Annotated in this window: 40 protein-coding genes, 3 tRNA genes and 1 pseudogene; 34 read left to right on the forward strand and 10 right to left on the reverse strand. The window is 44.8% G+C overall.

From position 1 onward, the window contains the following. Positions 1 to 294: 294 nt before the first annotated feature. From ACTNA4_RS12240 to trxA, 4 genes are all read left to right on the forward strand, one after another. A tRNA-Asn gene (locus tag ACTNA4_RS12240) sits at positions 295 to 366 on the forward strand. 139 nt (positions 367 to 505) lie between these two features. Further along, entirely contained in the window at positions 506 to 1816 is a 1311-nt protein-coding gene (locus tag ACTNA4_RS12245; protein WP_441030342.1) for a redoxin domain-containing protein, read from the forward strand. Beyond that, complete coding sequence (locus ACTNA4_RS12250; RefSeq protein WP_441030344.1) at positions 1809 to 2264, forward strand: RrF2 family transcriptional regulator; 456 nt, start codon at positions 1809 to 1811, stop codon at positions 2262 to 2264. The genes ACTNA4_RS12245 and ACTNA4_RS12250 overlap by 8 nt, the downstream gene beginning before the upstream one ends. Before the next feature lie 17 nt (positions 2265 to 2281). Beyond that, positions 2282 to 2590 (forward strand): thioredoxin, encoded by a 309-nt coding sequence (trxA, locus tag ACTNA4_RS12255; RefSeq protein ID WP_441018007.1) that lies wholly within the window; start codon positions 2282 to 2284, stop codon positions 2588 to 2590. A 47-nt stretch (positions 2591 to 2637) separates the two neighbouring features. Here trxA and ACTNA4_RS12260 read toward each other — a convergent pair whose 3' ends face one another. Next, the gene (locus ACTNA4_RS12260) at positions 2638 to 2793 is read right to left on the reverse strand and encodes a rubredoxin (protein ID WP_427808296.1); all 156 of its coding nucleotides are present in this window, start codon (positions 2791 to 2793) and stop codon (positions 2638 to 2640) included. Between the two features lie 472 nt (positions 2794 to 3265). Between ACTNA4_RS12260 and ACTNA4_RS12265 the strand changes: the two genes are divergently transcribed. The 11 genes and pseudogenes from ACTNA4_RS12265 to ACTNA4_RS12315 all read left to right on the forward strand — a co-directional run bounded on the left by ACTNA4_RS12265 (position 3266) and on the right by ACTNA4_RS12315 (position 11326). Beyond that, complete coding sequence (locus ACTNA4_RS12265; protein WP_441030346.1) at positions 3266 to 4390, forward strand: sugar ABC transporter substrate-binding protein; 1125 nt, start codon at positions 3266 to 3268, stop codon at positions 4388 to 4390. A 172-nt stretch (positions 4391 to 4562) separates the two neighbouring features. Continuing rightward, a complete protein-coding gene (locus tag ACTNA4_RS12270) occupies positions 4563 to 5660 on the forward strand; it encodes a sugar ABC transporter ATP-binding protein (protein ID WP_441030387.1) in 1098 nt (365 codons plus the stop codon). Further along, positions 5597 to 6535 (forward strand): annotated as a pseudogene (locus ACTNA4_RS12275) (Tm-1-like ATP-binding domain-containing protein); the annotation flags it as partial. The gene ACTNA4_RS12270 and the pseudogene ACTNA4_RS12275, both read left to right, overlap by 64 nt. A 110-nt stretch (positions 6536 to 6645) precedes the next feature. Beyond that, positions 6646 to 7251: a class II aldolase/adducin family protein gene (locus ACTNA4_RS12280; protein WP_427808361.1), complete on the forward strand. Its 606-nt coding sequence runs from the start codon at positions 6646 to 6648 to the stop codon at positions 7249 to 7251. A 23-nt stretch (positions 7252 to 7274) separates the two neighbouring features. Further along, entirely contained in the window at positions 7275 to 8000 is a 726-nt protein-coding gene (locus tag ACTNA4_RS12285; protein ID WP_441030348.1) for a GntR family transcriptional regulator, read from the forward strand. Between the two features lie 175 nt (positions 8001 to 8175). Beyond that, positions 8176 to 8838: a RuBisCO large subunit C-terminal-like domain-containing protein gene (locus tag ACTNA4_RS12290; protein ID WP_441030350.1), complete on the forward strand. Its 663-nt coding sequence runs from the start codon at positions 8176 to 8178 to the stop codon at positions 8836 to 8838. After that, positions 8832 to 9041, forward strand: coding sequence for a RuBisCO large subunit C-terminal-like domain-containing protein (locus tag ACTNA4_RS12295; protein ID WP_427808312.1), 210 nt, complete (start codon positions 8832 to 8834; stop codon positions 9039 to 9041). Before ACTNA4_RS12290 ends, ACTNA4_RS12295 begins: the two co-directional genes overlap by 7 nt. A gap of 116 nt (positions 9042 to 9157) precedes the next feature. Next, entirely contained in the window at positions 9158 to 9388 is a 231-nt protein-coding gene (locus ACTNA4_RS12300; protein ID WP_441030352.1) for an HPr family phosphocarrier protein, read from the forward strand. Between the two features lie 171 nt (positions 9389 to 9559). Then, a tRNA-Glu gene (locus tag ACTNA4_RS12305) sits at positions 9560 to 9631 on the forward strand. Positions 9632 to 9657: 26 nt separating this feature from the next. After that, positions 9658 to 9728, forward strand: a tRNA-Cys gene (locus ACTNA4_RS12310). A 236-nt stretch (positions 9729 to 9964) separates the two neighbouring features. Next, complete coding sequence (locus tag ACTNA4_RS12315) at positions 9965 to 11326, forward strand: uracil-xanthine permease family protein (protein WP_441030354.1); 1362 nt, start codon at positions 9965 to 9967, stop codon at positions 11324 to 11326. 64 nt (positions 11327 to 11390) lie between these two features. Here ACTNA4_RS12315 and pckA read toward each other — a convergent pair whose 3' ends face one another. Then, complete coding sequence (gene pckA, locus ACTNA4_RS12320) at positions 11391 to 12995, reverse strand: phosphoenolpyruvate carboxykinase (ATP) (protein ID WP_427808318.1); 1605 nt, start codon at positions 12993 to 12995, stop codon at positions 11391 to 11393. A gap of 278 nt (positions 12996 to 13273) precedes the next feature. On the opposite strand from pckA, the gene ACTNA4_RS12325 reads away from it, so the two are divergent. The 12 genes from ACTNA4_RS12325 to ACTNA4_RS12380 all read left to right on the forward strand — a co-directional run bounded on the left by ACTNA4_RS12325 (position 13274) and on the right by ACTNA4_RS12380 (position 24078). Further along, positions 13274 to 13909 (forward strand): endonuclease III domain-containing protein, encoded by a 636-nt coding sequence (locus tag ACTNA4_RS12325; protein WP_427808363.1) that lies wholly within the window; start codon positions 13274 to 13276, stop codon positions 13907 to 13909. Continuing rightward, on the forward strand, positions 13881 to 14606 hold the full coding sequence (gene yqeC / locus ACTNA4_RS12330; RefSeq protein WP_441030356.1) for a selenium cofactor biosynthesis protein YqeC: 726 nt from the start codon (positions 13881 to 13883) through the stop codon (positions 14604 to 14606). Before ACTNA4_RS12325 ends, yqeC begins: the two co-directional genes overlap by 29 nt. Next, complete coding sequence (locus ACTNA4_RS12335; protein ID WP_441030358.1) at positions 14600 to 15421, forward strand: FAD binding domain-containing protein; 822 nt, start codon at positions 14600 to 14602, stop codon at positions 15419 to 15421. The genes yqeC and ACTNA4_RS12335 overlap by 7 nt, the downstream gene beginning before the upstream one ends. Next, positions 15411 to 15884, forward strand: coding sequence for a (2Fe-2S)-binding protein (locus ACTNA4_RS12340; RefSeq protein ID WP_441030360.1), 474 nt, complete (start codon positions 15411 to 15413; stop codon positions 15882 to 15884). The genes ACTNA4_RS12335 and ACTNA4_RS12340 overlap by 11 nt, the downstream gene beginning before the upstream one ends. Beyond that, entirely contained in the window at positions 15875 to 18151 is a 2277-nt protein-coding gene (locus tag ACTNA4_RS12345; protein WP_441030362.1) for a xanthine dehydrogenase family protein molybdopterin-binding subunit, read from the forward strand. Before ACTNA4_RS12340 ends, ACTNA4_RS12345 begins: the two co-directional genes overlap by 10 nt. Further along, complete coding sequence (locus tag ACTNA4_RS12350) at positions 18148 to 18759, forward strand: nucleotidyltransferase family protein (RefSeq protein WP_427820183.1); 612 nt, start codon at positions 18148 to 18150, stop codon at positions 18757 to 18759. Before ACTNA4_RS12345 ends, ACTNA4_RS12350 begins: the two co-directional genes overlap by 4 nt. A 69-nt stretch (positions 18760 to 18828) precedes the next feature. Beyond that, entirely contained in the window at positions 18829 to 19407 is a 579-nt protein-coding gene (locus ACTNA4_RS12355) for a xanthine phosphoribosyltransferase (RefSeq protein ID WP_427820182.1), read from the forward strand. A gap of 207 nt (positions 19408 to 19614) precedes the next feature. Further along, the gene (locus ACTNA4_RS12360; RefSeq protein ID WP_441030365.1) at positions 19615 to 20178 is read left to right on the forward strand and encodes an RNA polymerase sigma factor; all 564 of its coding nucleotides are present in this window, start codon (positions 19615 to 19617) and stop codon (positions 20176 to 20178) included. Further along, positions 20175 to 21227 (forward strand): hypothetical protein, encoded by a 1053-nt coding sequence (locus ACTNA4_RS12365; RefSeq protein ID WP_441030367.1) that lies wholly within the window; start codon positions 20175 to 20177, stop codon positions 21225 to 21227. The genes ACTNA4_RS12360 and ACTNA4_RS12365 overlap by 4 nt, the downstream gene beginning before the upstream one ends. A gap of 112 nt (positions 21228 to 21339) precedes the next feature. After that, positions 21340 to 21885, forward strand: coding sequence for an RNA polymerase sigma factor (locus ACTNA4_RS12370; protein WP_441030369.1), 546 nt, complete (start codon positions 21340 to 21342; stop codon positions 21883 to 21885). Beyond that, entirely contained in the window at positions 21882 to 22961 is a 1080-nt protein-coding gene (locus tag ACTNA4_RS12375) for a hypothetical protein (RefSeq protein ID WP_441030371.1), read from the forward strand. Before ACTNA4_RS12370 ends, ACTNA4_RS12375 begins: the two co-directional genes overlap by 4 nt. Before the next feature lie 103 nt (positions 22962 to 23064). Next, positions 23065 to 24078, forward strand: a complete 1014-nt coding sequence (locus ACTNA4_RS12380) for an asparaginase (RefSeq protein WP_427808338.1) — start codon at positions 23065 to 23067, stop codon at positions 24076 to 24078. A 63-nt stretch (positions 24079 to 24141) separates the two neighbouring features. Here the strand turns inward: ACTNA4_RS12380 and ACTNA4_RS12385 are convergent, their stop codons facing one another. The 7 genes from ACTNA4_RS12385 to ACTNA4_RS12415 all read right to left on the reverse strand — a co-directional run bounded on the left by ACTNA4_RS12385 (position 24142) and on the right by ACTNA4_RS12415 (position 32799). After that, the gene (locus tag ACTNA4_RS12385) at positions 24142 to 25383 is read right to left on the reverse strand and encodes an aminopeptidase P family protein (protein ID WP_441030373.1); all 1242 of its coding nucleotides are present in this window, start codon (positions 25381 to 25383) and stop codon (positions 24142 to 24144) included. 18 nt (positions 25384 to 25401) lie between these two features. After that, positions 25402 to 27393 carry an ABC transporter ATP-binding protein gene (locus tag ACTNA4_RS12390; protein WP_441030375.1) on the reverse strand — a complete coding sequence of 664 codons (1992 nt, stop codon included), beginning with the start codon at positions 27391 to 27393 and terminating at the stop codon, positions 25402 to 25404. 8 nt (positions 27394 to 27401) lie between these two features. Then, a complete protein-coding gene (locus ACTNA4_RS12395; RefSeq protein WP_427808344.1) occupies positions 27402 to 29207 on the reverse strand; it encodes an ABC transporter ATP-binding protein in 1806 nt (601 codons plus the stop codon). Then, complete coding sequence (locus ACTNA4_RS12400) at positions 29204 to 30118, reverse strand: AraC family transcriptional regulator (RefSeq protein ID WP_441018036.1); 915 nt, start codon at positions 30116 to 30118, stop codon at positions 29204 to 29206. Before ACTNA4_RS12400 ends, ACTNA4_RS12395 begins: the two co-directional genes overlap by 4 nt. A 193-nt stretch (positions 30119 to 30311) precedes the next feature. Further along, entirely contained in the window at positions 30312 to 31382 is a 1071-nt protein-coding gene (locus ACTNA4_RS12405; protein WP_441030377.1) for a DUF3810 domain-containing protein, read from the reverse strand. Then, complete coding sequence (locus ACTNA4_RS12410; RefSeq protein ID WP_441030379.1) at positions 31369 to 32037, reverse strand: SanA/YdcF family protein; 669 nt, start codon at positions 32035 to 32037, stop codon at positions 31369 to 31371. The genes ACTNA4_RS12405 and ACTNA4_RS12410 overlap by 14 nt, the downstream gene beginning before the upstream one ends. Positions 32038 to 32310: 273 nt before the next feature. Beyond that, positions 32311 to 32799 carry a hypothetical protein gene (locus tag ACTNA4_RS12415; RefSeq protein WP_427808352.1) on the reverse strand — a complete coding sequence of 163 codons (489 nt, stop codon included), beginning with the start codon at positions 32797 to 32799 and terminating at the stop codon, positions 32311 to 32313. Between the two features lie 195 nt (positions 32800 to 32994). Between ACTNA4_RS12415 and ACTNA4_RS12420 the strand changes: the two genes are divergently transcribed. The 3 genes from ACTNA4_RS12420 to ACTNA4_RS12430 all read left to right on the forward strand — a co-directional run bounded on the left by ACTNA4_RS12420 (position 32995) and on the right by ACTNA4_RS12430 (position 35133). Continuing rightward, the gene (locus ACTNA4_RS12420; protein WP_427808354.1) at positions 32995 to 33462 is read left to right on the forward strand and encodes an HAD family hydrolase; all 468 of its coding nucleotides are present in this window, start codon (positions 32995 to 32997) and stop codon (positions 33460 to 33462) included. Between the two features lie 88 nt (positions 33463 to 33550). Beyond that, positions 33551 to 33907 (forward strand): arsenate reductase family protein, encoded by a 357-nt coding sequence (locus ACTNA4_RS12425; protein WP_427808356.1) that lies wholly within the window; start codon positions 33551 to 33553, stop codon positions 33905 to 33907. Positions 33908 to 33930: 23 nt separating this feature from the next. Beyond that, complete coding sequence (locus tag ACTNA4_RS12430) at positions 33931 to 35133, forward strand: class I SAM-dependent rRNA methyltransferase (protein WP_441030381.1); 1203 nt, start codon at positions 33931 to 33933, stop codon at positions 35131 to 35133. Positions 35134 to 35198: 65 nt separating this feature from the next. Here ACTNA4_RS12430 and ACTNA4_RS12435 read toward each other — a convergent pair whose 3' ends face one another. After that, positions 35199 to 35681 (reverse strand): hypothetical protein, encoded by a 483-nt coding sequence (locus ACTNA4_RS12435; protein ID WP_427820164.1) that lies wholly within the window; start codon positions 35679 to 35681, stop codon positions 35199 to 35201. Positions 35682 to 36014: 333 nt separating this feature from the next. On the opposite strand from ACTNA4_RS12435, the gene ACTNA4_RS12440 reads away from it, so the two are divergent. The 4 genes from ACTNA4_RS12440 to rsmH all read left to right on the forward strand — a co-directional run bounded on the left by ACTNA4_RS12440 (position 36015) and on the right by rsmH (position 40893). Next, on the forward strand, positions 36015 to 36302 hold the full coding sequence (locus ACTNA4_RS12440; RefSeq protein ID WP_427820163.1) for a peptidylprolyl isomerase: 288 nt from the start codon (positions 36015 to 36017) through the stop codon (positions 36300 to 36302). Positions 36303 to 36340: 38 nt separating this feature from the next. Beyond that, positions 36341 to 36838, forward strand: a complete 498-nt coding sequence (locus ACTNA4_RS12445) for an N-acetyltransferase family protein (RefSeq protein ID WP_427807931.1) — start codon at positions 36341 to 36343, stop codon at positions 36836 to 36838. Positions 36839 to 36873: 35 nt separating this feature from the next. Then, positions 36874 to 39717 (forward strand): NYN domain-containing protein, encoded by a 2844-nt coding sequence (locus ACTNA4_RS12450; protein WP_441030385.1) that lies wholly within the window; start codon positions 36874 to 36876, stop codon positions 39715 to 39717. 105 nt (positions 39718 to 39822) lie between these two features. Then, positions 39823 to 40893: a 16S rRNA (cytosine(1402)-N(4))-methyltransferase RsmH gene (gene rsmH, locus ACTNA4_RS12455; RefSeq protein WP_427820161.1), complete on the forward strand. Its 1071-nt coding sequence runs from the start codon at positions 39823 to 39825 to the stop codon at positions 40891 to 40893. The last annotated feature ends 109 nt before the right edge of the window (positions 40894 to 41002 follow it).

Here is a 41002-nt window from a genome sequence, read left to right on the forward strand (position 1 = left end):
AGGGCAGAGGTGGAAGTGCAGTAATGCATGGAGCTGACTGTTACTAATCGGTCGAGGGCATAACCTGAGCAAACAGGCAAGAAGCGGAAAAGCATGAGTGGAAGAGACGGGGAGGATGCTTGCATCCGGAGCGGATCTTACAGGAATGGTTTCCGCGGAAAGTAAGTTTGAAATGGTAGGATAGGAAAGAAATGGATGGAGAGATAAAACTTTGTATGTGGTTTTGAAGGTACATAAAAGTATTTTCAAAAAGCACTTGAAAAAAATGAAGAAAGTGCTATAATATTAGAGTATTCCTCGATAGCTCAGCGGTAGAGCATTCGGCTGTTAACCGAAGGGTCGTTGGTTCGAACCCAACTCGGGGAGCTAAGATGACTTCCATAGACAGAGATGTTTATGGAAGTTTTTTTATTATAACAAATGATATATTGACAGGTCTAACTGTATGTGATATTGTTACAGTAATAAATGTAATAATATGGATTACAGATTAGAAAGGAGATATATGAATTTAACATTTGAAGCAGGAATTCCCGTATTTACTGTATTTATACAAGGGGTATTGAGCTTTTTATCTCCGTGTGTGTTTCCTCTTGTACCCTTGTATATTGGATATCTTGCAGGTGGAACATTAAACGTTGATGAGCAGGGCCGGATGGTTTATCCGAAAAAGAAAGTGTTTCTTCATACGGTATGCTTTGTGTTTGGAATAGGAGCTGCTTTCTATGTGTTAGGACTAGGATTTTCGGTACTCGGACAGTTCCTAAAAGATAACAGGATCTGGTTCGCACGTCTTAGCGGGGGAATTATGATTTTGCTAGGTGCATATCAGTTGGGTATATTCGGAAGATCTAAGACATTGGAGCGGGAACATCGATTGAATATACGATGGGACAAATGGACGATGAATCCAATCACTGCTTTGATTTTGGGGTTTACATTCAGCTTTGCATGGACACCTTGTGTTGGCCCCACACTATCAGCGGTGCTATTAATGGCAGGTTCATCCACAACAATGAAACAGGGATTTGTTCTGATCAGTGTTTATGTTCTCGGGTTTGTTGTACCGTTTCTTCTGGTAGGGATATTTACCGGAACATTGCTTACGTTTTTTAGAAATCATGGAAGTATTGTCAAATATACTGTGAAAATAGGAGCAGTACTTCTTATCGTGATGGGAGTTATGACACTGACTGGATGGTTAAACGGCGTGATGGGTCATCTGGCTTCTTCGTTTGAAAGTAAAAATTCGACAACAGAGGAGACTCGGCAGACTTCGGATTCAGAAGAAATGCAGAATGATGAGGAAGATGAAGAAGTTCATAAGCAGATTAAGGCACCTGATTTTATATTGATGGATCAATATGGGAAAGAACATACGCTGTCAGATTATCGTGGAAAGACTATTTTTTTGAATTTCTGGGCAACCTGGTGCGGGCCGTGTAAAAGTGAAATGCCGGATATACAGAAACTTTACGAACAATACAATGAAAATACAGAAGATGTAATCGTGCTTGGTGTGGCAAATCCCAAAACTGAGGGACACCCTAATAATAACGATATTAGTAAAGAAGAAATTGCCGGTTTCATGAATGAAAACGGATGGACTTACCCCATACTTTTTGATGAAAGCGGTGAAATTCTTTCGAATTATGGAATTACGGCATTTCCCACGACATTTATGATAGATGTAAATGGGAATGTATATGGTTATGTAAGTGGTGCGCTTACCGGCGATATGATGGAGAGCATTGTTTTACAGACGATAGAGTCGGCAGATCAGATAGGGAAGCGAAGAGGAGAAGACAATGAATAGTGAATTTATAATTGCGGTGCACGCTCTTGTTTTTCTATATCATAAGCAGGAAGTAGTTGCAAGTGATGTGTTGGCTGAGAATGTTTGTACGAATCCGGTATGTATTAGAAAAGTGATGGGAAAACTAAAAAAAGCCGGTCTTGTAGACACGAAAGAAGGTGCAAGCGGAGGCTATCGTCTCTGCAGGGACGGAGCGGATTGTACGCTTCAAAGTGTAGGAGAAGCACTTGGAACAGAATTTGTGAAAGCAACATGGACTTCGGGGAATGCGGATAAAGAGTGTATGATCTGTAGTGGGATGGCTAAAATCATAGATGAAATGGCTTCGGACATAAATAAATTGTGCAGAGAGTATATGGAAAAGCTAACAGTTGCTGATATTGAAAGAAAGGTATTGGCATCGAAGTCAGAAAATACACAAGACAGTTCTATAATGAAAATTTTATAAAGAAAAGGAGTAATAAGATGGCAGTTGTATTAACAAAAGAAAATTTTGAGCAGGAAGTTTTAAAAGCAGATAAACCGGTGTTGGTGGATTTCTGGGCAGAATGGTGTGGACCCTGCCAGATGATGTTGCCGGTTATAGAAGAGCTGGCGAAAGAGCAGACGGATATTAAGGTATGCAAAGTGAATGTGGATGAGCAGATGGAACTTGCAAGACAGTATCGGGTCATGTCAATACCTACATTTCTTGTATTCAAGAATGGAGAAATTATAGCTCAGACACTGGGAGCACAGCCGAAAGAAAAACTTCTGGAATTGATCCGGAAATAAAAATTAAAAAATAACGACGGTTCTAATTATTAGAACCGTCGTTATTTTTATGCTTCTGAAAACTGATCTTTTCCTACATTGCAGAGTGGGCATTCGAAATCTTCAGGAATATCTTCCCATTTGGTTCCAGGTTCGATTCCACCTTCCGGATATCCCTGTTCTTCGTCGTATTCCCAACCACAAACATCGCATACATATTTCATAGTTAAAGTCTCCTTTTATTTATTCCCTTTAGGGATATTACATAAAGCACCAATATGCCTTTATGTAGAGAACATTATACCGCAAGGAAATAAGGAAAACAAGAAATTCTAGTACGAAAGATGTAAATATTTCATAAATACAAGTAGATTGGATAAAATATCCAATTGGTAAAATTGTACATGGCAGAAAATGCCGTGATTAAGAGGAAAAATAAAGATGCAGATTTAAAATATAACAGTAGCTATAAGGTGTGGTTGTGGAAAATGTCTATTTGTCAAAAAAGTGACAATTGAAAATATTTACAGAAAATTCTGAAATGATTTGTGAATAATAGATAAAAATATGAGCTAAAAAGAGAAAATACCTATTTAATATTGACATACAAAACCATAGGTGCTATATTAAGTACAACAAGATTGTATCCAATATCCGATATCCAAACGAATCGGACAAAAGAAAAGGAGGAAGAAAATGTTGAAGAAAAAGTTAGTATCAATTTTGTTGGCAACAACGCTTGCATGTACGCTTTTTGCGGGTTGCAGCACACCGACTAAGGAGAGCGGCGGAGAAGGAACAACGGCTGAGAAAACTGAGACAAAAGAGAACACCTCATCAGGGGAAAGAGAGGCGGCTACTGTAGTTGATGCAGACAAACTCCCGGTAAAGGGAATCGGAGCTCAGATCACTTCAGATGTTAAGGCAAAAGAAGAGTATAAAATTGGTTATATTGCAAAGAATACGACCAATCCTTACATGGTTGCTCAGTCTGAAGGTGTTAAGAAGGCCGGAGAAGATATGGGATTTGAGGCCGTAACTCAGGCACCGTCTACTGCAGACAGCGTAGAAGAGCAGGTAAAGATCATGGAAGACATGATTCAGCAGGATATGGATGTCATCATCGTTCATTGTGCAGACTCTAATGGAATCATGCCGGGCGTAAGAAAAGCACAGGAAGCAGGAATTCTTGTACTTACGATTGGTACACCGGCATCAGAGGATACATTCTTAAGAACAGGTGTTGATTACAAAGAAACCGGTTATACCATTGCGAAAAAAATGGCAGAAGAACTTGGTGGAAAAGGTAACATCATTATTCTTGAGGGCCCTCCGGGAGCAGCCAATGCAATTGAACGTCTGGAAGGTATCAAAGAAGCTCTTGCTGAATATCCGGATATCGAAATTGTTGCTTCACAGACTGCTAACTTCAAGAGAACAGAAGGTATGTCTGTAACAGAGAACCTGCTTCAGAAATATACAGATGTTCAGGGTATTATCGGTTGTAACGATGAAAGTGCACTTGGTGGACTTCAGGCACTGAAAGCCGCAGGAATGACAGATGTGCTGGTTGCTGGTTTTGACGGCAGCGTAGATGCGACAAATGCTGTAGAGGCAGGCGAAATGTTTGCTACATATAATACAGACCCATATGGTTCTGGATATATTGCATGTGCATATGCTGTGAAATACCTGAATGACGGTACAGAACCGGAAGGCAAATTCATTCCATTCCCGACAGCATCAAATGATCCGGTTATTACGAAAGATACAATAGCAGATTACAAAGAAAATGTAGCTTGGTGGAAGGTAGTTCAATAAGAACTCTCATTGTATAATAAGAATTTGTGTTTAGAGATTTCACCCATTCATCCCCGTGGATTTCCGCGGGGATGAATAAAAAGGAATACGATTCGGAAAAGAGAAGCGAAGAGGTGAAAAAATGAGCAAAACGATTTTGACAGCAAGCCATATTACAAAAATATTCCCTGGAATGAAAGCACTTGATAATGTGGATTTTGATCTTAGGGAAGGTGAGGTACATATTCTTGTTGGAGAGAACGGCGCGGGAAAAAGTACTTTGGCAAAAGTAATACTTGGCGCGTACAAGGCGGAGGAAGGCGAGATTACCTTCGAAGGCGAAAAAGTTAAATTTAATGGAACAAAAGATGCACTGGAAAAGGGAATTGTTGCGGTGTATCAGGAATTTACACTGGTTCCATATATCAGTGTGGCACAGAATATTTTTCTAAATCGAGAATACAAGACGAAACTGGGGCTGATTGACCATAAGAGGATGGAGGATGAAGCCCGGGAACTGCTTAAGTCTTTAAATTGTGAATATATTGATGTTAAGAGTTATGTGAAGAATTTGAGTGTGGCTGAACAGCAGATGGTAGAGATTGCGAAAGCACTGTCTTTTAAACCGCGTGTTATGGTGTTCGATGAACCGACAGCAACACTTTCAGAACGAGAAGTTGATTCACTTTTTGCGCAGATTCACAGATTAAAATCGGAAGGAATCGGTATTATCTATGTGTCTCACAGAATGCAGGAATTTCCGCTGATCGGAGACAGGATTACAATCCTTAGGGATGGAGTGAAGATTAAAACCGTTGGCATAAATGATTGTACGAATGAAGAACTGGTTAACATGATGGTTGGACGAGATGTTTCCCAGGTATATGTCCGTACAGAGAATAAACATGATGGTATTGCGCTTAGAGCTGAAAATCTTTGTGACTATCACGGTAAAGTAAAGAATGTGAATCTGACTCTTAAGAAAGGGGAAATTGTCGGTATAGCCGGACTTGTAGGAGCGGGACGTACTGAGACGGCAGAGCTCCTTTACGGAATTCTCCCGATTAAATCAGGAAAAGTTTATATCAAAGGCGATGAAGTTTTACCAAAATCTCCGATTCAGGCAACAAAACTCGGTATCGGTCTTGTGAGTGAGGACCGAAAGAAACAAGGACTGGCTTTGGATGAATCCATTGCATTGAATACGGTCGCAGTCAGTCTCAAGAAGAAATTGACGGAATCTTGTCTGCAGGCGGTCTGCAAAATACGGTTATGGCAACCAATGCAATGAAGAGGCTTCCGGTTGGATTTCCAAAAGTTATGGCTACGACCGTAGCATGCGGGAAAAAGACGTTTGATCTGGTGGTCGGTGATAAGGATATCGTTGTGATTCCATCGATTTGTGACTTTACCGGGCTGAATATGGTAACAAAACAGATCATGGCCAATGCCTGTGCATGTTGCGTTGGAATGGTAAAGCATGCGGATAAGATCCTGCAAAAAGGGAAAAAGCCTGTCGTGGGAATAACGCTGATGGGAATCACCAACACAGGAGCCTGCGCAGCGGTTGATGAACTGGAACGACTTGGAGTAGAAGTGATCGGTTTCCACTCAACGGGTGTTGGCGGCTCCATTATGGAACAGATGGCGGCAGACGGCCTGATTGATGGAATACTGGATCTTACGGTTCACGAGATCACTTCCGAATATTTCAAAGATAAGATCGGAAGAGGCGGATTCTCCTATGGCGAGGATGCGAAATACCGTCTCGTGAAGAGTGTTGAGAACAAAGTACCGCTTGTCGTGAGTACGGGAGGACTGGATTTTGTGGATTTTGCAGTCAATGAATTCCCGCCCCGAATGGAGGAACGTGTATATATGCTCCATAATGCGACCATGGCGCATATCAAGATTCTGCCGGATGAAGCTGAAGGGGTTGCAAAGAGGATGACACAGCGAATGCAGAGAATCGATTATCCGGTCAAATTATTGCTTCCTACGGATGGAATGCGCCATAACACAAGAGAAGGCGAGGAACTGTATTATAAAGAAGTAGACGATACGATTCTTCGTGCCATGAGAGAAAACGGCAATGAGAACATAGAGATTATTACGGTTCCGGGCAATCTCGATACGAAAGAATGGGGAATCCAGGCAGCGCATTAAATGATAGATGAGCTCCGTGAAAGAGGTGTTATCGGAGACGAAATACAGTATTAGATGCAGAATATAGCAACATATTGTAGTAAAAAGTAAACTAGAAAGGATTGGAAAATATGACAGAAGATGTAAAAAAAATAGCAGAGGAACTTGTCATAGCTGCAAAAAGAGCTTATACTAGAGGTATACAGACTGGCAGCGGTGGAAATGTAAGTGCGAGAGTTCCGGGGAAAGACTTGATGATTGTAAAGGCCAGCGGGGGTTCTTTTGCGGATTGTGCGCCAGATAAGTTTGTAATTACCGATTTCGATGGAAATCTGGTTGAAGGAGAGGGTAAACCTACAAGAGAAGCTTTATTACATGGGTTGCTGTATCGGATATGCCCGGAGGTGAATGCCGTTGTTCATACACATTCACCGTATTCGATTGCATGGGCATCTACGGAAAAACCACTTCCCAGAACTACATGGCATTCTAAATTAAAAATTTGTGCAGATATTCCTACTCTGAATGTACCGGCGGCCATGGTAAAGCCGGAATATTTCTCAATGGTAGAAGAGATATATAAAGAGAATCCTGACCTGCCGGCATTTTTACTGGTAGATCACGGGCTCGTAGCAGTTGGAAAAGACGCAATCAATGCGGAACATAATGCAGAATTAATCGAAGAGACCGCACAAGTGGCTATATTAAAGGCGGCCGTATCAAAGCTTGGCTTGTAAATCTGACTATAGGTGAAAGCTAAATGAGAACTAATATGCGTATGACAATGAATGATTTGAACACAGATACTCTTCAGCACAGTAAGCTGCCGGATCTGGTTCTGGATAAGCTTATGGAATGGATCATGAGTGGCAAGCTTTCGATGGGAGATAAGCTGAATACGGAGGAACTGGCAACCCAGCTGGGAGTAAGCAGGATGCCGATCCGCGAAGCACTCAGTAATCTGGAGAAGAAGGGCCTGGCAGAATCTATTCCGTATGCAGGAACAAGACTGGTGACACTTACGAAGGAAGATGTAAGGCAGATTTATATAGCACGAACAGCGTTGGAACCGATTGCTGCAAAATATGCCTGCGAGAAGATCACGGATCAGGAGATTCGGCATTTAAGTGAGATCCAGGAGGAATATAAGCGTATTGTACGTGGAAAAGAACTTGATGCGGTGGAAGTGTACCAGCAGAATCGTTTGTATCATTTCTCTATATACAAGGCAAGTCAGCTGGATCGTATTTGTGTTATGATTGAATCATTATGGGATAATCTTTCCTTCTTTAAACTGATCTACGGACAGAAATTGCTGGACAGTGAGGAATCAAGGGAGAAGATGATCGCGGAGCATCAGAGCTATCTGGATGCATTGAAGAGAAGAGACAGCGAACTGATCTATCGTTTGCTGCAACAGAATTTGAAAAGCAGAGCGGAGAATATTCCTTATTATTCCGATGTGTATTTTCATGAAAACGCATAGTAGTAAAGCAGAATTATAGTATAAGGACGGAAGAGCCTGAGTGTCTGAGCGGCACTTGGGCTCTTTCTTTTGCTCTATATGCAACTCATTTCCATAGAGAGCAAAATCTTTTGTCCTTTGGAAATTGGAAGAAGAATTGGACGGAGGTAAACTTCGACTGGGAAAGGAGCCGTAAATGGATTCGGTATTATACACATTAGCAGAAAATATCCGCGAACAGAATTATGTGATTGCAACTTATTACATTAAACTCCCGAAAGAGACGGATGTTTTCAAAAAAGCGTCGACGCTGGCGATTGGGCAGACGATTGGAACCTGGATCCCAATTCCGGGTATTACAGATGAAATTCGTGAAAAATATATGGGGAAAGTGGTCAATATTTTTGATGTTCCTTCATTGGATCTTGCGACACAGATCGATACGAACGAAAGAGAATATATCATTCAGATTGCCTATCCGGCTGTAAATTTCAGTACAGATCTGCCGCTTATGATTACGTCCCTTCTGGGAAATGATGCGTCAACTTCAGCACAGGTAAAGTTGCTGGATATTGAATTCCCTGAAAAATATGCGTCTGAATTTGAAGGACCGTCATATGGGATTGAAGGAATCCGTAAATTTGCAGGCATTCAGGAAAGACATATTTTGCTGAATATGATCAAACCCTGTACAGGGCTTACCCCGAAAGAGGGAGCAAGGATTTTCTATGAAACGGCATTGGGAGGAGTAGATTTTATCAAAGATGACGAGCTTCTGGGAAATCCTCCTTATAGCAAACCCGAGGAAAGAGTGCGTGAATATAAGAAAGCGGCGGAGGCGTGCATCCGGGTATGGTAGAGAAATATATTGGAGAAGTGGGGAAAGATATTGTGCTCGCGGCAGGCGGCGCAGTGCAGGGCCATCCGGGAGGCGCAGCAGCAGGAGCAAGAGCCATGCGTCAGGCAATTGATATTGTAATGAGCGGCGCCGATTTTGAAGAAGCAGCGAAAGAGAAAGAAGAACTTTGTATAGCGCTGAAAATGTGGAAATATGTAAAATAAGACGAAGAAATTATTCAAAAAAGCACAAAAAAATATGTGATATTGGATATTATATTTTGGATATAAAAATGCTATACTCACTTCGGATAATGGAAATGTGAGAAGGAGGTAGTCAAATGATCAGGGAAATTATGTTAAATACATCTAATGATCTTAGAGATTTTATGCACCTGGCGTGTTCTTCGCCAATGGATATCGGTGTACATACGATGGATAACCAGATTGCTGATGGAAAGTCTGTTTTGGGGTTGATGGCAATTGATTATAAAAAACCGGTTCGCGTGATTTCTGAAGATGTTAAATTTATGAAACAGCTTGACCGTTGGGCTGTGGACGAGTCTGAATAACAAGAATCAAGAGATGGAGCAGAAGGAATCCGGCAGTGAAACTTTCTGCTTCATAACCAGATTTCTTTCTACAAAATAAAATAAAAAAATAAAAAAAACACTTGCAAAAACTTTTAAGCTGTGTTAATATATCTTTTGTCAGCGGGTGAACGGCTGATGAGAAATAAATAAGGCTCCGTGGTCAAGCGGTTAAGACATCGCCCTTTCACGGCGGTAACACGGGTTCGATTCCCGTCGGAGTCATTGAGCGTAAGCTCTGAATTGAATATGGCGCCATAGCCAAGTGGTAAGGCAAAGGTCTGCAACACCTCTATCACCAGTTCAAATCTGGTTGGCGCCTTTAAGGAAAAACCCAGAAATTTATGTTTCTGGGCTTTTTTTCTGTAATATTTATACATAATTTGTAACTGTTCAGGGCCAAGCAGATTTGTCAAAAAAAGGGCTATGAATGCTTGCATTCGTGAGCACTTTTTTGTACAAATCTATTTGGCGGATACGCCACACTGAGGAAACACGGAGTGTTTTCGAGGTTGGCTCTGAACAGTTACCCATAATTTTAAATAAGGAGGAAATGTGATGCGAGGGAGTACAAAGGAGTGCAGTATCAGCAATATTTATAAGCTGGATGGAAGGGTTCCGGTGAGCAAGGCGATTCCGTTCGGACTGCAGCACATTTTGGCAATGTTTGTGTCAAATCTTGCACCGATTACCATTATTGCGGGAGCGGCACAACCGGCATTGAGCCAGGAGCAGATAGCGATGCTTTTACAAAATGCCATGTTTGTAGCAGGTATCGCAACGTTAATTCAGCTATATCCGGTGTGGAGGATTGGTTCCAGGCTCCCGATTGTAATGGGAGTCAGTTTTACATTTGTAACCGTTCTCAGTACAGTTGCGGCAGGCTACGGATACCCGTCAGTGATCGGGGCAGTACTGATCGGCGGTGTTTTTGAAGGAACATTGGGACTTCTGGCAAAATACTGGAGAAAGATCATTTCTCCGATTGTGTCGGCTACTGTGGTAACAGCCATAGGATATTCCCTGTTTACCGTAGGAACGAGATCCTTCGGAGGCGGTTATGCAGACGATTTTGGATCAATACAGAATCTGATACTGGGTACTGTGACATTAGTAACCTGTTTGCTGTGGAATATATTTGCAAAAGGTTATTTAAAGCAGTTATCGGTGCTTGCAGGGCTTACCGTGGGATATATTCTGGCGATTTTCTTACATAAAGTTGATTTGAGTCTTATCATGTCCGGGGGATTTATTTCACTTCCGACATTGCTTCCGTTCAAACCGGAATTCCATTTGGGAGCAATTATTTCCGTATGCATCATTTTCCTGGTATCGTCAGCGGAAACGATCGGAGACACATCTGCAATGGTGTCAGGAGGTCTGAATCGTGAGATTGAAGGAAAGGAAATTTCCGGTTCTCTGGCATGTGACGGATATGCCTCTTCCGTTTCGGCGCTCTTTGGATGTCCGCCGGTAACGTCTTTTTCACAGAATGTAGGACTGATTGCTATGACAAAAGTGGTAAACCGTTTTACGATCATGACCGGGGCGGTTTGCATGATCCTGGCAGGACTTTTGCCGCCGGTAGGTAATTTCTTCGCATCGCTTCCTGACGCGGTTCTGGGAGGATGTACACTGATGATGTTTGGAACTATCATGGTTTCGGGAGTTCAGATGATCGCTAAATGCGGATTCAATCAAAGAAATACCACGATAGCGGCACTTTCACTGGCAATCGGTATTGGATTTACTTCTGCAAGTGAAAATGCAATCTGGAGTGTATTTCCGAAAGTTGTACAGACGGTCTTTGCGGAAAATGTTGTGGCGGTTGTATTTGTGGTCTCTATTATCCTGAGCCTGATTTTGCCGAAAGATATGGATATTAAAAAAGTAGAAGAAAAGAATGTAGATGCGGAATAGGAAACGTATCGTGAGAAAAATGGGGCTGTCATGCGACAGCCCCATTTGTAGAATTTGGAATGAATTATAACTGCGGACCAGCCGGAACAAGAGCTTTTCCTGCATCATTACCTTCGTATTTAGCGAAGTTCTTAATAAATCTTTCAGCAAGATCTTTTGCCTTAGCTTCCCATTCAGCAGCATCAGCGTAAGTATCGCGTGGATCAAGGATACCTGTGTCTACGCCCGGAAGTTCTGTCGGTACTTCGAAGTTGAAGTACGGAATCTTCTTGGTAGGAGCATTCAGGATATCTCCGTTCAGGATTGCATCGATGATACCACGGGTATCGCGGATAGAGATACGTTTACCTGTTCCGTTCCATCCGGTGTTAACCAGGTATGCCTTTGCTCCGCTTACTTCCATCTTCTTAACAAGTTCTTCTGCATATTTTGTCGGATGCAGTTCAAGGAATGCCTGTCCGAAGCATGCTGAGAAGGTTGGAGTCGGTTCTGTGATTCCACGTTCTGTTCCAGCAAGTTTTGCTGTGAATCCTGACAGGAAGTAGTACTGTGTCTGCTCTGGAGTCAGAATAGAAACCGGAGGAAGAACACCGAATGCATCTGCTGACAGGAAAATTACATTCTTGGCTGCAGGAGCGGAAGAAACCGGACGAACGATATTTTCAATGTGGTTGATCGGATAAGATACACGAGTATTTTCTGTTACGCTCTTATCGTTGAAATCGATCTTTCCTTCTGCGTCTAATGTAACGTTCTCAAGAAGTGCATCACGTCTGATTGCGTTGTAGATATCCGGCTCGGATTCTTTGTCAAGGTTGATAACCTTAGCGTAGCATCCGCCTTCAAAGTTAAATACGCCATTGTCATCCCAGCCGTGTTCGTCATCACCGATGAGGAGACGTTTCGGATCTGTGGAAAGTGTTGTCTTACCTGTTCCGGAAAGACCGAAGAAGATAGCTGTGTTCTCACCGTTCATATCCGTGTTCGCGGAGCAGTGCATAGAAGCGATGCCCTTCAGCGGCAGATAGTAGTTCATCATAGAGAACATACCTTTCTTCATCTCTCCGCCGTACCATGTATTAATGATAACCTGCTCGCGGCTTGTAATGTTAAATACAACAGCGGTCTCAGAATTCAGGCCTAATTCTTTATAATTTTCAACTTTTGCCTTAGAAGCGTTGTATACAACGAAGTCTGGCTCAAAATCTTTCAGTTCTTCTTCTGTAGGCCGGATGAACATGTTCTTAACAAAATGAGCCTGCCATGCAACTTCCATAATGAAACGGATAGCCATGCGAGTGTCCTTGTTAGCGCCGCAGAATGCATCTACAACAAAAAGTCTCTTATCAGAAAGTTCTTTGATTGCGATATCCTTAACTGCGTTCCATGTTTCTTCGGTTGCAGGGTGGTTATCATTCTTATATTCATCACTTGTCCACCATACAGTGTCTTTGGAATTCTCATCTACTACGATAAATTTGTCTTTAGGAGAACGTCCGGTATAAACACCTGTCATTACATTGACTGCACCAAGTTCGCTTTCCTGCCCTTTTTCAAATCCTTCAAGTTCCGGTTTGGTCTCTTCTTCGAATAACATCTCATAAGAAGGATTGTACACGATTTCTGTAGTTCCGGTAATTCCGTACTTGCTTAAATTGATTTCTGCCATTTCGTTTAACCTCTTTTCTAGTAATAATATACCTACCTTAATAAATGTAGGGGTTTACGAGATTCAATAAAAGAAGTGGAAAATCCAACTTCTTTCCCTATAATTATACATAAATATCGAAAAAAATCAATGGCAGATGTATGATTTTATATGTTGTGAGTAATTGGCTTTTCCTTTACTGATTTAAGAGGAAATGGTACAATAACAATATATGTGTCGATATGAAGAAGTCGGGGAGACCTGACTTATCGGCACAGAAAGAGGTGTTTACAGAAGAAATGACAAAGAAACAGTTAACATTAGAAGTAATAGAGCGTTTGAAGAAGGAATATCCGGAGGCAGGATGCACGTTGGATTACGATGAGGCCTGGAAACTTCTGGTCAGTGTGCGTCTTGCGGCGCAGTGTACGGATGCCCGGGTAAATGTGGTCGTAGAAGGGCTGTATAAAAAGTACCCGACTGTGGAAGCACTTGCGGAAGCGGATGTGGATGATATTGAAGCCATTGTCCGGCCATGCGGTCTGGGACGGAGCAAGGCGAGGGATATCAGTGCATGCATGAAAATGCTGAGAGACGAGTATGACGGAAAGATTCCGAAGGACTTTGATAAGATTTTGAAGCTTCCGGGAGTCGGAAGAAAGAGTGCCAATCTGATCATGGGGGATGTGTTCGGTGAGCCTGCGATCGTGACGGATACGCATTGTATTCGTCTGGTGAACAGAATCGGTCTGGTTGACGGAATAAAGGAGCCGAAGAAAGTAGAAATGGCACTCTGGAAACTGGTTCCGCCGGAAGAAGGAAGTGATTTTTGTCACCGGCTTGTGTTCCATGGCAGAGATGTCTGTACAGCACGTACGAAACCGTATTGTGACAGATGTTGCCTGAATGATATTTGTAAAAAGGCTGGCGTATAGAATGAAGGCGGAAGTTAAAGAACTGACCGGCCTGCTTCGGATCGTACCGCAGAAGCATCGCATGATCACTGTTGTTGGGGCAGGCGGGAAAACTACATTGATCTATCTTCTTGCCAGAGAACTGACCGATGCGGGATACAAAGTGGCTGTTACGACGACCACGCATATGCAGGCGGAGGGGAGATACGGTTTTCGCCCGCTTGGAATTCCGTGTGAAGACGGAAAGATCAAAGGAATATCGGAAGAATTCCCGGGAGAATTGCTGAAAGAATATGACATTGTCCTGGTGGAGGGAGATGGCAGCAGACAGCTGCCGATGAAATTTCCGGCAGATCATGAGCCGGTTATTCCGGCAAAGACGGATATGGTGATCGGTGTGGCAGGGGCAGGAGCGATCGGCAGAACGTTCAGAGAGGCGTGCCACAGATACCATATTGCGTGCGCATATTTTCGTTGTGAACCGGATGAACAGATTAAAGTAGTACATATGGCCGAGGCGCTGACCAGCAGGGACGGACAAAAGAAGAATGTGGTTTGTGAATATCGTTATTTGGTCAATCAGACAGACAGATTGGAAGATTCGACAAGAAACGAACTGGCGGAGGCCATGCAAAGGCGTGAAGAATGCGGCGGTATGGTTGCGCTGCATCAGATAGAGGAGAAATACCTGAAGACGGAGGGGATTGGAACATGTTGAAAATCAAAGAGTATGTGAGGGCGGAAAGTCTGGAGCAGGCTTACCAGCTCAACCAGAAAAAGACGAACCGGATCATCGGGGGAATGCTCTGGATGAAGATGAGCGATGCAAGGATTCAGACAGCGATTGACTTATCGGCACTGGGGCTGGATCAGATTGAAGAAAACGAGGAAGAATATCGGATCGGATGTATGGTTACACTGCGTCAGCTTGAACTCCATGAAGGACTCAATGAATGGAGCCATGGAATTGTCAGAGAGAGCGTGAAACCGATCGTAGGTGTACAGTTCCGGAATCTGGCGACTGTAGGGGGAAGCATTTTCGGAAGATTTGGATTTTCCGATATACTGACTTGCTTTCTGGCTCTGGATACCTATGTTGAATTGTATAAAGGCGGAGTGATCCCGCTCGAAGAATTTGCGGAGATGGAGAAGGATAACGACATTCTGGTGCGGCTGATCGTGAAAAAGAAGCCGGGACTTCACGCCTATCTTTCACACAGAAACGTAAAGACGGATTTTCCGGTTCTGGCAGTTGCTGTTTCTGCGGATGATCGCGGGGCAAGAGCGGTCGTGGGAGCAAGACCGTCAAAAGCAATCTGCGTTCCGTTAAAAGAAGAATGGAAAAAGGCGATTGAAGAGGGAAGATGCACAGAATTGGAGGCGGAGCAGATGGCGAAAGAATTGGCAGAACAGATTCCTACAGGAAGTAATATGCGTGCCAGTGCCGAGTACCGGAGCCATTTGGCAGGTGTGCTGCTGAAACGGGCAATCCTGGCACTTCTGGAAGAAAGGGGACGGCAAAATGCAGATTAGTGTGATGCTGAATGGGAAAAAAGTGACAGAAGAAATCAAATCGGATCTGCTTTTGATCGATTTTGTGAGAAATCATGGATGTTATAGTGTGAAACGGGGATGTGAGACTTCCAATTGCGGTCTTTGCACCGTATTTCTGGATGAAAAGCCGGTGCTTTCCTGTTCCGTACTTGCAGCAAGAGCGGACGGACATGCAGTGCAGACTCTGGAAGGACTGCAGGAGGAAGCTGCTGAATTCGGAGCATTTATCGCAGATCAGGGGGCAGAGCAGTGTGGATTCTGCAATCCGGGAATGATCATGAATGCGATTGCGCTGTTCCGGGAAAATCCGGATCCGACGGATGATGAGATTCGGGAATATCTGGCAGGGAACCTGTGCCGCTGTTCCGGATATGAGGGGCAGCTCAGAGGAATCCGTGCATTTATAGAATACAAGAAACAGGGAGGTGCCGTATGCAGGTAGTTGGTCAGCCGATCAGAAAAAAAGATGCCATGGCGCTGGTTCAGGGGAAACCGGTATTTACCGATGATCTGGCACCGAAGGACTGTCTGGTTGTAAAGGTGCTCAGAAGTCCCCACGCGAACGCGATGGTAAAGAATATAAAAACAGATATTGCAAAGCGGGTTCCGGGAATCGAAGATATTTATACATGGGAAGATGTGCCGCAGCAGAGATTTACAATGGCTGGACAGACCTATCCGGAACCCAGCCCTTATGACCGCCTGATTCTTGACAGACATGTGCGGTATGTGGGCGACCCGGTGGCGATCGTTGCCGGAGCGAATGAGGAGTGTGTGGAACAGGCACTCAGAATGATTAAAGTGGAATATGAAGTACTGCCGGCGATTCTGGATTTCCGTAAGGCAAAGGACAATGAACTTCTGGTGCATCCGGAGGATACCTGGAAATCCTTGTGCCCGGTCGGTGCGGATAATAAGAGAAATCTCTGCGCATGTGAAAGCAGCGGTCACGGAGATGTGGATCAGGTGCTTGCAGACTGCGATGTCGTGGTGGAAGGAACCTGGCATACGCTGGCGAATCAGCAGGCGATGATGGAAACATTCCGGACAGTATGCTATATGGATACATACGGGCGGCTGAATGTACTCAGCTCCACTCAGATCGTATTCCATGCGCGCAGAATCCTCTCTAATGCACTGGGAATACCGAAATCAAAGATTCGTGTGATGAAGCCAAGAATCGGTGGCGGATTCGGAGCAAAACAGACGGTAGTAGCGGAGATTTTCCCGGCATTTGTGACATGGAAGACCGGGAAGGCATCCAAGATGATATTTACCCGGGAGGAATCACAGACGGCGTCCTCGCCGAGGCATGAGATGGAAGTTTCTGTGAAAATCGGGGCAGACAAAGACGGAAGAATTCGGGCGATTGATGTATATACGTTATCCAATACGGGGGCTTACGGAGAACATGGCCCTACGACCGTAGGACTGTCCGGCCATAAATCTATTCCATTATACGGTTCTCTTGAGGCACATCGTTTCGCCTATGATGTTGTATATACGAATACCATGTCAGCGGGAGCATACCGTGGATATGGAGCGACTCAGGGTATTTTTGCTGTAGAGAGTGCAGTCAATGAACTGGCGGGAAGACTGGGGATGGATCCGGTCGAGCTTCGCCTGAAAAATATGGTTCGTGAAGGTCAGACGATGCCGGCATATTACGGCGAGACGGCAAAGAGCTGTGCACTGGACCGGTGCCTTTTGAGAGCCAAAGAGATGATCGGATGGGATGAAAAATTCCCATGCCGTGATATGGGAAACGGCAAAGTGCGAAGTGTCGGTGTCAGTATGGCGATGCAGGGGTCCGGTATTTCCGGTGTTGATGTCGGCTCTGCAACGATTAAACTGAATGAGGACGGAATCTATACACTGATGATCGGTGCGGCAGACATGGGAACAGGTTGCGATACGATCCTGGCCCAGATGGCAGCAGAATGCCTGGATTGTCAGATGGAAAATATCATCGTATCGGGAGCAGATACCGATACTTCTCCGTATGATTCCGGATCCTATGCGTCCAGTACGACATATGTTACAGGAAAAGCGGTGGAGAAGGCATGTGAAAAGCTGCAGATAAAGATCTGTGAACGGGCAGCCGAGATGCTGTCCTGTACCGTGGATAAGATTGAATTTGACGGTCATCGTGCAAAGAATCTGGAAAATGGAGAAACCGTAACTCTGCAGGAGATCGGCATATCATCCATGTGCGGCAATGAATGTGCACTTCAGGTGACAGAGACGCACAGTTCACCGTTCTCACCGCCTCCATTTATGGCCGGTATGGTGGAAATCGAACTGGATAAAGAGACCGGGCATGTGGAAATTCTGGACTACGTGGCTGTTGTGGACTGCGGAACCGTGATCAATCCGAATCTTGCCCGCGTGCAGACAGAGGGCGGAATCGTGCAGGGAATCGGAATGGCATTGTATGAAAACATACAGTATTCCGATAAAGGGCAGATGTTGAACCAGTCCTTTATGCAGTATAAATTGCCAACCAGGCTCGATATGGGAAAACTCCGGGTGGAATTTGAGGAGAGCCATGAGCCGACGGGTCCGTTTGGCGCAAAATCCATCGGGGAAATTGTGATCAATACACCCGCTCCGGCACTTGCACATGCAATTGCGAATGCGACCGGCATCTGGTTCCGTGAACTGCCGATCACAAGTGAAAAGATCGCGATGGGAATTGCAAGAAAATGAGAGTGGCTTTGATTTATCTGGCGGCTGGCAACAGTCGCCGGTTTGGCAAAGGAAATAAGCTCCTGTGGCCGATCGAAGGAAAGCGGATGTATCTGCATTTGCTGGAGCGGTTGGAAAGGATTGAAAAAAGACATTTTGAGTGGGAATTACTGGTCGTTACCCAGTATCCGGAAATCATGGAAGAGGCTGAAAACCTCGGAGTAAAGACTGTGTTTTCGCCGGAGAGCTATAAGGGCGCATCGTGGACGGTGAAAAAAGCGCTGGAAGCGTCTGCCGGGATGGATGCATGTGTATTTTTTGTTGCGGATCAGCCGTATTTATCGGAAGAAACAGCAGAAGAATTTCTGGGGCACATGGAAAAATTCGGAGAGGAAGGACTGGGATGTGTCTGTTATGGAGAGAGGACAGGAAACCCGGTCTGGTTTGCACAAAAATATTTTTCAGAGTTGCTTGAACTTGAAGGCGACAGCGGCGGAAAAAAGGTGCTGAAGAAGCACTGGGATGAAGCCGTATTTTTTCAGATTTCCAATGAACAGGAGCTGGAAGATGTAGATATATGGAATGGTAAATTAGATCAAAATGGAGAAATAAACAGCTTGCAATTATAGTGAAAACTAAGTACAATGATTTTACAAGTGTACGATTGATACACCGGGAGCAAGCGGAGGTCAGGAAAGATGAAATTATTGAAGGACAGAATACGGAAAGACGGGAAAATTAAAGAGGGAAATGTCTTAAAAGTGGATAGCTTTCTGAATCACCAGATGGATGTACAGCTTTTCCATGAAATCGGCAAAGAATTCAAGCGTCGGTTCGAAGGAGAAGAGATTAATAAAATTCTGACGATCGAAGCATCAGGTATCGGAATTGCCTGTGTTGTGGCAGAAGTATTTCAGGTACCGGTCGTATTTGCAAAGAAGACACAGACGAAGAATATTGCAGGAGACGTCTATACAACGAAAGTTGAATCATTTACCCACGGACGGGTCTATGACATTATTGTGGCAAAGGAATTTCTCGGAGAAGGAGACAAAGTACTTGTCATTGATGATTTCCTTGCAAACGGCAAAGCGCTGGAAGGACTGACCCAATTGATCGAAGATTCCGGGGCAACTTTAGTCGGAGCCGGTATCGTGATTGAAAAGGGATTCCAGACAGGCGGAGATCTGATCCGTTCGAAGGGAATTCATCTGGAATCACTGGCCATTGTCGAGAGTATGGATGAAAAAACGGGAGAGATCGTATTTAGAGAATAAGGAGCGGCTGTAAGGTCGATGTTTGATAACTCGCTGAAAAAAGATGTATCGTTTGGAAAAATGATACATCTTTTTTTGCCGTCAGGCATACGGAAAAAAGATCCACGAATTTTTTAACTACATATGCAACCTGGGAGATGCAAATGACGCTATTAGAAATGAAAGGTCAGAATGATAAATCAGTCGAAAAAGACAGGGGGGAGAGCCATGCTGGATGGAGAGATTATCGATTTATATTTAAAACGGGAGCCGGATGCGATCAGACATACCAGTGAGAAATATGGATCCAGACTTCTGGCATTGTCCAATCGTCTTCTGCAGGATATGGAGACCGCGAAGGAATGTGAGAATGACACGTACCTTCAGGCGTGGGAACGGATACCGCCAAATGAGCCACGGGAGTATTTCTTTGCATTTCTTGCGAAGATCATCCGACATCTTTCACTGGATGTCTGCCGGAAAAAGAACCGTCAAAAACGGAATGCGGTTATCGTGGAGCTCTCCGGGGAACTGGAGCAGTGCATTCCGGACAGAAGCAGTAACGTGCAGACGGCGGTTGACGGAAATGAGTTTGGAAGAGTGGTCAGTGAATTTCTCCGAAGCCTTCCGGCACAGCAGCGGAACATGTTCGTGCGGCGTTACTGGTATGCAGATTCGGTGGCACAGATTGCGGAGGAATTTGCCTGCCCGGAAAACACGGTCAAATCCATATTGTTCCGTGTGAGAGGTAAAATGAAACGGTTTCTGGAAAAGGAGGGGTATGACGTATGAGCGGCGAAGAAATGCTGGATTTGCTGGAATATTTGGATGAGGATCTCATTATGGAAAGTGCGGGATTCGGTGGAGCGGACAGAAAGACCCGAAGGAACATGAATCCGAAGAAGCTGGTGGTCGTTCTTCTGGCGGCTGCGCTGGTTCTGGCACTAGGTGTCATGGCTGTGTCTGCGGCGGTGCGGCACGACTGGGACCGGGCAATCCTGGATTTTATGGGTATTCGTGATGCGGATACCACGCAGCTTGAGGATGGAACCGTTCTGATCGGGGAATCGGACACCTGTAGCGGAAGGGATCTGCTCACCGGGGAACAAAAAGAGATTACATTTATCGCATCATCTTCGATTGGAGATAAGAACGCGGCTTATATCCGGATCGATACGGACTACGAAGTCCCGGAAGATTTTGACCCGGAAACAGATTATTTTATGACGGAGGATTTTGATCTGGAAGTCACAACAAATTATTTGCAAGGAGCTTTAGACCGCAGCTCGGTTCTGGAGTCTCAGGTGGAGAATGGGAAACTGTTTTTCCTGCTGGAAATCTCAGGTACAAAGAACATTGACAGAAGTAAGGTGGTGCTCGCTTTCGAGAATCTCTATTATTATCATGATCTGGGTATGGGAGACAAAGACGATGCACCCCCAAAAGAGTTGGTGTTCCGTGGCAGTTGGAACCTGGAGTGGAAATTTGATTATCGGACAGTGACAAAAAAGGCAAAAATGCACGAGAAGGTGCAGGTGGGTGAGGCGGCAGGTTATCTTACAACCGTTGAAATAACGCCGCTCGGAATTCGAATCGAGGGAAGGATCGCGTTCGATAGCTGGGATGTTCCGACCGGTAAGCTGGAAGCAATGAAAATCGAAAAAATTACATTGAAAGACGGAAGAGCGATCGAAATTACAGAAACAGATTCGTGGGGAACGTCAAGAGGCACTTACGGATATAAGTTCAGGGGATATTACGGAGTCGGCGTTCTGGGAGAACCGCTGAATCCGGATGAAGTGGAAAGTATTACGACGGATGGCAAAGAAATCAAAATATAATCATAAATTCTGCACCCGATGCACAGATTTGTGTGTATACCTGATGAAAAACGGAGTTCGCCTGACTAATATTAGGCTATAGAATTAGAAAAAGCGGAGGGGAGGTGACAAGATGGAGGAACAATTACTTTTGGACAGAATGCGGCAAAGAGATGAAACGGCACTGGAGGAGCTGATGAAAGAATATGAGGCATTTCTGATTCGTGTGGTCTCTCAGATTCTGGTTCCGTATATGACGATGGAAGACGTGCAGGAAGTCGTCAGCGATACATTTTACAGTGTATGGCGACGGGCAGACGCACTCGATCTGACGAAAGGAACGCTTCGTGCCTATCTTGCTGCCTCGGCCCGGAACGGGGCGAAGAATAAATTTCGCGGATTCCGGGGAGAACTGCCGCTGCAGGAATATGACATGGTGGAGACGGAAAGTCTGTTTGACAGGATGGAGCAAGAAGAGAAGAGTAGGATCATAGGGGAAATTCTGAGCGAAATGAAGGAGAAAGAACGGGAAATTTTGATCCGATATTATTATTTTTATGAGAATACCACCACGATTGCCGTTAAAATGAATCTTCGTGTCAACACGGTCAAATCTCTTCTCAGGCGAGGCCGGAAAAAGATGGAAAAGCGTCTCAGGGAAAGGGGGATCTGCAGATGAGACAAAGTATCAGTGATTTAATGGGAAATGTTCCTGTGGAATATGTGGATGAACTGCTGGGGAAGGAGGAAAACGTCAGGAAGGTTGCTGAAAAAGGGATGAAAAGCGAAAATTGCAGGAGCAGATGGCTCCTTATAATTCCGAGATGGGCTGTGGCGGCAGTCATTCTTCTGGTCTGCGTGAGTATCGGCGGGATGGGATATGCTGCGCTAGGTTCCTTTCAGGCAATCAGGCAGTATGGAAATCCGAATTCCGGGACAACAACAGAAGAACAATTGACCTCAGAATGGTTTATGGCAGAGAATGAAGATTATCTGGTAAGAGCAGAAGCCGTGTTGGTGGATCAGGAAAAGACGCTTCTGGTCTCGGTTCAGGCGAAAGGAGTAGAAGCCTGGAAGAAAATGACAGAAAATTCTATCTGCCCGCAGTTTATCGGGGAATCCTTGAAGGGAGGATATTTTCAGCCTGTGGACAATCTGTCTGCAGAAGGTGAGCTTGTCACAGAGAATGGAGAGGAAAACGACAATAACCGGTGGAAAAAATATTTCTCATGGACACTGGAATCGGATGTAAATACCGGAAGAATTCTTTTTGATCAGAGCGGAACTGCATATTTTCAAGATGTGGAGCAGACCAATCAGGCAGAACTTACTATGACGATCCCACTCACTACAGAACTGAAAAAAGGAATCATTATTTATCCCGGAAAAATCAGAGTTTCTGCTGAGGAGGACTCGGGAGAGAGAAGGCTGGTACAGATCGAAATCGGCGAAGACGGAATTTGGTTTCAGGAGATCGGGGATGAAGGAGTAATAACGAAAGAGCGCTTCCCAGAGATCATTGCAGTCATGAAAGATGGAAAAACGATTTGTCTTTATCTGGATAACAGGGAGCAGATCAGTATGAAAGTTGACGAGATGATGCGAAGCGACTGGCTGGAATCGGGAAAAACGGGAAGCAGCAGTGAGGATGGAAGGATTGTAGAAACGGGGAGAAAAATTCAATTTGTAAATGCGTTGGAAATTGAGGAGGTAGAGGCAGTACTGGTAGACGGGCAGAGATATGATTTGCATTAGAATTTTGATTAGAGATTCATAAAGAGGCCATTCTTTTCTTATTTGCAGAACTATGTTATAATACTTTGCGAATGTATGGCAAATGAAGGAGAGAGGAAACTACATGAAAAAAATTCTGATGCTGGGAACCGGAGGAACACTGGCTTCGTCCCATGGGGAAAAAGGACTGACGCCGGAACTTCACGGTAATGAAATATTGAATAAGATTGCAGGGCTGACAGATGGCTTTGATGTGGAAAATGAAGAACTTTTTATGTTGGACAGTTCCAATATGCAGCCGGAGGAATGGAGCAGAATCGCGCAGTGCGTGTATGAACGCAGGAGAAAGTATGACGGGATCGTAATCATTCACGGCACGGATACACTGGCATATACAGCAAGTGCTCTGTCCTTTGCACTGCAGAATGTGGAGATTCCGGTTGTCTTAACGGGAAGCCAGGTCTCGATCGAGAATCCAATCGCAGATGCAACAGAGAACTGCAGGGCCGCACTTCATATGGCGGCAAGCGGTACACCGGGAGTCTATGTGGCATTTAACCGTAAGATCATTATGGGAACAAGAGCAAGTAAGGTTCGCACGCGGAGCTTTGACGCATTTGAAAGCATCGATTACCCGTACGCGGCGCGCATCAACAGCAGCGGACTGATGGTCAACCCGTCGATAGTGAAGCGTACCGGAGCACCCTGCATTCTCCAGAACAGATTCTGTACAGATGTCTTTTTGTTAAAGCTGTTTCCGGGCATTTCACCGGATATCTTTATCAAGTTGAAAGAAATGGGGATCCGCGGCGTGTATATTGAAGCCTTTGGTATCGGCGGACTGCCGTTCTGGAAGCGGAATATGACAGAAGCAGTCGGAAAAGCTGTGGAAGACGGAATGGTGGTCGCAGTCGGCAGTCAGTGCATGTACGAAGGCAGTGACTTTAAAGTGTATGAAGTAGGAAGACAGGTGCTCGACTGCGGTGCAATCGAGACCGGAAATATGACTTCGGAAGCTGCGGTGACGAAGCTGATGTGGGCACTTGGCCAGTTTGATGATCCGGAGCAGATCCGCTGGATCATGCAGACGAATCTGCTTGGGGAGATTGGGAGCATGGTGGACTGGAACGCGAATTAAAGTGACCGGGGACGAATACATAGACACGAGTTGTGTCTATGTACCCGTTCCCCGGTCATCCCCTTATCTTGCCATAAATGCCTCGATTTCTTCTACTGTTTTCGGAATCCCATCTGACATTACTTCGTAACCGTCTTTGGTCACAACCAGTGTATCTTCGATTCGGATCCCCAGATTCAGGTCGTCAAAGTATAATCCCGGTTCTAATGTAAATACCATATCTTCTTCCAAAAGTTCGTCATCATTTCCGACATCGTGGGTATAAAGCCCGATATAGTGACCGGAACCATGGAAATAGTATTTGGAGATTTCTTCCGGTTTTTCAATCATTCCAAGTTTTATTAGTTCTTCTGCCATAACGTTTTTGCTGATTTCCTGCAATTCACTCTTTTTCTGACCGGGTTTTGTGGCATCAAGAGCTGCGTTCAGACCCTTCAGAACAACGTTGTAGAGATCTTTCTGCTGCTGGGTGAATTTGCCATTTACCGGGAAAGTACGGCTTACATCAGAAGCGTAGTATCCCCATTCGGCACCCAGGTCGAACAATATCATATCCCCGTCTTTCATCTGACGGTCATTTTGTTCATAGTGCATACAGCAGGCATTTTTGCCGGAAGCAGCGATGGTGGTAAATGCATGGCGTGCATGGTTGGATTTCAGGATAAAATCAAAATATGCTTCTATCTCATATTCATACATACCGGGACGAAGATTTTTTAACATGTTATTTACGCCTTTTGTGGTGATATCACATGCTTTCCAGTGAAGCTGGATTTCTTCCTTTGTCTTAACCTGACGTATCAGAGAAAGTGCATGGAAGGTATTGTGCAGCGTAAGAGTCGGGTCATAGTCCAGGATCCTTTTCGCAAATGCCTGTGCCGGTGTTGTTTCATTGGGGCCACCCCAGTTCGCAATATCGACATATACATGTTGGATTCGGTCGGGGCTCCGGAACAGAGGAATGGAAGACTCGAAACGTTCCAGATATTCCACATTTTCAATACCGGTCGTCTCCTTCACACTTTCTTTTGTGTAGAAAACACCCATCCATCTTCTGGCAGTTTCATCCGGGTGGTCGATGAATAGTGTCTCATGGATCTGATTATGGATTTTCGTTATCATAAGAATCGCCTTCGGCTGATCAAAACCTGTCAGATAGTAGAAGTTTGCGTTCGGAGTGAAGGGATATTCAAGATCCCCCCGATCCATGATGAGGTCACCAGCGAATAAAAATCCCATAGAATTATCTTTTAGTAAATCGCCGTATTTTTGTCTTCTGGATGCATGAAATTCTTTGTTAATCATTGTTGTGTCCTCCTGATATTAGTTATTAACAAGCTGCAGATCATAAAGCTTCCGATAAAGTCCGTTTTTATGCAGAAGCTCCTGATGAGAGCCTTGTTCGCGGATTTCTCCATGATGCATAACGATGATCTTGTCTGCATGCTGGATGGTGGAGAGACGATGGGCCACCATGATGGTAGTGCGGCCTTCCATGAGGCGTTCCAACGCATTGGTGATCAGGCTTTCCGTCTCGGTATCTATGTTGGCAGTCGCCTCGTCCAGAACCAGGATGGTCGGATCATAAGCGAGTGTGCGTGCAAAGGAAAGAAGCTGCCGCTGCCCGGCCGAGAGCGTGCTTCCGCGCTCGGTAACCGGTTCGTCATAGCCGCCGGGGAGTTTCTGGATAAAGGAATCTGCACCGACGGTTTGAGCGGCTGTATGAATCTGTTCAAGAGAGATTTCTTCATTATTTAGAGAAATATTGTTTTTGATATCTCCTGTGAAAATAAACACATCCTGCTGCACCTGCCCGATGGCTCTGCGAAGTACATCCGTGTCGATATCGCGGATGTTCACGCCATCAATCAGAATTTCTCCTTTCTGAATATCGAAATAACGTCCAATCAGATTGAGAATGGAGCTTTTCCCGGCACCTGTGGCACCGACAAAGGCAATCTTCTGTCCGGGTTCGATGACGAAGCTGACATCTTTGAGCACATAGTCATCTTTCTCATATGCGAACCACACATGACGGAATTCGATACGGCCCTTGATTTGAACCGGAACAGGAGAGGCAGGGCTTGTAATCTCAGGCTTTACATCCAGTACTGAAAATATTTTCTCAGCGGAAGCAAGAGAGGACTGAAGAGTACCGAACTGCTCAGCCAGATCCTGAATTGGTTCAAAGAAGGAACTGATATAGCTGATAAAAATAAAAAGTGTACCCAGCGAGAGTGTACCCTGAAGCACCCAGTAGCTGCCTCCTCCGATCACGATGACCATGGCAAGGATGGAAGTCAGATAGATGGCGGGCCGGAAAATTGCGAAAATCATGACTTCACGCCAGTTTGCCTCAAATAATTCCTGGGATTTTCCCTTGAACTGCTTGTATTTAGCTTCTTCCCGCGCAAAAATCTGTATCAGACGCATGCCGGAAATGTGTTCCGAGAGGAATGTGTTCAGGTCGGTAATCTTCGTGCGGGTGATCTGGTAAGCTTTCCTTGAAAGAATCTGGAAAAGGAAAGTGAGAAATGTCACTACCGGAAGGAGGAGAAAAGACAGACCAGCCATCCGGACATCGATGGAAATCATCACCACTGCATATCCCACGATCTTTACAGTATTCTTAAATAGTTTTACCAGTATTGAGGAGAATAGTTCGTTAATGGCTTCGGTATCATTCGATACTCTTGTTACCAGTTTCCCGACAGGAGTCGAATTAAAAAAGGTCAGTGAAAGACTATGTATATGGGTAAATACTTCTTCACGCATCTGATAGACGATCTTCTGTCCCATTTTCTGAAGCATCCAGGTATCCATGTAGTTCAGTATAAAGCCGATCAACAGCATGAGTAAATACAGGAGAGCAGCACGCAGAATACCGACAAAGTCATAAGTACGTAGTTCCTTCAGCTCCTCCCGTCCAAGGTAAGGAGCGCCGTTCTGGACATAGTTTTCCAGATATTCATTATCTGCGTCTCGAAGACGGGTGCATTCAGACGGAGTGATGCTTTCTGCCATGTAGTAGGAATCATGATACAGGAAAATCTGGTAGCATTCGGTGCTTTCCGGCAGGAGAGAGAGCTCTTCGTCGGTTTTGCGTGTCAAATCCAGACCGTTCCAGGTAATTACTTCGCGGTCATCTTCATTTGCCAGCACATATGGGCGGTAATAGCCATTGATAAAATTGTCGATCGCATCACCGATGATGATCGGTCTGTAGAGCTCCACGACAATAATGAACAGAACAAGAACCGTGGCCGCGGTCATGACAAATTTGTGAGGCTTAAGATAAGATAAAAGTCGCTTCATTCTGTCGCTCACTCCTTTCTGGCAAATGGTCTGTCAAATGTATCATTTTGTATCGAAAAGGAATCGGAAATCTCTCCCTGCAGCGCTTCGAGCTGCTGCTGTTCGAACATCTCACGGTAGATTCCGTTCTGTTTCATGAGTTCTGCGTGATTGCCGATCTCACGTGCTTCACCGTTGTCAAGCACCAGGATCACATCTGCATGCTGGATCGTTGAAATGCGGTGCGCGATGAGGATCGTGGTCTTGCCGGCACGGTTAACCCGCAGATTCTGAAGAATATGTTCTTCCGTATCTGTATCAACGGCGGACAATGCATCATCGAGGATCAGAATCGGGGCATCTTTCAGAAGTGCACGGGCAATAGAACTTCGCTGCTTCTGACCACCGGAAAGTGTGACTCCCCGTTCGCCTACAATCGTATCGTATCCGTCCGGAAACGTGACAATACTTTCATGGATGCAGGCGGACATGGTTGCCTGAATGATGGCATCCATATCTTCACGCTGGGCGCCGAAGGCAATATTGGATTTCAGTGTGTCTGAAAATAGAAAATTGTCCTGTGGGACATAGGCAATATTTTCACGCAGGACATGCAGAGGGATGGTATTGATATCTCTGCCGTCAATCAAGATCATTCCCGGATCTGTATTATACAGCCGCAGAAGCAGATTGACCAATGTGGATTTCCCGTTTCCCGTCCGCCCGATGACAGCAAGTGTGGTGCCGGCAGGGATATGCAGACAGATGTCTTTTAAAGTCGGTTCCGTATGGCCGCGGTGGACAAATGTCAGATGAGAGAAGGTGATCTCGCCTTTAATATGATCGATCTCTTCCACATTTTCTGAGTCAGTAATTTCCGGCTGTTCATCAAAGATTTCCTGAACGCGCCGGATGGAAGCAGCGCCCTGGGAAAACATATTTACCGCGTCTCCGCAGGCAATCATCGGCCAGACCAGCATATTGATGTACTGGTTGAAAGCAACGAACCGGCCGAGAGTGATTTCTCCGATCAGCGCCAGGTAACCGCCGTAAAGCAAGGTCGCCAGACTTGAAAGTCCGATAACTACATCCAGAAGAGGCATAACAAATGAAATGAGTTTTGCCATATTCAGATTATAGTTCATGGCAGTTGTGTTAGCCCGGGCAAAGTCACGGATCTGTGAGCGCTCACGCACGAATGCTTTGATTACACGGACGCCGGAAAAACTTTCCTGAACAAAGTCTGTCAGATCAGAAAGGGCTTCCTGGCGCCGCAGGTAGCGGGCATGGATGAGCTTACCATAATAGAGATCACCGAGACAGATCAGGAACATGGGAATAATCGCAATCAGTGTCAGCTTGATATTGACATAACGCATCATCTGGAAAATGACCATGACCGTCATGACGGATGCATCAAATACACAGATAACGGCAGGGCCGATCGCCATACGGATGGCATTCAGGTCGCTGGTGAAACGCGTCATCAGGTCACCGGTCTTGTGTTCGTTGTAGTATTCCACACTCATTTTTTCCAGATGGGCGAACATATCATTTCTCAGTTCTTTCTCAATCGAGCGGGAGGCACCGAAGAGAAAATAACGCCATAGAAAGCGGCCGAGAGCAATGATTGAACCTGTCAGAAAAATGAATATCAGATAGGATTTGACTTTGCTCCAGTCCAATGAATGGGTAGTCAGACCATCGGTGATTTCGCCCGTCAGTCTTGGAATGAACAGACCTGCGAAATCAACAACAAACAAAGTCAGGATGCCGAAAAAGTATTTCAGCTTATGCTTTTTCACGTATTGAAGTATGAATGTAAAGGATCTCATAATACTCCTTTCGTTTTTCGGTAGTCGCGCGGGGATTGTCCGAGAATGCTTTTAAACTTATTGCTAAAGTAACTGGTGCTGTTGAACCCGGTTTCCATGCAGATCTCGGAAATAGGTTTATCCGTATCCAGCAGCATACCGGCTGCCTGGCGAATGCGGTATTCAATCAGATAATCGAAGGGGGACTGTTTCAGACAGCGCTGAAAACAGCGGCAGCATTCACTTACGCTGACAGAGGCCGCTGCGGCAATCTGTTCTGAGGTCAGATCTGAAGTATAGTGTTCGTGAATATAGGTCAGCATGGCATGGATACGCGTCTGATCCAGACCGGCTCCGCGGGGCGGATTCTTCATTTTTTCGTCTGCAAGATTCAGAAGCTGGAACCAGATCTCCGAAAGAGAATTCCGAAGAATAATTTCGTAGCCGAATGTCTGCTTTTTATTAAGAAATACGATCTGGCTGATTTTTTCGTAGATAAAACTGTGAAGCGGACAGTCAGAATCGATTATGATCGAAGAGACCTGCTTACTCCTCAAAAGAGGGTAAATATATTTTTCATCAAATAGCATGGAAATACTGCTGGAAATGATAAACGGGTCAAAAACGACAGAATGGTATATCACGTCGTCACATTCATGCGGGCGCATGGAATGCAGACAGTTCGAGTTGATGAAACACCCTTCCGTCTCATGGAGAACCGTCTCACCCTCTGTTGTGATGACTCGTGCGGAACCTTCTGTTACAAAATAAAGCTCTGCCTCTTTGTGCCAGTGCCAGGGGGCATAACCCAGTCGGTATTCACTGGTGTGCTGGCAATATATACCAATCGGCAGGCTGGAGTCTCCATGATGGCGGGTTTCCTGGCGTGTAGTCTGGTCAACGGGAAAATCACATTTGCTTGAAGTTTTCATAATTTCTCCTTAAATAGCTAAAATAGTGATGATTTTCGCTCAAATGGTGACTGAAATAAAATGATTCTGCGAATATAATACAATTATAAAATAACTGTACAAAAAAAGCAAATATAGAATGAGGCAGGAGGTAAGATTATGGAATTTTTCGGAGGCTTAGCTGTATTGATGGTATCGATTTTGCCGTGAAATTCTATTCATTATAATATGCCATAATCAGATCGACCATCCGGTCATAGCTGGCGACTCCGTCATCTTGACCATTTGCCTTCAGATAACTGTCATTGATCTGGTTGGATACTTCCGCAATCTGTCCGTCATATGTATTCCAGAACTGCGTGTTTGCCGCAAGATCAATCTGTGACTGATTGTTGAGCATGGAATGTATCCGTTCGTAGGCTTCGTAATCTGCATGATAGAGCTGGTTGGTTGCGTAAAGCCAACCCAACATATAGCCGCTGTATTGGAACTCAGGAGAGTCCGCGTTGACGCATGCCAGAAAAGCAATGAAATTCGCTTCTTCCTCCTGCATAAAACCCCGTAAATGAGAAAGCTCATGACAGGCGGTAAAGGGAAGATTGTACTCCGTCATGTCATCGTTATAATTTGCTTCTATTGTAAAAGGCGAATAGATGCCGGACAGGTTCTGGTAGGAAAGTATCTCGGAAACCGTCAATCGCTTTGGAAGAGGATAATATCCATCAAGTTCATCATAAAGCGTGCCGATATGCTCCATAGCCTTTTTGGCATTCCGGGGAACAATCTCCTTTCTCATAAGAGAAGTACCGTCTTCGGCACAGGAAATTTCAGGGGCAAGCTCGTTCAATTGCTCCGTAAGAAGCTCACATACGGAAGCAAGTTCTTCTGCGGTATAGGAAGAAGTGGTAATTCCTGTTGTCTCAGAGAAGGAACTGTGGCCGTAATTGATCCCGCAGCATATGGTGTATGTAAAGAACAGGATCGAGGCAAAAAGAAGTACATTTGCACCCCATGCGGCCGGACGCTTCTTGCGGATTGCATAAATGAGTGACAGTATAAACACAAGAATTGTCAGATAAAGCCCGAATTCTACCGCGGAAAATGGAAATATCCCCCAGAATCTCCCGATCGTTTCTACCAGAATGGAATAAATATGTTCGGTATACCAGTTGGCAAAAGCCGGAATATTCTGAGCGGCATACAGAAGGCACAAACTGCCTGCGGCCAATATGACGGCAGCGAAGATGCGCCTCGGGTTGGAAGAGACAGAATCAGTTTTCATCATTCGTCAAATCTCCGTCTCCGGCGATGGGGATGACATCGCCAAGATATTTAGGTAATGGTTTGAAAATAGATACGAAGAAATCCTTATCTCTTGCCACAATTTCACGGAAGTCCCGATAAGCCTGTCCGCTGTACCTGCGGGTATCGGCGGATATGCCCCATGCGTCAAGTCCCAGAGAACGTGCGATGTAAAGGGCACGATAAAGATGATATTTCTGGGTGACGATGATTACCTTTCTGGCCTGGAAAACATCCCGCGCGCGGTAAAGGCTATCATATGTTGAGAAACCGGCATGATCCATGAATACATCTTCGGAGGGAACGCCCTGGTCAAGGGCGATATCCTTCATCGTCTGCACTTCATTATACTTTTTTCTTCCGTGATCGCCGCTCATCAAAAGCTTCGGCGCGGCATTGTTCTGGTAAAGCTCGATTCCAGTGTTCAGACGATCCTGCAGCATAGGGGATGGCGAGCCGTCCGCACGGATTCCGGCGCCAAGGACCAGAATACAATCTGCGTCGGAAACGGAAGAAATATCCTCTGGTGAGATGATCCGGTCTTTTGTGCTGCTGCGCACATAGAAATCGATTCCGAATAACAGACATAGGCCCAGAATCACGATTAAAATAAGAAATCTGAACGCTGTTATTACCATTTTTTTCGGCTCCTGACGCAAAATCTCATCTCCTTTGTAGGGTAAATCTGAATAAGTTTATCTATTTTCATTATATATGGCGTGTGAAAATGTGTAAATGAGAAGTCGGAAGGTTCAGGAAAATTTAAGAAATTATGTAATTGTTCAACGCCCTTTTTTGACAAATCCGCTTGGCTCTGAACAGTTACAAAATTATCGAGACTGTGCGGTACTGACAAAAAAATCGGGAACCCGGAGATAAGAACAGGGCTTCCCGATTTTACAGGTTCGTTGTTAAGACTCCATGCCGAACGTAAAATCAAGCTTCTCTTCGGCGGCATCCAGAAGTTCCTCAAGATTTTCAATTTCCCTTTCTTTTTCCAGAAAATACGCTCTGGAAATGTTTGAAGACCGGTAATCATTTTCCAGAGAATCTTCAAAACGATCTAATTCTGTTTCGAGCTTTTCCACTTCGTTTTTTAAATCCAGATATTGCGTCCGATGCTCTTCGGCCGTTCCTGTCGGAGAAGAATTGTCGATTTTGGAAATCATGCCGGATGTCTGGGAAGTCAGATCACTGAGCGAGGCATCATGTTTTTCAGTGAGGGATTCATTTGTGGTGTCGGAAGATTCCGAGTTTCCTGCAGATGCCGTATTTTCGGTTGAATTGGAAGCACCGGAAGAGGTTCCGTCTGAAATAGTCTGGCTTTTGCATCCCGCAGCAAGGAATGTCAGAACAAGAGTTATTGTCAGAAAGAGTTGTGTTATTGCGCTTTTTTTCATAATACGTATGTCCTTTCCGTAATTTGTCAATATAGTTTATTGTAACGATGGTAGTATTTCCGATTGCTGAAAAAATATGAATCACAAAAAATCTGCCCGGAATAAAGTTTTCTGTGTGAAAACGGTTTATCTCTGGTATTTTTATGTTATTATATACATGAAAAAAACCAGGACATATGAAAACGAGAGGTGCTTATGAAAATAGTAATTCCCGAATACAAAACATTGGATATAGATACGTTGTTTCTGGACTTTAACGGAACGATTGCAGTGGACGGAATCATTCCGGCGGGAGTAAAGCAGAGACTGACTGCATTGGCAGAACTGTTCCGCATCTATATATTGACGGCGGATACCAATGGAAATGCGAAGGATCAGTGCGAAGGTCTGCCCGTGATTTTACAGACGTTTCCTACAGGCAATGCCAGAGAATATAAAAAAGAACTGATCAAGGCGACCGGCAGCAAACATTGCGCGGCGATGGGAAATGGGCGAAATGATGAACTGATGCTGAAAGAAGCGGCGCTTTCCATTGCAATCATGGATAAAGAAGGAATGTATGGAAGACTGTTTAAAGAGGCAGATATCTGTGTCCGCTCCATGCAGGACGGGCTGGATCTGTTCCTGTATCCGAACCGGATCATTGCAGGGCTGCGCGGATAGAATGCCGGGACATACTATAGTAGTCAATTGATCACCGGATGCGGGTGATAAATGAGAATAGATATTTTATTTTGAAAGGAAGAAAGAGATGAGCATATTATTTGTAGAATATCCAAAATGTACGACATGCCAGAAGGCAAAAAAATGGCTGGAATCTGAGAACGTAACATTTGAAGACCGACATATCGTAGAGAACAATCCGTCTGTGGAGGAATTAAAAAAATGGCACAAAATGAGCGGACTTCCGCTTAAGAGATTCTTCAATACCAGTGGAATGAAATATAAAGAACTGGGACTTAAGGATAGGATTCCGCAGATGACAGAAGAAGAACAGTATGAGCTGCTTGCAACAGACGGCATGCTGGTGAAAAGACCGATTCTCGTAGGAGACACATTTGCATTTCCGGGATTTCGGGAAAAAGAATGGAAAGATCTGATCGGATAAATGTGCGGTGAGGGAGGAACAAGATGAGTCAGGCAATAGTGACATTGAAAAAAGGGGAAGGACGAGTACTGAAATCAGGAGGTGCATGGGTTTTCGATAATGAGATCGCCTCTATCGTCGGAGAATTTGAAAACGGGGACATTGTGATTGTTCATGATTATGACGGCTATGGAATGGGACGAGGATTTATCAATATGAATTCCAAAATCCGCATCCGTATGATGACAAGAAAACAAGAGCAGGAGATCAATCATGAGTTTCTCGAAATGCGTGTGCGCGATGCGTGGGAATACCGAAAGAAAACGGTGGATACGGGCAGCTGCCGTGTGATCTTCGGAGAAGCGGATTTCCTTCCGGGACTGGTAATCGACAAATTTGAAGACGTGCTGGTCGTGCAGTCCCTGGCCCTTGGAATCGACAAAATGAAAGAAGAGATCATCGATATTCTGAAAACGGTTCTGAAGGAGGATGGAATCGAGATCCGCGGCGTCTACGAGAGAAGTGACGCCAAGGTAAGAAAGCAGGAAGGAATGGAACTGGCAAAAGGCTTCATCGGCCCGGAATTCGATACAAATGTGGAAATCACAGAAAACGGTGTCAAATACATGGTCGATGTCAAAGAAGGGCAGAAAACCGGATTCTTTCTGGACCAGAAATATAACCGGAAAGCGATTCAACGGTTGTGCAAAGGCGCGAAGGTGCTGGATTGCTTCACCCATACGGGCTCCTTTGCATTGAATGCAGGAATTGCAGGGGCAGACAGCGTACTCGGTGTGGATGCATCCGAACTTGGTGTAGAACAGGCACGTTTGAATGCACGGCTGAACCATCTCGAAGACCGCGTCAAATTCAAATGCGCCGATGTATTCGAACTGCTTCCGGAACTCGAAGAAAAAGGCGAAAAGTTCGATGTGATCATCCTGGATCCGCCGGCATTCACCAAATCCAGAAATTCGGTGAAAAATGCAGTAAAAGGATACCGCGAGATCAATCTCCGCGCAATGAAGATGGTGAGGGATGGCGGCTATTTCGCCACCTGTTCCTGCTCCCACTTCATGACACCAGAATTATTTACACAAACGATCGCGCAGGCGGCAAAGAATGTACATAAGAGACTGCGCCAGATCGAATACCGGACACAGGCACCGGATCACCCGATCCTGTGGGCGGCAGATGAATCTTATTATCTGAAATTTTATATTTTCCAGGTAGTAGATGAGAAGTGATTTTGAGAGTATTAAAAATGCTGAATTAGTTAGGGGCTGCTGTAAATAGCAACCCCTTTTATTTTTTATTCAATATTTTGACCATCAATTACAGTAAAGTAATTTATTTTTTTTGAATTTATATCTGTTTGGAATTTCATTTCAATTTTATGAGTAACGGTTATATCCCCATTTTTTAGTTTGAGAAATGCGGTTGCTAAATATCCATTTTTTTCTTTAGTAACAATTACCTTTGTAATATAATAAGAATCATATTTTTGTAATATGCGAATAGGGATATATTCAAAAGCATTTCTGAATGATTTATAAATTTTAAAATTAGTGAAATAATTTTCCAATCGATCTTCCAGAATAGAATCATATGTTCCTGTTAAAATGGCATTTTGATAACTCGTTTGAATTTTTTTATCATCAGTAAACCATTCCGTAACAAATTTTTTGATATTATATTCTTCATAAAAAAAATTGTAAAATATGGAAGTTGAACACACTATGAAAAGTAATATTAAAATAATTAGAAATCCGATACTTCGATGAATCCTTCTCATAACAATACTCCTTTCTTTTATAAATTTACTTCAAACAAAAATGCACATAAATTCTGGATTCAAATTAACATATATCTGATTACTTGTCAATGATATCTTAAAATACTAATTATTATAATTTTGAATTATATATATTCTGACATTTAATGGGAAATAGGGACGTTCCTTTTGACCCCAGCATCTTGCCACGATCATCGCCCATTGGCTTGCCAGCCGCGATGAAGGTGTGCTATACTGACTTCACGGATAGTCGGGAACACATAAAAGGCGGCCTACCCCTCCATACTTAGAAGGGGCATCACCCTCCAGACGAAAGAAAGGAGGGTGATGCCATTGTTTGTTACATATTCGGATCTGATCCAGATAGGTATATTCATTGTCACTCTCGTAGGATTGTGTTATACAGTCTTTGGCAAAAGAACCGTCCCTGCGATCACAATTATTGTGGGACCGGTGAAGACACAGTTCGGCTATCATTTGATTAAGGTGGAGAAGAAAAATGAGGCGTCCAAGGTTCCATTTGCGGAGGCGGAACCGGGAATCAGACAGAACCTTATGCAGCAGAAGCAGAATGTGGCTTATACGGCAAAGGTGGAAGCGCTGAAAGCGAAATATATGTGATTTTATTGGAGCTTTTTTAATTTCAGGAGAATGAGTGAATGATAATAAGAAAATCAACAATGGAGGATCTCCCGAAGATCATGGAGATGTATGAAGAGGCCCGACAGTTCATGAGGGATAACGGGAATCCGGATCAATGGGGGACTTCAAATCCAAAAGAGGAATGGATCGTTCTTGATATAGAAGACGGAGACAGCTATGTCTGTACAAAAGACGGAGAGATTGTCGGCACGTTTTATTTTAGAATCGGAGAGGATCCGACATACAGACAAATCTATGATGGATCGTGGATGGATGATTCGCCTTATGGTGTTGTGCATCGGATTACCACGGACCGGAAAGCACGGGGGACGGCGACATTTTGCCTGAACTGGGCGGTACGGCAGGCGGGCGGTCATCTTCGGATCGATACGCACGAAGATAACCGCCCGATGAGAAAGCTTCTGGAAAAGCTTGGATTTTCCAGAAGAGGAACGGTTGTCGTGGAGGACGGAACCGAAAGAATTGCGTTTGAAAAAGTGCTGATCGGTGAATAAAGAATAGATTCATAGCAATAGAAGGGGACATTTGGATGGCTGATACTTCAGAAAACACAACAGTAACAAAACAACATATATGCACAGCGCTGCTCGCCCATGTAGATGCCGGTAAAACAACGCTTTCCGAGAGCATCCTGTATTTGTGCGGAAATATCAGAAAACTGGGACGAGTGGATCATGGTGATGCGTTTCTGGACACCAATTCTTTAGAACGGAGCCGCGGCATTACGATTTTCTCAAAGCAGGCAGTGGTGGAACTGCCGAAGAAGCAGATGAAAATGACGATTCTGGACACACCGGGACATGTGGATTTTTCCGCGGAAATGGAACGGACGCTGCAGGTGCTGGATTACGCCATCCTTGTCATCAGCGGGGCGGACGGCGTGCAGGGGCACACCCGCACGTTATGGAATCTGCTGAAACGCTACCGGATTCCAGTTTTTCTATTTATCAATAAAATGGATCAGAACGGAACAGACAGAGCAGCCCGTCTGGAAGAATTGAAACAGAAATTGGATGACGGATGCATTGCATTTGACGGGGCGGAAGAGAAGGACACATTCTGGGAAAATATCGCCATGTGTGATGAAGATGCGCTTGGAGAATATCTGGAACATGGAGAAATCTCAAAAGAAATGCTGATCCGCCTGATCGCAGAACGTAAAGTGTTTCCATGTTATTTCGGATCGGCACTGAAAGTAGAGGGAGTGCAGGACTTATTGGAGGGACTGGAAGAATATACACGCCCTGCCCGTGCTTTACTCGCGCCCGGGAAGACGATCGATGATCTGTCAAATGAATTATTTGGGGCAAGGGTTTACAAAATATCCAGAGACAATCAGGGGAACCGTCTGACGCATATGCGCATCACTTCCGGAAGTCTGAAGGTGAAGGATACGCTGGAAAATGCGCCGGAGTCATTGGAACACTGGGAGGAGAAGGTGAACCAGATCCGGATCTATTCCGGCGAAAAATACGAAATGGTACAGGAGGCAGGCACCGGAATGGTCTGTGCCGTAACCGGACTTGGCAATACCCGCCCGGGCGAAGGACTTGGTATCACGCAGGAAGCAAAAGGACCGATCCTGGAACCGGTATTGAATTATCGTGTGATCCTGCCGGAAGGGTGCGATGTCCATACGATGCTTCGGAACTTAAGACTTTTAGAAGAAGAAGATCCGATGCTGCGGATCGTGTGGAATGAAGAACTTGGCGAGATTCATGTGCAGTTGATGGGAGCGGTGCAGACGGAGATATTGCAAAGCCTGATCAAAGACAGATTTGGCGTGGAAGTGACATTTGGAACCGGAAATATTGTTTATAAAGAAACGATACGAAATGTAGTAGAAGGAGTCGGACATTTTGAACCGCTCCGCCACTATGCGGAGGTACATTTGCTGATGGAGCCGGGGCAGCCGGGAAGCGGAATCACGCTGGATACCATGTGCAGTACGGATGTGCTGGACCTGAACTGGCAGAGGCTGATACTTACGCATCTTACTGAGAAAGTGCACAGAGGTGTACTGACAGGCGCGGCGCTTACGGACGTAAAAATCACATTGATCGCAGGGAGAGCGCATCTGAAACACACAGAAGGAGGAGATTTCCGGCAGTCTACATACCGGGCTGTGCGTCAGGGACTAATGCAGGCAGAAAATGTATTGCTTGAGCCTTATTATGATTTCCGCCTTGAAATCCCATCGGAATGTGTCGGACGGGCCCTTACGGATATTCAGAAAATGGCAGGCGAATTCCAGCCCCCGCAGGCAGACGGAGATTTGACGGTTATAACAGGCTATGCTCCGGTGGCGACCATGCGCGATTATCAGATGGAAGTCACCGGCTATACGAAAGGCAGGGGGAAAATCTTCTGTACATTCAAAGGTTATGAGCCGTGCCATAATTCGGAAGAAATCATAGAAACATCCGGTTATGATCCGGAACGGGATCTGGATAATCCACCCGGGTCTGTATTTTGTGCACATGGTGCAGGATTTAACGTATCCTGGGAACAAGTACCGGAATATATGCATCTTGAGCCGCAGCTTGAGCGGATACTAAAAGAGAGAGAAGAAAGCCGGATGCCCGGAGAGATTCCGGCAAAGGACGGAACAGGGGAAAGAACCGAACAAAGCGCCCAGAGAACCGGAAATCCACAGAATACCGGGCGATCCGCTTCCAAAGCCGGAGCAGAGCGCTATGAACGCCATGCCCGTGAATCGAAAGAACTGGAAGAAATATTTATCCGTACCTACGGAAAAATCGAGCGAAAACAGGCGAACACCCAGAAAACGGTTACAACGCCGGAAATAAAGAAACACAGAGCAAAAAAAGAAGAATCTGTACAGGAATATCTGCTTGTGGACGGATACAATGTCATTTTCGCGTGGGATGATCTGAAAGATCTGGCGAAGACGAACATAGAGGCTGCAAGAGGAAAACTTATGGATATTCTCTGTAATTATCAGGGATTTAAGAAATGTATCGTTATCCTTGTATTTGACGCATATAAAGTAGAAGGATTCAATCTGGAGATTCAGAAATACCACAATATTCATGTGGTTTATACCAAAGAGGCTGAGACCGCAGACCAGTATATCGAAAAGGTCGTGCATGAAATCGGCCATAAATATCATGTAACAGTCGTGACGTCGGACGGTGTAGAGCAGGTGGTAACACTTGGACAGGGAGGGACCCTGATTTCCTCCAGAGAATTCAAAGAAGAAGTAGAGATTGTGAGTCGTCAGATCCGGGAAGAAGCACAAAGCCGCAGAGAAAGCGGAAAGAACTATCTCTTTGACCATATGGATGAGGAAATGGCAAAAACGATGGAGGCAGTTCGCCTGGGGAAGAAGAAATCACCGTTTGAATCGTAACGAGACGATGAAATGACGATTTACGGAAAAGGTAAAAATGGTGATTCGCGAAAAAACATAGAAAGTAGTGAAATGCGATTTGTGGAAAACGTATAGGAGGCGCAGATGGAAAATCAGGAGATACTGACCAATCAGGAACAACAGCATAAACGGCGCGTACGCTATTCGGGGACGCATCCGAAAACATATAAAGAGAAATACAAAGAGCATCAGCCGGAGAAATACGCTGATACCATTCAGAAGGTCATCAGCAAAGGAAGTACCCCGGCGGGAATGCATATTTCAATTTGCGTAAAAGAAATATTGGATTTCCTTCAGATTCAACCGGGACAGACCGGACTGGATGCGACTCTTGGATATGGCGGTCACACAAAAGCGATGTTGGAGTGCCTGAAAGGTGAAGGACATATTTACGCATTGGATGTGGATCCAATTGAATCGACAAAAACGAAAGAACGTCTGGAAAAACAGGGATTTGGAGAAGAGATTTTGACCGTGCGGCTGCAGAATTTTGCAGATATTGATCAAGTATCAAAAGAAACAGGAAAGAAATTTGATTTTATTCTTGCCGATCTTGGCGTTTCGTCCATGCAGATCGACAATCCGGATCGAGGGTTTTCCTATAAAGTAGAAGGCCCTCTGGATCTCAGAATGAACCCTCAAAAAGGAATCAGTGCCGCACAGCGTCTTGTGGGAATCTCGCAGGAGGAACTCCAGGGCATGTTGATTGAAAATGCAGACGAGCCTTACGCAGAAGAAATCGCGAAAACAGTCGTGAATCTGCAAAAAAGAGGTAAAAAAATTGAAACGACCACACAGCTGAAAGAAGCGATTGAACAGGCACTCCGGTTTCTTCCGGAAGCAGAGCGGAAAGAGGCATTGAAGAAATCCTGCCAGCGAACGTTCCAGGCGCTTAGAATCGATGTGAACAGTGAATATGAAGTACTGTACACATTTCTGGAAAAACTGCCGGAAGTGCTGGCACCAAACGGGCGTGTGGCAATACTGACCTTCCATTCCGGAGAAGATCGGCTGGTGAAGAAGTCATTTAAACAATTCAAGAAAGAGGGACTTTACAGTGAGATCTCCGAAGAAGTGATCCGCCCGTCCGCAGAAGAGTGCGCAAGAAATGGACGTGCGAAGTCCACGAAGATGAGGTGGGCAATACGAGAGTAGATTAAATTACAAGTTCAATGAAAAACAGACTAAAATATGATAAACTTCTATCAGGAACAACCGTGTTATAGGGTGGCTGACCTCTATTCTACATAGAATGGGGGTGGTG

Source organism: Bariatricus sp. HCP28S3_A7 (assembly GCF_052066375.1).
Lineage (GTDB): Bacteria > Bacillota > Clostridia > Lachnospirales > Lachnospiraceae > Allocoprococcus.

Excerpts from the sequence above, each read along its gene's own strand:
- ACTNA4_RS12245 (WP_441030342.1), top strand. The coding sequence starts at position 506 with ATGAATTTAACATTTGAAGCAGGAATTCCCGTATTTACTGTATTTATA.
- ACTNA4_RS12250 (WP_441030344.1), top strand. The coding sequence starts at position 1,809 with ATGAATAGTGAATTTATAATTGCGGTGCACGCTCTTGTTTTTCTATAT.
- trxA (WP_441018007.1), top strand. The coding sequence starts at position 2,282 with ATGGCAGTTGTATTAACAAAAGAAAATTTTGAGCAGGAAGTTTTAAAA.
- ACTNA4_RS12260 (WP_427808296.1), bottom strand. The coding sequence starts at position 2,793 with ATGAAATATGTATGCGATGTTTGTGGTTGGGAATACGACGAAGAACAG.
- ACTNA4_RS12265 (WP_441030346.1), top strand. The coding sequence starts at position 3,266 with ATGTTGAAGAAAAAGTTAGTATCAATTTTGTTGGCAACAACGCTTGCA.
- ACTNA4_RS12270 (WP_441030387.1), top strand. The coding sequence starts at position 4,563 with ATGAAAGCACTTGATAATGTGGATTTTGATCTTAGGGAAGGTGAGGTA.
- ACTNA4_RS12280 (WP_427808361.1), top strand. The coding sequence starts at position 6,646 with ATGACAGAAGATGTAAAAAAAATAGCAGAGGAACTTGTCATAGCTGCA.
- ACTNA4_RS12285 (WP_441030348.1), top strand. The coding sequence starts at position 7,275 with ATGAGAACTAATATGCGTATGACAATGAATGATTTGAACACAGATACT.
- ACTNA4_RS12290 (WP_441030350.1), top strand. The coding sequence starts at position 8,176 with ATGGATTCGGTATTATACACATTAGCAGAAAATATCCGCGAACAGAAT.
- ACTNA4_RS12295 (WP_427808312.1), top strand. The coding sequence starts at position 8,832 with ATGGTAGAGAAATATATTGGAGAAGTGGGGAAAGATATTGTGCTCGCG.
- ACTNA4_RS12300 (WP_441030352.1), top strand. The coding sequence starts at position 9,158 with ATGATCAGGGAAATTATGTTAAATACATCTAATGATCTTAGAGATTTT.
- ACTNA4_RS12315 (WP_441030354.1), top strand. The coding sequence starts at position 9,965 with ATGCGAGGGAGTACAAAGGAGTGCAGTATCAGCAATATTTATAAGCTG.
- pckA (WP_427808318.1), bottom strand. The coding sequence starts at position 12,995 with ATGGCAGAAATCAATTTAAGCAAGTACGGAATTACCGGAACTACAGAA.
- ACTNA4_RS12325 (WP_427808363.1), top strand. The coding sequence starts at position 13,274 with ATGACAAAGAAACAGTTAACATTAGAAGTAATAGAGCGTTTGAAGAAG.
- yqeC (WP_441030356.1), top strand. The coding sequence starts at position 13,881 with ATGATATTTGTAAAAAGGCTGGCGTATAGAATGAAGGCGGAAGTTAAA.
- ACTNA4_RS12335 (WP_441030358.1), top strand. The coding sequence starts at position 14,600 with ATGTTGAAAATCAAAGAGTATGTGAGGGCGGAAAGTCTGGAGCAGGCT.
- ACTNA4_RS12340 (WP_441030360.1), top strand. The coding sequence starts at position 15,411 with ATGCAGATTAGTGTGATGCTGAATGGGAAAAAAGTGACAGAAGAAATC.
- ACTNA4_RS12345 (WP_441030362.1), top strand. The coding sequence starts at position 15,875 with ATGCAGGTAGTTGGTCAGCCGATCAGAAAAAAAGATGCCATGGCGCTG.
- ACTNA4_RS12350 (WP_427820183.1), top strand. The coding sequence starts at position 18,148 with ATGAGAGTGGCTTTGATTTATCTGGCGGCTGGCAACAGTCGCCGGTTT.
- ACTNA4_RS12355 (WP_427820182.1), top strand. The coding sequence starts at position 18,829 with ATGAAATTATTGAAGGACAGAATACGGAAAGACGGGAAAATTAAAGAG.
- ACTNA4_RS12360 (WP_441030365.1), top strand. The coding sequence starts at position 19,615 with ATGCTGGATGGAGAGATTATCGATTTATATTTAAAACGGGAGCCGGAT.
- ACTNA4_RS12365 (WP_441030367.1), top strand. The coding sequence starts at position 20,175 with ATGAGCGGCGAAGAAATGCTGGATTTGCTGGAATATTTGGATGAGGAT.
- ACTNA4_RS12370 (WP_441030369.1), top strand. The coding sequence starts at position 21,340 with ATGGAGGAACAATTACTTTTGGACAGAATGCGGCAAAGAGATGAAACG.
- ACTNA4_RS12375 (WP_441030371.1), top strand. The coding sequence starts at position 21,882 with ATGAGACAAAGTATCAGTGATTTAATGGGAAATGTTCCTGTGGAATAT.
- ACTNA4_RS12380 (WP_427808338.1), top strand. The coding sequence starts at position 23,065 with ATGAAAAAAATTCTGATGCTGGGAACCGGAGGAACACTGGCTTCGTCC.
- ACTNA4_RS12385 (WP_441030373.1), bottom strand. The coding sequence starts at position 25,383 with ATGATTAACAAAGAATTTCATGCATCCAGAAGACAAAAATACGGCGAT.
- ACTNA4_RS12390 (WP_441030375.1), bottom strand. The coding sequence starts at position 27,393 with ATGAAGCGACTTTTATCTTATCTTAAGCCTCACAAATTTGTCATGACC.
- ACTNA4_RS12395 (WP_427808344.1), bottom strand. The coding sequence starts at position 29,207 with ATGAGATCCTTTACATTCATACTTCAATACGTGAAAAAGCATAAGCTG.
- ACTNA4_RS12400 (WP_441018036.1), bottom strand. The coding sequence starts at position 30,118 with ATGAAAACTTCAAGCAAATGTGATTTTCCCGTTGACCAGACTACACGC.
- ACTNA4_RS12405 (WP_441030377.1), bottom strand. The coding sequence starts at position 31,382 with ATGATGAAAACTGATTCTGTCTCTTCCAACCCGAGGCGCATCTTCGCT.
- ACTNA4_RS12410 (WP_441030379.1), bottom strand. The coding sequence starts at position 32,037 with ATGGTAATAACAGCGTTCAGATTTCTTATTTTAATCGTGATTCTGGGC.
- ACTNA4_RS12415 (WP_427808352.1), bottom strand. The coding sequence starts at position 32,799 with ATGAAAAAAAGCGCAATAACACAACTCTTTCTGACAATAACTCTTGTT.
- ACTNA4_RS12420 (WP_427808354.1), top strand. The coding sequence starts at position 32,995 with ATGAAAATAGTAATTCCCGAATACAAAACATTGGATATAGATACGTTG.
- ACTNA4_RS12425 (WP_427808356.1), top strand. The coding sequence starts at position 33,551 with ATGAGCATATTATTTGTAGAATATCCAAAATGTACGACATGCCAGAAG.
- ACTNA4_RS12430 (WP_441030381.1), top strand. The coding sequence starts at position 33,931 with ATGAGTCAGGCAATAGTGACATTGAAAAAAGGGGAAGGACGAGTACTG.
- ACTNA4_RS12435 (WP_427820164.1), bottom strand. The coding sequence starts at position 35,681 with ATGAGAAGGATTCATCGAAGTATCGGATTTCTAATTATTTTAATATTA.
- ACTNA4_RS12445 (WP_427807931.1), top strand. The coding sequence starts at position 36,341 with ATGATAATAAGAAAATCAACAATGGAGGATCTCCCGAAGATCATGGAG.
- ACTNA4_RS12450 (WP_441030385.1), top strand. The coding sequence starts at position 36,874 with ATGGCTGATACTTCAGAAAACACAACAGTAACAAAACAACATATATGC.
- rsmH (WP_427820161.1), top strand. The coding sequence starts at position 39,823 with ATGGAAAATCAGGAGATACTGACCAATCAGGAACAACAGCATAAACGG.